The organism is Dongia sp. agr-C8, from assembly GCF_054658695.1.
In genome coordinates, this window is sequence record NZ_BAAGHZ010000003.1 from 499341 (window position 1) to 554611 (window position 55271).

General features: G+C 65.4%; 54 protein-coding genes (2 of these 54 cut by a window edge). 21 read left to right on the forward strand and 33 right to left on the reverse strand.

Going from position 1 to position 55271, the window contains the following annotated elements; genetic code table 11:
* Positions 1-1431, reverse strand: partial view of a leucine--tRNA ligase gene (leuS, locus tag ACYQ4T_RS16525; RefSeq protein WP_459856300.1) — the 5' portion only. Its footprint begins 1155 nt before the window's first position; only the first 1431 of its 2586 coding nucleotides appear in the window; the start codon lies at positions 1429-1431; its stop codon lies off the left edge, out of view.
* A gap of 85 nt (positions 1432-1516) precedes the next feature.
* Entirely contained in the window at positions 1517-2272 is a 756-nt protein-coding gene (locus ACYQ4T_RS16530; protein ID WP_459856302.1) for a DUF3576 domain-containing protein, read from the reverse strand.
* A 24-nt stretch (positions 2273-2296) separates the two neighbouring features.
* On the opposite strand from ACYQ4T_RS16530, the gene ACYQ4T_RS16535 reads away from it, so the two are divergent.
* The 4 genes from ACYQ4T_RS16535 to ACYQ4T_RS16550 all read left to right on the forward strand — a co-directional run bounded on the left by ACYQ4T_RS16535 (position 2297) and on the right by ACYQ4T_RS16550 (position 6922).
* Positions 2297-3127 carry a sulfotransferase domain-containing protein gene (locus tag ACYQ4T_RS16535; RefSeq protein ID WP_459856304.1) on the forward strand — a complete coding sequence of 277 codons (831 nt, stop codon included), beginning with the start codon at positions 2297-2299 and terminating at the stop codon, positions 3125-3127.
* Positions 3128-3633: 506 nt separating this feature from the next.
* Positions 3634-4764, forward strand: coding sequence for a porin (locus ACYQ4T_RS16540; RefSeq protein WP_459856307.1), 1131 nt, complete (start codon positions 3634-3636; stop codon positions 4762-4764).
* 281 nt (positions 4765-5045) lie between these two features.
* Positions 5046-6176 (forward strand): porin, encoded by a 1131-nt coding sequence (locus ACYQ4T_RS16545; protein WP_459856309.1) that lies wholly within the window; start codon positions 5046-5048, stop codon positions 6174-6176.
* A gap of 62 nt (positions 6177-6238) precedes the next feature.
* On the forward strand, positions 6239-6922 hold the full coding sequence (locus ACYQ4T_RS16550) for a YggS family pyridoxal phosphate-dependent enzyme (RefSeq protein WP_459856312.1): 684 nt from the start codon (positions 6239-6241) through the stop codon (positions 6920-6922).
* Here the strand turns inward: ACYQ4T_RS16550 and ACYQ4T_RS16555 are convergent.
* Positions 6919-7887 (reverse strand): LysR family transcriptional regulator, encoded by a 969-nt coding sequence (locus tag ACYQ4T_RS16555; RefSeq protein WP_459856314.1) that lies wholly within the window; start codon positions 7885-7887, stop codon positions 6919-6921. The genes ACYQ4T_RS16550 and ACYQ4T_RS16555 overlap by 4 nt on opposite strands.
* A 121-nt stretch (positions 7888-8008) precedes the next feature.
* On the opposite strand from ACYQ4T_RS16555, the gene ACYQ4T_RS16560 reads away from it, so the two are divergent.
* Together ACYQ4T_RS16560 and ACYQ4T_RS16565 are read left to right on the forward strand one after the other, a co-directional pair.
* On the forward strand, positions 8009-8131 hold the full coding sequence (locus ACYQ4T_RS16560) for a hypothetical protein (RefSeq protein WP_459856317.1): 123 nt from the start codon (positions 8009-8011) through the stop codon (positions 8129-8131).
* A 474-nt stretch (positions 8132-8605) separates the two neighbouring features.
* Complete coding sequence (locus ACYQ4T_RS16565) at positions 8606-9736, forward strand: porin (protein WP_459856319.1); 1131 nt, start codon at positions 8606-8608, stop codon at positions 9734-9736.
* Positions 9737-9833: 97 nt separating this feature from the next.
* Here the strand turns inward: ACYQ4T_RS16565 and ACYQ4T_RS16570 are convergent, their stop codons facing one another.
* Positions 9834-11018: a LysR family transcriptional regulator gene (locus ACYQ4T_RS16570; protein ID WP_459856321.1), complete on the reverse strand. Its 1185-nt coding sequence runs from the start codon at positions 11016-11018 to the stop codon at positions 9834-9836.
* A 374-nt stretch (positions 11019-11392) separates the two neighbouring features.
* Between ACYQ4T_RS16570 and ACYQ4T_RS16575 the strand changes: the two genes are divergently transcribed.
* Both ACYQ4T_RS16575 and ACYQ4T_RS16580 read left to right on the forward strand, forming a co-directional pair.
* Positions 11393-12529: a porin gene (locus ACYQ4T_RS16575; protein WP_459856324.1), complete on the forward strand. Its 1137-nt coding sequence runs from the start codon at positions 11393-11395 to the stop codon at positions 12527-12529.
* 505 nt (positions 12530-13034) lie between these two features.
* Positions 13035-14162: a porin gene (locus ACYQ4T_RS16580; RefSeq protein WP_459856326.1), complete on the forward strand. Its 1128-nt coding sequence runs from the start codon at positions 13035-13037 to the stop codon at positions 14160-14162.
* 94 nt (positions 14163-14256) lie between these two features.
* Here ACYQ4T_RS16580 and ACYQ4T_RS16585 read toward each other — a convergent pair whose 3' ends face one another.
* The 4 genes from ACYQ4T_RS16585 to ribA all read right to left on the reverse strand — a co-directional run bounded on the left by ACYQ4T_RS16585 (position 14257) and on the right by ribA (position 18051).
* Positions 14257-14745 (reverse strand): class I SAM-dependent methyltransferase, encoded by a 489-nt coding sequence (locus ACYQ4T_RS16585; protein WP_459856328.1) that lies wholly within the window; start codon positions 14743-14745, stop codon positions 14257-14259.
* 22 nt (positions 14746-14767) lie between these two features.
* The gene (locus ACYQ4T_RS16590; protein WP_459856331.1) at positions 14768-15286 is read right to left on the reverse strand and encodes a L,D-transpeptidase family protein; all 519 of its coding nucleotides are present in this window, start codon (positions 15284-15286) and stop codon (positions 14768-14770) included.
* Between the two features lie 82 nt (positions 15287-15368).
* Positions 15369-16616, reverse strand: a complete 1248-nt coding sequence (locus ACYQ4T_RS16595) for a hypothetical protein (RefSeq protein ID WP_459856334.1) — start codon at positions 16614-16616, stop codon at positions 15369-15371.
* A gap of 301 nt (positions 16617-16917) precedes the next feature.
* Positions 16918-18051 (reverse strand): GTP cyclohydrolase II, encoded by a 1134-nt coding sequence (ribA, locus tag ACYQ4T_RS16600; RefSeq protein ID WP_459856336.1) that lies wholly within the window; start codon positions 18049-18051, stop codon positions 16918-16920.
* 191 nt (positions 18052-18242) lie between these two features.
* On the opposite strand from ribA, the gene ACYQ4T_RS16605 reads away from it, so the two are divergent.
* Positions 18243-18938 (forward strand): response regulator transcription factor, encoded by a 696-nt coding sequence (locus ACYQ4T_RS16605; RefSeq protein ID WP_459856339.1) that lies wholly within the window; start codon positions 18243-18245, stop codon positions 18936-18938.
* Positions 18939-19013: 75 nt separating this feature from the next.
* Here ACYQ4T_RS16605 and ACYQ4T_RS16610 read toward each other — a convergent pair whose 3' ends face one another.
* From ACYQ4T_RS16610 to ACYQ4T_RS16625, 4 genes are all read right to left on the reverse strand, one after another.
* Positions 19014-19250, reverse strand: a complete 237-nt coding sequence (locus ACYQ4T_RS16610) for a DUF1127 domain-containing protein (RefSeq protein WP_459856341.1) — start codon at positions 19248-19250, stop codon at positions 19014-19016.
* Between the two features lie 103 nt (positions 19251-19353).
* The gene (locus ACYQ4T_RS16615; protein ID WP_459856343.1) at positions 19354-19968 is read right to left on the reverse strand and encodes a GNAT family N-acetyltransferase; all 615 of its coding nucleotides are present in this window, start codon (positions 19966-19968) and stop codon (positions 19354-19356) included.
* 22 nt (positions 19969-19990) lie between these two features.
* Positions 19991-20209: a DUF1127 domain-containing protein gene (locus ACYQ4T_RS16620; RefSeq protein WP_459856345.1), complete on the reverse strand. Its 219-nt coding sequence runs from the start codon at positions 20207-20209 to the stop codon at positions 19991-19993.
* Positions 20210-20334: 125 nt separating this feature from the next.
* Complete coding sequence (locus tag ACYQ4T_RS16625; RefSeq protein ID WP_459856347.1) at positions 20335-21618, reverse strand: MFS transporter; 1284 nt, start codon at positions 21616-21618, stop codon at positions 20335-20337.
* Between the two features lie 117 nt (positions 21619-21735).
* Here ACYQ4T_RS16625 and ACYQ4T_RS16630 point away from each other — a divergent pair, with 117 nt between their 5' ends.
* The 3 genes from ACYQ4T_RS16630 to ACYQ4T_RS16640 all read left to right on the forward strand — a co-directional run bounded on the left by ACYQ4T_RS16630 (position 21736) and on the right by ACYQ4T_RS16640 (position 23887).
* Entirely contained in the window at positions 21736-22569 is an 834-nt protein-coding gene (locus ACYQ4T_RS16630) for an MBL fold metallo-hydrolase (RefSeq protein WP_459856349.1), read from the forward strand.
* 286 nt (positions 22570-22855) lie between these two features.
* Positions 22856-23344, forward strand: a complete 489-nt coding sequence (locus ACYQ4T_RS16635; RefSeq protein WP_459856351.1) for an ANTAR domain-containing protein — start codon at positions 22856-22858, stop codon at positions 23342-23344.
* Positions 23345-23392: 48 nt separating this feature from the next.
* Positions 23393-23887 (forward strand): response regulator, encoded by a 495-nt coding sequence (locus tag ACYQ4T_RS16640; protein WP_459856353.1) that lies wholly within the window; start codon positions 23393-23395, stop codon positions 23885-23887.
* Positions 23888-23917: 30 nt separating this feature from the next.
* On the opposite strand, the gene ACYQ4T_RS16645 is transcribed toward ACYQ4T_RS16640, so the two are convergent.
* The 3 genes from ACYQ4T_RS16645 to ACYQ4T_RS16655 form a co-directional block, all read right to left on the reverse strand.
* Positions 23918-25600, reverse strand: a complete 1683-nt coding sequence (locus ACYQ4T_RS16645) for a methyl-accepting chemotaxis protein (RefSeq protein WP_459856355.1) — start codon at positions 25598-25600, stop codon at positions 23918-23920.
* Between the two features lie 225 nt (positions 25601-25825).
* Positions 25826-28042: an ATP-binding protein gene (locus tag ACYQ4T_RS16650; protein ID WP_459856358.1), complete on the reverse strand. Its 2217-nt coding sequence runs from the start codon at positions 28040-28042 to the stop codon at positions 25826-25828.
* Between the two features lie 130 nt (positions 28043-28172).
* On the reverse strand, positions 28173-28874 hold the full coding sequence (locus tag ACYQ4T_RS16655) for a sigma-70 family RNA polymerase sigma factor (protein WP_459856360.1): 702 nt from the start codon (positions 28872-28874) through the stop codon (positions 28173-28175).
* A gap of 877 nt (positions 28875-29751) precedes the next feature.
* On the opposite strand from ACYQ4T_RS16655, the gene ACYQ4T_RS16660 reads away from it, so the two are divergent.
* Positions 29752-29931: a DUF1328 domain-containing protein gene (locus ACYQ4T_RS16660; protein WP_459858035.1), complete on the forward strand. Its 180-nt coding sequence runs from the start codon at positions 29752-29754 to the stop codon at positions 29929-29931.
* A gap of 74 nt (positions 29932-30005) precedes the next feature.
* Here the strand turns inward: ACYQ4T_RS16660 and ACYQ4T_RS16665 are convergent, their stop codons facing one another.
* Positions 30006-30224: a CsbD family protein gene (locus ACYQ4T_RS16665; RefSeq protein WP_459856363.1), complete on the reverse strand. Its 219-nt coding sequence runs from the start codon at positions 30222-30224 to the stop codon at positions 30006-30008.
* A 277-nt stretch (positions 30225-30501) separates the two neighbouring features.
* On the opposite strand from ACYQ4T_RS16665, the gene ACYQ4T_RS16670 reads away from it, so the two are divergent.
* Positions 30502-31140 (forward strand): superoxide dismutase, encoded by a 639-nt coding sequence (locus ACYQ4T_RS16670; RefSeq protein WP_459856365.1) that lies wholly within the window; start codon positions 30502-30504, stop codon positions 31138-31140.
* A gap of 66 nt (positions 31141-31206) precedes the next feature.
* Here the strand turns inward: ACYQ4T_RS16670 and ACYQ4T_RS16675 are convergent, their stop codons facing one another.
* The 7 genes from ACYQ4T_RS16675 to ACYQ4T_RS16705 form a co-directional block, all read right to left on the reverse strand.
* Positions 31207-31686, reverse strand: coding sequence for a hypothetical protein (locus ACYQ4T_RS16675; RefSeq protein ID WP_459856367.1), 480 nt, complete (start codon positions 31684-31686; stop codon positions 31207-31209).
* Between the two features lie 12 nt (positions 31687-31698).
* Positions 31699-31926, reverse strand: coding sequence for a hypothetical protein (locus ACYQ4T_RS16680; RefSeq protein ID WP_459856369.1), 228 nt, complete (start codon positions 31924-31926; stop codon positions 31699-31701).
* 154 nt (positions 31927-32080) lie between these two features.
* Positions 32081-32380, reverse strand: coding sequence for a hypothetical protein (locus tag ACYQ4T_RS16685; protein ID WP_459856371.1), 300 nt, complete (start codon positions 32378-32380; stop codon positions 32081-32083).
* A gap of 140 nt (positions 32381-32520) precedes the next feature.
* The gene (locus tag ACYQ4T_RS16690) at positions 32521-33438 is read right to left on the reverse strand and encodes a DMT family transporter (RefSeq protein ID WP_459856373.1); all 918 of its coding nucleotides are present in this window, start codon (positions 33436-33438) and stop codon (positions 32521-32523) included.
* On the reverse strand, positions 33439-34203 hold the full coding sequence (locus ACYQ4T_RS16695) for a class II aldolase/adducin family protein (protein ID WP_459856375.1): 765 nt from the start codon (positions 34201-34203) through the stop codon (positions 33439-33441).
* Between the two features lie 13 nt (positions 34204-34216).
* On the reverse strand, positions 34217-35875 hold the full coding sequence (locus tag ACYQ4T_RS16700; protein WP_459856377.1) for a choline dehydrogenase: 1659 nt from the start codon (positions 35873-35875) through the stop codon (positions 34217-34219).
* Positions 35872-37026, reverse strand: coding sequence for an aromatic ring-hydroxylating oxygenase subunit alpha (locus ACYQ4T_RS16705; protein WP_459856379.1), 1155 nt, complete (start codon positions 37024-37026; stop codon positions 35872-35874). Before ACYQ4T_RS16705 ends, ACYQ4T_RS16700 begins: the two co-directional genes overlap by 4 nt.
* A gap of 111 nt (positions 37027-37137) precedes the next feature.
* Between ACYQ4T_RS16705 and ACYQ4T_RS16710 the strand changes: the two genes are divergently transcribed.
* Positions 37138-38121 carry a GlxA family transcriptional regulator gene (locus ACYQ4T_RS16710; protein WP_459856381.1) on the forward strand — a complete coding sequence of 328 codons (984 nt, stop codon included), beginning with the start codon at positions 37138-37140 and terminating at the stop codon, positions 38119-38121.
* Positions 38122-38130: 9 nt separating this feature from the next.
* Here the strand turns inward: ACYQ4T_RS16710 and ACYQ4T_RS16715 are convergent, their stop codons facing one another.
* Positions 38131-39903 carry a hypothetical protein gene (locus tag ACYQ4T_RS16715; protein WP_459856383.1) on the reverse strand — a complete coding sequence of 591 codons (1773 nt, stop codon included), beginning with the start codon at positions 39901-39903 and terminating at the stop codon, positions 38131-38133.
* A gap of 435 nt (positions 39904-40338) precedes the next feature.
* Between ACYQ4T_RS16715 and ACYQ4T_RS16720 the strand changes: the two genes are divergently transcribed.
* Positions 40339-40524: a hypothetical protein gene (locus tag ACYQ4T_RS16720; RefSeq protein ID WP_459856385.1), complete on the forward strand. Its 186-nt coding sequence runs from the start codon at positions 40339-40341 to the stop codon at positions 40522-40524.
* A 6-nt stretch (positions 40525-40530) separates the two neighbouring features.
* Here ACYQ4T_RS16720 and ACYQ4T_RS16725 read toward each other — a convergent pair whose 3' ends face one another.
* Positions 40531-42039 (reverse strand): YifB family Mg chelatase-like AAA ATPase, encoded by a 1509-nt coding sequence (locus tag ACYQ4T_RS16725; RefSeq protein ID WP_459856387.1) that lies wholly within the window; start codon positions 42037-42039, stop codon positions 40531-40533.
* Between the two features lie 448 nt (positions 42040-42487).
* Between ACYQ4T_RS16725 and ACYQ4T_RS16730 the strand changes: the two genes are divergently transcribed.
* Positions 42488-43693: a hypothetical protein gene (locus ACYQ4T_RS16730; protein WP_459856389.1), complete on the forward strand. Its 1206-nt coding sequence runs from the start codon at positions 42488-42490 to the stop codon at positions 43691-43693.
* A 30-nt stretch (positions 43694-43723) separates the two neighbouring features.
* Here the strand turns inward: ACYQ4T_RS16730 and ACYQ4T_RS16735 are convergent, their stop codons facing one another.
* Entirely contained in the window at positions 43724-44764 is a 1041-nt protein-coding gene (locus tag ACYQ4T_RS16735) for a GlxA family transcriptional regulator (protein ID WP_459856391.1), read from the reverse strand.
* 212 nt (positions 44765-44976) lie between these two features.
* Between ACYQ4T_RS16735 and ACYQ4T_RS16740 the strand changes: the two genes are divergently transcribed.
* Together ACYQ4T_RS16740 and ACYQ4T_RS16745 are read left to right on the forward strand one after the other, a co-directional pair.
* Positions 44977-45252 (forward strand): DUF4242 domain-containing protein, encoded by a 276-nt coding sequence (locus ACYQ4T_RS16740; RefSeq protein ID WP_459856393.1) that lies wholly within the window; start codon positions 44977-44979, stop codon positions 45250-45252.
* Complete coding sequence (locus ACYQ4T_RS16745; RefSeq protein ID WP_459856395.1) at positions 45252-45491, forward strand: DUF1127 domain-containing protein; 240 nt, start codon at positions 45252-45254, stop codon at positions 45489-45491. Before ACYQ4T_RS16740 ends, ACYQ4T_RS16745 begins: the two co-directional genes overlap by 1 nt.
* Before the next feature lie 4 nt (positions 45492-45495).
* Here the strand turns inward: ACYQ4T_RS16745 and ACYQ4T_RS16750 are convergent, their stop codons facing one another.
* Positions 45496-45900 (reverse strand): ester cyclase, encoded by a 405-nt coding sequence (locus tag ACYQ4T_RS16750; RefSeq protein WP_459856397.1) that lies wholly within the window; start codon positions 45898-45900, stop codon positions 45496-45498.
* A 380-nt stretch (positions 45901-46280) separates the two neighbouring features.
* Here ACYQ4T_RS16750 and ACYQ4T_RS16755 point away from each other — a divergent pair, with 380 nt between their 5' ends.
* Entirely contained in the window at positions 46281-46448 is a 168-nt protein-coding gene (locus tag ACYQ4T_RS16755) for a hypothetical protein (protein ID WP_459856399.1), read from the forward strand.
* 8 nt (positions 46449-46456) lie between these two features.
* Here the strand turns inward: ACYQ4T_RS16755 and ACYQ4T_RS16760 are convergent, their stop codons facing one another.
* Positions 46457-47584 carry a phosphatase PAP2 family protein gene (locus tag ACYQ4T_RS16760; RefSeq protein WP_459856401.1) on the reverse strand — a complete coding sequence of 376 codons (1128 nt, stop codon included), beginning with the start codon at positions 47582-47584 and terminating at the stop codon, positions 46457-46459.
* Positions 47585-47951: 367 nt separating this feature from the next.
* On the opposite strand from ACYQ4T_RS16760, the gene ACYQ4T_RS16765 reads away from it, so the two are divergent.
* Entirely contained in the window at positions 47952-50144 is a 2193-nt protein-coding gene (locus ACYQ4T_RS16765; RefSeq protein ID WP_459856404.1) for a tetratricopeptide repeat protein, read from the forward strand.
* 52 nt (positions 50145-50196) lie between these two features.
* Here ACYQ4T_RS16765 and ACYQ4T_RS16770 read toward each other — a convergent pair whose 3' ends face one another.
* From ACYQ4T_RS16770 to ACYQ4T_RS16790, 5 genes are all read right to left on the reverse strand, one after another.
* Complete coding sequence (locus tag ACYQ4T_RS16770; protein WP_459856407.1) at positions 50197-51630, reverse strand: amidase; 1434 nt, start codon at positions 51628-51630, stop codon at positions 50197-50199.
* 17 nt (positions 51631-51647) lie between these two features.
* Positions 51648-53084: an amidase gene (locus ACYQ4T_RS16775; RefSeq protein ID WP_459856410.1), complete on the reverse strand. Its 1437-nt coding sequence runs from the start codon at positions 53082-53084 to the stop codon at positions 51648-51650.
* A 65-nt stretch (positions 53085-53149) separates the two neighbouring features.
* Positions 53150-54178, reverse strand: a complete 1029-nt coding sequence (locus ACYQ4T_RS16780) for an extracellular solute-binding protein (protein ID WP_459856412.1) — start codon at positions 54176-54178, stop codon at positions 53150-53152.
* A gap of 77 nt (positions 54179-54255) precedes the next feature.
* Positions 54256-55071, reverse strand: coding sequence for an ABC transporter permease (locus tag ACYQ4T_RS16785; RefSeq protein WP_459856415.1), 816 nt, complete (start codon positions 55069-55071; stop codon positions 54256-54258).
* Positions 55064-55271, reverse strand: partial view of an ABC transporter permease gene (locus tag ACYQ4T_RS16790; protein WP_459856418.1) — the end only. 788 nt of this gene lie beyond the right edge of the window; only the last 208 of its 996 coding nucleotides appear in the window; its start codon lies beyond the right edge, outside the window; the stop codon is at positions 55064-55066. The genes ACYQ4T_RS16785 and ACYQ4T_RS16790 overlap by 8 nt, the downstream gene beginning before the upstream one ends.

The following is a 55271-nucleotide window of genomic DNA, read 5'->3' on the forward strand; positions in this document are numbered from 1 at the left end:
CTTCCAGGTCGGATGCCGGTCCAGCGGATTGCCGGGCTGGTCGAAGGTCACGTCGTCCGGCAGCCGGACCGGCAAGTCGGTCTTGGGCACGGCCACGGGTCCGCATTTCTCGCAATGGATGATCGGGATCGGGCAGCCCCAGTAGCGCTGCCGGCTGACCAGCCAGTCGCGCAGCCGGAAGATGGTGGTCGGCTCGCCGTCGCCCTGCTGCTGCAGCCTCAGGCCGACCTTCTTCTTGGCCTCTTCAACCGGTAGCCCGTCGAGGAAATCGGAATTGTAGATCGTGCCGTCATCGGTATAGGCGACGTCGGCGATTGCAAAGGTCTTCGGATCCTCGTTCGGCGGCAGCACCACCGGGATCACCGGCAGCCCGTATTTGCGCGCGAAGTCGAGATCGCGCTGATCGCCCGAGGGACAGCCGAAGATCGCGCCGGTGCCGTATTCCATCAGCACGAAGTTGGCGATGTAGACCGGCAGCGTCTTGCCGTTGACGAAGGGATGCACCGCTTCGAGCGCGATGCGGTAGCCTTTCTTCTCCTGGGCCTCGATCACCGCCTCCGACGTGCCTGCCGCCTTGCATTCGGCGATGAAGGCCGCGGCCTTCGGATCGGTTTTCGCCGCCTCTTCCGCCAGCGGATGATCCGGCGAGACCGCCATGAAGGAGGCGCCGAACAGGGTGTCGGGCCGCGTGGTGAAGATGGTGAGACGATCCTCGCGGCCGACCAGGCGGAACTTCACATAGGCGCCGGTCGATTTGCCGATCCAGTTCTCCTGCATCAGGCGGACCTTCTCCGGCCAGCGGTCCAGGCCCTTCAAGGCCTCGAGCAGCTCGTCGGCATAGGCGGTGATCTTCAAGAACCACTGGGAGAGCTTGCGCTTCTCGACCAGGGCGCCCGAGCGCCAGCCGCGGCCGTCGATCACCTGCTCGTTGGCGAGCACGGTATGGTCCACCGGATCCCAGTTGACGAAGGCCTCGCCGCGATAGGCCAGTCCCGCCTTGAAGAAGTCGAGGAACAGCGCCTGCTGGTATTGGTAATAGCCGGGATGGCAGGTCGCGAGCTCGCGCGACCAGTCCAGCGACAGGCCCATGCGCTTCAGCTCGGCGCGCATCGTCGCGATGTTGTCATAGGTCCAGCGCGCCGGATGGATCTTCTGGTCCCGCGCCGCATTCTCCGCCGGCAAGCCAAAGGCGTCCCAGCCCATCGGGTGCAGCACGTTGAAGCCGCGGGCGCGCTTGTAGCGCGCGACCACGTCGCCCATCGTGTAGTTCCGGACATGGCCCATATGGATCCGGCCCGACGGATAGGGAAACATCTCGAGCACGTAGTATTTCGGGCGGCTCGGGTCGGCCTCGGTCTTGAAGGCCTCGCGGGTGGCCCAAACCGACTGCCACTTGGTCTCGGTTTCCAGGAAATTGTAGCGTGATGCCATAGCTGAACTGCTCGCGGTCCGTGCTTTGTCGGACCTGACCTTATAGAAAAATGGGGTGGGCCCTAGTTAAACCTCGGCGCCGGTTCTACTGCTGCACGCCCGACATGCGCAATTGGCGCGCGCGCGTCAGGATCGCGTTTTCGAGATCGGTGCTGGTGTTGAGCGCGACCGGCGCGTCGGCCCAGGTGCCGCCCTGGTTGGTCTGGCGAAACACCGAGGCGCGGATGCCGTCTGCCCGCAGCGCCCGGCCCAGGATGTAAATATTGACCTTGAACCGCTCGTCCGGGGTCTGCGGCGGCGTGTACCAGTCGGTGATGATCACGCCGCCGAAGGGATCGGCCGAGACCAGCGGCATGAAGGAGATGGTGTCGAGGGAGGCGCGCCAGAGCAGGCTGTTGACCCCGACCCCGGTGCCGCCGCTATCCGCCGTCCCCTTGTCGCTGCCGAACAGGCCGCCTTCGCCGAACATCGTGCCGCTGTTGGCGCCGGCGCCGCGCTCGGTCTTGTCCCGTTCATCGGGATAGGTCGGATCGCCGCCGACCGAGAAGTTGCAGGCGCTCAGATAACCGCAAAGAACGCCAAGAATAACAATGGGTAGCAAACGCCCGGCAAAGGCAGTCCAGCCCCGAAAGGCTTCGATTTTCATGTTGACGGCCCTTGCTGCTCCCAGATAAACGGCGGTCGCCGCGGTTAGCGCTTGTTGCAACCCGCCGAAGCCGATGAGACCTAAGCGATTTGCGGCTTTCGGGTCAAGAGCGGGCGCGGGTGCCGGGCCGTAACGTCTTGGCGATTTATACCTTTCGCCGGCCGGCTTAACCAAAGTCCGGAATATCAGGTTCATAGTCAGACGGATACCAGAGCACCCATGGGCCGACTCATTTGGCTGGCAAGCTTTCCGAAGTCCGGCAACACCTGGATGCGGGCATTTCTTCACAACCTGCTCCGGGATCCCAAGTCGGACTACGACATCAACCGCCTGGGCGAGTTCTCCTTCAGCGACTCGACGCCGCATTTCTACCAGACCTATCTCAGCAACCCGACCAAGGACTGGACCAACGCCGAGGTCATGCAGACCCGCTGGAAGGCCCAGCGGGACATCGGCCGGATGAGCCCGGACGATGTCTTCGTGAAGACCCACAACGCCCATGTCGAGTTCGACGGGCTGCCGATGATCCACATGGACCTGACCGCCGGTGCGATCTACGTGATCCGCAACCCGCTGGATGTCTGCATCTCGCTGGCAGACCACTACGCGGTCAGCATCGACGAGTCGATCCGCATCATGGGCGACCCGAACAGCGGGACCCCGACCGGCGAACAGCTGGTGTTCGAGGTCCATAAGAGCTGGTCCACCCATGTGCTGAGTTGGACCAACCAGCCGGGTCCCTGGCTGCACATCGTTCGCTATGAGGACATGCTGAAGAAGCCGGTGGTGGCCTTCTCGCGGGTCGCGCGCTTCCTCGGGCTCAACCCGCCCCGCGATCGCCTCGAGCGGGCGATCGAGCGCTCGTCCTTCAAGAGCCTGCGCGCCCAGGAGGACGAGAAGGGCTTCCGCGAGCGCTCCTTCAAGGCGGAGAAGTTCTTCCGCGTCGGCAAGGCCGGGCAGTGGCGCACCGCCCTCAGCAAGGCGCAGATCGACCGGGTGGTCGAGGCGCATAAGGAGCAGATGGAGCGCTTCGGCTACTGGCCGCTCTGAAGAAGTGCCGTTTTTTTGCCGATGGGGCGGCGCACACCCGAAGGTCGGGAGATGCTGTTATGGGATAATACGCCTATTTACGGCATTTAAGGGGAATTTTAGCGGAACGAAATTGGGCAGCGGGTTCGCCCTCTCCGGTGCCGCGATCTGTGTCATCTGATCCCCACCCCGTTTCGCGGCCACACCCGCGACACGCGCGGAATCAGGTCTTTAGGGCGAACTGTGGCAGCATCGCCACAGATTTGGAAAAATGCCACAGGCTTTGCCTCAAATGGTTTGACACCCGGACAGGGTTTAGAGAAGGTTTCGCTGTTTCCAGGTCGGTGGGATTGTTCGGCCTGTTCTGTCTATCACCAGTGACCCGGTTCCGAGCGTCCGCACGCCGCAAGGAACACCAACGGGGCGGGCAAGACGGCAGAACGTACCGAACAAATCGACCTGAGGACGAGGGGCATCCGATGTCGGTACCGGTATCGGTGGCAATCGCAAACTTAGGGAATCTCGAGATGAAGAAAGTTCTTCTGGGTACCACGGCCCTGCTGGGTGTCGGCACCGTTGCCGGCGCCGCGCAGGCGTCCGATGGGATCAAGCTCGATGTGGGCGGCTTCTTCCAGACCGTCTACCAGGGCGTCTTCGACAGCAAGGGTGAGGGCGATTTCGGCAATCACCGCACCTACGACCGCTTCCTGCACAACGCGGAAGTCCACTTCAAGGGCGAGACCACGCTCGACAACGGCCTGACCGTTGGCGCGCAGATCGAGCTCGAAGGCGAGAACGCGGGCGACCAGATCGACAAGGCGTTCGTGTACTGGTCCGGCGGCTTCGGTAAGGTCCAGATCGGTTCGCAGGACGGCGTCATTGGCGCCTGCCCCGTGTTCCCTCCGGGAGCCACGGCGAACTTCTCGGGCTTCTCCCCGGCTTCCTGGGGTTCGAACGACCCGGTTGGCTCGAACTCGGTTTGCGCCGACTTCGGCAACTCGCAGTCGATCAAGTACACCACGCCGAACTTCGCCGGCTTCCAGCTGATCCTGCAGTACACCCCGAGCAACAACGCTGAGGACTACACTCAGGTTGGTGTCAACGGTTCGGGTACTCCGGTCATCGCTGATGGCGGCGTGCCTGGCCAGAAGCACATCTTCGGTGCCTATGCGACCTACTCCTTCGCCGGCGACGGCTGGGGTATCGACCTGGGCGGCGGCGGTTCCTGGGCGACCGGGGCCAACACCGTTTCCGGTCTGAATGACGGCAAGACGGCCTTCTACCAGACTGCTGCCACCGTCACCTTCGGCGGCTTCGCGGTCGGCGGTATCTTCGAGTACGCCGACATCGGCGGCTTGGACAACGACCAGTGGGTCGCGGGCGGCGGTGCCAGCTACGGCGTCGATGCCTGGACCGTTGGTATCCAGGGCTCGCATGGCCGCTTCGAAGGCACCGGCCCGGTGTCGTTCGTCAACCTGCCGAACGGCCATCGCACGCTGAACCGGATCATCCTGACCGGCAGCTACGAGATGGGCCCGGGCGTGCTGCTCGACGCCGAACTGGGTTACACCTGGTTCAACGACACCGCGACTGCCGACAACAACGCGGACCACTACGACGCGTTCGACGTGGGCATCGGTTCGAAGTTCACGTTCTAAGCCTTATCCGATCCCGGGCAACCGGGTCGGGCAAGTCTCGAGGGGAAGCGGGCAACCGCTTCCCCTTTTCTTTTGTGGGGCTCGGATCCCGGCATCGCCAGCGATGCTGCATACTTCTCAACCCGCCGTCCCCAACGAATCCGAACACCGATCAGCGCCTGTAGCGCACTCTCGCGATTGACTTCCGCTGTCCGAGATCGGACTATGATACAGCTCAGACCATCGCCGGGGTGGCGTCGGTCGGGCTGGGGCGCCGCCGGGGGGCGGAACAGGGGGAAATCATGCGACAGACGTTGCTGCGCACGTCCATGCTGGCCGGGCTTGGCTCGGCGGTCTTTGCCGCTTCGGCTTCGGCGACCGACGGCATCAAGCTCGAGGTCGGCGGCTACTTCTCCAGTTCTTATGTCGTCTCCTTCGACCACAAGGAGGAAGGCCGCTTCGGCAACCACCGGACCTGGGACGCCTTCAAGCATGATGCCGAGGTATATTTCTCCGGCGAAACCACGCTGGACAACGGGCTCACCATCGGCGCGCGCATCGAGCTGGTGGGCGAAAACGACGCCGACCAGATCGACAAGAGCTACGTGTTCTGGAGCGGCGACTTCGGCCAGATCCGCATCGGCTCGCAGAATGACGCGCTGGAGAACCAGTGCCCGACGCCGCCCGGCGGCACCGCGAATTTCAGCGCCTTCAGCCCGGTCGGCTCCGGCTCCAACGATCCGATCGGCTCCAACTCCTACTGCTTCAGCGCCGACAACGATTCGCAGAAGATCCTCTACATCTCGCCGGTCTACAGCGGCTTCCAGCTCGCCGTCAGCTATACGCCGAGCGCCAACGCCGAGGACTACACCCAGGTCGGCGTCAACGGCTCCGGCACGCCGGTCATCCCCGACGGCGGGGCCAGCCATATCGTCTCCGCCTATGCCACCTACAGCTACGAAGGCGAAGACTGGAGCATGACCTGGGGCGGCGGCGGCTCCTGGCAGACCCGCTTCAACCGCACCCTGGACACGCCGGACGGCCGCAACCAGGCCTACCAGACCAGCGGCTCCTTCACTTTCGGGTCCGTCGCGGTCGGTGGCGTCTTCCAGTATTTCGACCAGGCGGGACCCGACAACGACATCTGGATCGCCGGCGCCGGCGCCGCCTATTACGGCGATGGCTGGGGCCTCGGCCTGCAATACAGCCACGGCAATTACGAAGGCGACTTCTTCGGCGACGGCAACGGCACCGAAGGCGCGATCAAGCTCAACCGCGCGGTCATCACCGCAAACTACAACCTCGCGCCCGGCATCGATCTCGACGCCGACGTCGGCTACACCTGGTATCGCGACCGCCGCGCCGCCGTGCCGGCCACCGACGACGACTATCACGCCTTCGAGTTCGGCGTCGGCAGCTCGCTGAGCTTTTAGCGCAAGTCTTCCGCGCGGTATTTTCGCTCGCCTTCGAGAACCCATCCGGGCAAATTCCCCGGATGGACTCGGCCACATCCATCGCCGCCAATCTGCGCGAGATCCGCGCCAGGATCGCCGCCGCCGCGCGCGATGCCGATCGCGATCCCGCCGCGGTGACGCTGGTCGCCGTGGCCAAGACTCATCCTGCCGAAGCCGTTGCCGCGGCGCTCGCCGCCGGGCAGGCGGTGTTCGGTGAGAACCGGGTCCAGGAAGCGCAGGGCAAGTATCCGGAACTCCAGCGGATCCATCCGCAACTTCGCTTGCATCTGATCGGCCCGTTGCAGACCAACAAGGTCAAGGACGCCGTGGCCCTGTTCGACGTGATCCAGACCGTCGACCGGGAGAAGCTCGCACGCGCACTCGCCGCCGAGATGGCGCGGCAGAACCGCAAGCTCGAGCTCTTCATCCAGGTGAACATCGGCGAGGAAGCGCAGAAGGCCGGCATCGCGCCGCGCGAGGCCGATGCCTTCATCAAGCTCTGCCGCAGCGAGCTCGGCCTCGCCATCGCCGGCCTGATGTGCATTCCGCCGGCCGAGCGCCAACCGGCGCCCTATTTCGCGCTGCTGCGCGAGATCGCTCAGCGCAACGCGCTCCCTGGGCTCAGCATGGGCATGAGCGGCGATTACGAGAGCGCAATCCGGCTCGGCGCCACCCTGGTGCGCGTCGGCACCGCGATCTTCGGCACGCGGGAAACCAGCGCTTAAAGGACGGCGGCGACCTCGGCCAGGAGACCGCGGAACCAGGCGATCGCGGCGTGATTGCCGTGCTCGCGATGCCAGAGCGAGAGGATCTCCAGCCTCGTCAAATTGGAATCCGGCTCCGCGATGTCGAGGTCGAAGCTCTGCGCGAAGAGATTGGCGAGCCGGCGCGGCAGCAAGGCCGCCATGTCGCTGTGCTTGACGATCAGCGGCGCCACGGAAGAGTAGGGGATGGAGGCCAGGATCGGGCCACCCTCCAGGTCGCCCAATGGCACGCCGACGACGCCGCTATGCTCGTCGAGCGAGACCCGCCGCTCCAGGCCGTTCTCGACCACCACGCCCTCGATCAGGTTGGTGCTGCCGCCCGACATCGCGCTGAGCTTCGGCAGCCGCGCGACCCGGTCCGGCGAGACCTCGGTCTTGGGATCGAGATAGTCGCGCCCGAGCAGCCAGACCGCCGCGTCCTGGAACAGCGGCTCGGACTGGAACCGCTCGGGAATATGCCCGAAGCCGCCGACCAGCAGGTCGACCTGGCCGGCCTCCAAAGCCGCCACCACGCCGGACTCCAGCGAGCGCACCACCAGCTTGGTGTTCGGTGCCTGCGCGCGCATCCGCCGCATCAGTTCCGGTAGCAGCACCGCACAGATATAGCCGCTGCACGCAATTGTGAATACTCGGGTACTCGCCAGGGGCTCGAAAGCCCGCGGCGTCAGTGCCATCTCCAGCTGGTGCAGGCCGTCGCGCAGCCGCGGCCCGATCTCGGCGGCCCGCGGCGTCGCCTGCATGCCCTGCGGACCGCGCACGAACAGCTGGTCCTCGAACAGGTCGCGCAGCCGGGCCAGCGCGTGACTCACGGCAGAAGGCGTGATGTGCAGCCGCGCCGCCGCGCGGGTGACGCTGCGCTCTTCGATCAGCGCGTCGAAGACCCGAAGCAGATTGAGGTCAAGCAGCCTGAATTGCACTTCGCTCACGGCACCCCTGAGCACTCGTCATTTGATCCTGTCCCGATCGGCGCCATCTGGTCACGCGGATCGCCCCCGCACCCCAGCGAGGCCGATCCGGATCGAGAGCAAGCAGATGCGGAATAGAATTGTGTCACTGAATTCCCCCGAGCCCGACGACTACGCCTCGCGCCACTACGATGTCAGCTGGCGCAGCGTGAAGGCCGGTGCCCTGCTGGCCGCCCTGATCGCGGCGATCGCCTTCCTCGTCTAGCCGCCCCGGCATCGCGGCGTCCCCAAACCCGATCGGCATCCTTGCGGCAAGGCTGCGGCGCGCCGTCGCGCGCTGTGGCCCGCTTGCATCATGTGGCGAGAAACCGCGCCCGCCGGCGCTGTAATGACCGGCCCGATCACCGGCCCAATGACCGGAATGAAAGCAAGGTTGTGCGCATACCATGCGGTCGCGGCGCCATTGAAATCCTTTCAGCTGTCACGTGAGCAGTCATCACTGGTGTCACCTGACATTCCCTTCTAATTCCTTTCGGCACGAGGAGGTGCACAAATGCCGCATCCCAGTGCCCCAAGGCCACCGCCGCGCCCGCCGCAATCGAGGACGATCCGCAGCAAGCGCCCCCGCCAAGCTCCAGACGGAATCCGGCTGGACCCTCATATCGGCAGACGGAGCGTGCGGATCAAGAGGGGCAACGGCGCCCGCCGGTCGGCGGTCGCAAATTAGAGAGCACTCGACATGAAACGTATTCTACTCGGCAGCACGACGCTGGCAGGCGTCGCGGCAATGGCCGGCGCTGCGCAAGCTTCGGACGGCGTCAAGCTCGATATCGGCGGATTCTTCCAGTCGGTCTATCAGGGCGTCTTCGACAAGAAGAGCGAAGGCCATTTCGGCAATCATCGCAACACCGACAAATTCGCGCACAATGCCGAAGTCTGGTTCAACGGCGAGACCACGCTCGACAACGGCCTTACCGTCGGCGCCCGCATCGAGCTCGAAGCCGAGAATGCCAACGATCAGATCGACAAGTCCTTCGTCTACTGGTCCGGTGGTTTCGGCAAGGTGCAGATCGGCTCGCAGGACGGCCCGATCGGCGGCTATTGCATCCTGCCGCCGGGCGCCACCGCGAACTTCTCCGCCTTCTCGCCGGACGACTGGGGCTCGAACGACCCGGTCGGCTCCAACGCGGCCTGCACCGACGTGCTCGGCAACTCGCAGTCGATCGTCTACTCGACGCCGAACTTCAGCGGCTTCCAGCTGATCGTCGCCTACACGCCAAGCAACAATGCCGAGGACTACACCCAGGCCGGCGTCAACTCCGCCGGCACGCCGAGCAATCCCGACGGCACCGCGCATCATAGCTTCGCGGCCTATGCGCTCTATTCCTATGCCGGCGATGGCTGGGGCATCGACTGGGGCGGCGGCGGCTCCTGGCAGACCCGGTTCAACGGCACGGACGGCGGGAACGACGGCAAGAGCCAGGCCTATCAGACCGGACTCAACGTCAACTTCGGCAACTTCGGCATCGGCGGCGTGATGGAGTATTTCAACACCGGCGGGAACGACAACAATGCCTGGGTCGCCGGCGGCGGCATCAGCTATGGCGTCGATGCCTGGACCGTCGGCCTGCAGGGCTCGCACGGACATTACGACGGCGCCGGCCCGGCGCTCGCCTTCGACGCCAATCCCGGTGGCAGCCGCAACCTCGACCGCGTCATCCTGACCGGCAACTATGCCCTGGGTCCCGGCGTTGATCTGGATGCCGAGCTTGGCTACACCTGGTTCAAGGACACCGGCGATGCCGCGGACGGCGACACCGACAAATACGAAGCGGTCAGCGTCGCCATCGGCTCGACTCTGAAATTCTGAGACTCTGAACGACACCCGGCGTACCGGGTCGGCCGGCGGCGATGAACCGATGGCTGACCCGGGCGTCCAACAAAAAAGCCTCCGGCGTTCGCGTCCCCTAAGCGCGTCTCGCCACCTCTTGCCCGCAAGAGGGCCCCTTGTCCTCAGCGGGGGACAGCGTGCGGCTGCTCCCCCGTTCATCTTCCTCGCGCTCCAGCGCTTCGGTCGCCTCGCGCAATAGAGCGCAGAACCACGCGACCGCCGCGCGGCCGCCATGGTCGGGATGGCGGATCGCGGCGATCCGGATCCCGTCGCCCACCATCTCGTCCGCGGCATCGACGACATCGAGCTGCAGATCCTGCGCGAACAGGCGGGCCAGGCGCCGCGGCAGCAAGGCGACCAGATCGGTTCGCTTCACCACCAGCGGCGCGATCATCGAATAGGGCAGGGAGCCGAGCGCGGGCCTATATTCCGTGCCGTCAACCGGATTGCCGACCAGCCCGCAGAATTCCTCCATCCCGGTCCGGCGCTCGAAGCCGTTCTCCCAGCGGACGCGGTCCGCGATCTCGGGCTTGATCGCCCGCAGCTGCAGGCGCCGGTCCGCCATGCCGGGCGCCAGGATGTATTCGCGCCCCATCAGCCAGACCAGGCGGTCCTCGAACAGGGCCTCGACTTCATATCCCGCCGGTGCGCGGCGGAAGTCGCCGAGCAGCACGTCGATCTGCCCGGAATCGAAGCGGTCGAGCACGCCGGGATCCCAGGAGACGACGGCCAGATGCGAGCGCGGCGCGCGCGCGCGCATCCGGGCGATGACTCCGGGCAGCAGCACGGCGGAGACATAGGCGCTGCAGGCGACCGTGAAGGTCCGGCTGCTCGCCGCCGCCGAGAAATCGGTCGGCGTCAGCGCGCCTTCCAGGAAGTGCAGGCCCTCCCGCACCTTGCCGCCGATCTCGCTGGCGCGCGGCGTCGCGCGCATCCGGTTCGCCGAGCGAACGAACAGCGGGTCGTTGAACAGCGCGCGCAGGCGGGCGAGCGCATGGCTGACCGCCGACGGCGTGATGCTCAGGCGCGCGGCGGCGCCGGCCACGCTGCCTTCGAGCATCATCGCATCGAACACACGCAGCAGATTGAGGTCGAGCAGTCTAAAGGACAGGTCGCTTTCCAGCATTTCAAAACTCGCATCGCGGGCCTCCGCCTGTTGAACGGCCGAGCCCGGCACTTCCTTCGAGCTTCGTCGCAGCGTGGCGGCGAAGCCACAGCGACGCGGAAATGCGGCAGAGCGAACCGGCGCCGCGAGCCGCACCGCGTCCGCGACCGTCAGCTTCGCGTCAGCGCGGCGATAGCGAAGTGCAAGCAGGCTGGCCGCTCCGGCTCGGCATGCGCCGATTCAACAGCCTCGCGTCAGCCTTGCAACCTTCATTGCCGCGCTATGACCGAGCCTCACATCGCGCGCTGAACACCCGTCATTTGCGGCAATCCGGCCCGCGATCTAGGCCTATTGCGCTCACTGCGGGTCGGCGAAGCGTGTTTGCCGAATCGATCCGATGCGCCGCGCGCCTCGCCCTCCGCCGGCATCAGTGGGAAAGCATCGGTCCTTCCAGCCGATGCCCGAGAGACGAGAGGGACGGGGACGGTCGGCCTTCTCACCGACCACCGCACAACAGGTGAGACACCACTATGAAAAAACTGATACTAGGCAGCAGCGCGCTGGTCGGGGTCGCCTCCCTGGCGAACGCCGCGCAGGCTTCCGACGGCATCAAGCTGGACGTCGGCGGCTTCTTCCAGACCGTCTACCAGGGCGTGTTCGATTCGAAGAACGGTAACGACTACGGCAATCATCGCAATACCGACCGCTTCGTGCACAATGCCGAGGTCTGGTTCAAGGGTGAGACCACGCTCGACAACGGCCTGACCGTCGGCGCGCAGATCGAGCTCGAGGGCGAGAATGCCACCGACCAGATCGACAAGTCCTTCGTCTATTGGTCGGGCGGCTTCGGCAAGGTGTCGATCGGTTCGCAGGACAGCGTGATCGGCGCCTGCCCGGTCTTCCCGCCGGGCGCCACCGCGAACTTCTCCGGCTTCTCGCCGGCCGCCTGGGGGTCCAACGACCCGATCGGCTCCAACTCGGTCTGCACCGATGCGGTCGGCGCCGGCAATTCGCAGTCGATCAAGTACACCACGCCGAACTTCGCCGGCTTCCAGCTGGCCCTCGCCTACACGCCGAGCGGCAACGCCGAGGATTATACCCAGGCGGGCGTCAACGGTCCGGGCACGCCGGCCACGCCGGACGGCACGCCGCATCACATCTTCGGCGCCTACCTCACCTATTCCTATGCCGGTGACGGCTGGGGCGTGAACTGGGGCGGCGGCGGCGACTGGCAGGGGGCGTTCAACAAGAGCGACGGCGTCAATGACGGCCGCAGCGCCTTCTACCAGACCGCGCTCGACGTCACCTTCGGCAACTTCGCGATCGGCGGCATCGGCGAATATTACGACTTCGGCGGCGCCAACAACAACGCCTGGGTCGCCGGCGGCGGCGCCAGCTACGGCATCGACGCCTGGACCGTCGGCGTGCAGGGCAGCCACGGGCATTATGCCGGTGCCGGCCTCGGCTTCGCGCCCGACCCCAACGGTTCGCGCAACCTCGACCGCGTGATCCTGACCGGCAGCTACGAGATGGGTCCCGGCGTCCTGCTCGACGCCGAACTCGGCTACACCTGGTTCCATGACAGCGGCGATGCCTCGGCGGCCAACGGCCAGGACCGCAGCTACGACGCGGCCGATGTCGGCATCGGCTCGAAGTTCACCTTCTGAGACTTCTGTCGGTGACTCCAGCGGAGAAAGGACCGCCGGGACTCATCCAATAAGAAACCAGGCGGTGGTTCGCGTCCCCTAAGCGCGTGCCGCCATCCTCTTGCACAAGGAGGATCCCTCGTCCTCAGTGGGGGAGACAGCGTGCGGCTGCTCCCCCCTGACCTTTCCCACCGATTCGCCAGGTCGCCGCAGCAAGCAGGCACCGCGCGCATCTCGCGCGCACATGACTATCCGCCACGCGCTTGAGATCGACTTCCTTGATCCAGCCATGCGATAGGCATCGCGGCCTCGCCTGCGTGAAGTTTTTTCGTCGCTTCGCAAAAAACAGAACCGTCATTTGACCGTGTGAAACCCGCGCCGCAAGTATGGCGCCGTTTCGGTCGTGGGGGATCCACTTCGGCCGGAACGTCATCGGTCCGTGGCGGCCCTTCGTTTCAACTGCGCAACAGCCGTTGCGCGGCGAGGGTCGCTGCGTGCCTGCAAACGCAACACTTGGGGACAGCGAATGAAAAAGCTTCTTCTCGGCAGCTCGATCCTGGTCGGCGCCGGCACCTTGGCGGCCTCCGCCCAGGCCTCGGATGGAATCAAGCTCGAGGTCGGCGGATTCTTCAACACCGTCTACATGGGCGTCTTCGACAACAAGAGCGAAGGCCATTTCGGCAATCACCACACCACCGATGCCTTCCAGCACAATGCGGAGGTCTACTTCAAGGGCGAGACCAAGCTCGACAACGGGCTCACCGTCGGCGCCCGCATCGAGCTCGAAGGCGAGAACGCCGCCGACCAGATCGACAAGTCCTTCGTCTACTGGTCGGGCGGTTTCGGCAAGGTGCAGATCGGTTCGCAGAACGACGTGCTGGAGAACTACTGCGTCGCCGCGCCGGGCGGCACCTCGAACTTCAGCGCCTTCAGCCCGACGCTCGGCTGGGGCTCGAACGACCCGCTGAAATCCAACGTCTACTGCAAGAGCGCCGACAACGATTCCCAGAAGGTCGCCTACACCACGCCGAATTTCGGCGGCTTCCAGCTCGCGGTCAGCTACACGCCGAGCCTCAACGCCGAGACCTATGTGCAGGACGGCGTCAACGGTTCGGGCACGCCGGTCATCGCCGAGGGCACGGCGTCGCATGTCGTCACGACCTATGCGAGCTATGCCTACAAGGGCGACGGCTGGGGCCTGCAGGCCGGCGCCGGTGGCTCCTGGCAGCTGAAGTTCAACCACGTCGCGGGCGCCAATGACGGCAAGGCCTATGCCTATCAGACCGGCGCCAACTTCACCGTGGGCGGCTTCTCCGCTGGCGGCATCTTCGAGTATCGCGGGATCGGCGGCGACGACAACAATGCCTGGATCGCGGGCGGCGGTGCGGCCTATGCCTTCGATGCCTTCAAGGTCGGCGTGCAGTACAGCCACGGCTGGTACGACAGCCTGTTCTCCGGCGCGGCCTTCGGTGACGACGGCCATCAGTCGCTCGACCATGTGGTCGCCACCGCGAGCTACCTGATGGCGCCGGGCATCCTGGTCGACGCCGAGGTCGGCTACACCTGGTACAAGGACACCCACGACACCAAGCCGGACGACACCGACAGCTACGGCGCCTTCAGCGTCGGCATCGGCTCGGCCCTCACCTTCTGAGGCGCCGTTCCGCGCTCTGCTCGAGATCTCCCTGAGTGTGTCGGGAGGACGACCCCACCGTCCTCCCGACTTTCTTTTTTGCGGCCCCAGCCGGCTAGACCGCTTGGTTCATGAAGTAGCGCCCGGGCTTGACGCCTTCCGGCAGCGCGATCGGCTTGAGGCCCGCGGTGCTGAGCGCCTGGTCGCTGATGACGATGCCGCCCGGCCGCAGGATGGCGCGGATCATCGGCGCGAGGGTCGCGGCCAGCCGCGTGTTCGATTCCTGATCGCCGGTGCCGACGTCGGTATGCACCAGCGCCGCATGGGCGCCGAGCCGCGCCAGCGCCTGCGGCAAGGTAGCGGTGATCTCGCCGAGGAAGAGATGGTCCGGCGCCGGAATGCAATCCGGATGCGCATTCACCTGCCGGTCGAACACATAGATCTCGCGCTCCGGGCAGATCTCGCGCAGATGGTCGAAGGTGCGGCCGTTGCCGAGGCCGAGCTCCAGCACGAAGCCGTCGATGCCGCGGATCTGGGCGACCGCCGCGCTGAGGCAGTCGCGCTGGGCCTGCAGGCGGCGGATGAAACTGTCGAGCCGGCTCATGTCGATTCCTTCCTGTCTGGCGCTATCCGGGGATCACGACATGGCTGTCGCGATCGAGGCTGCCCAGCAGCCGGATGAAGTCCGCGCGGGCGAAGGCGATGCAGCCGTCGGTCGGACCATAGTCGGGGCGGGCGAGATGCAGGAACACCGCGCTGCCCTTGCCCGGCACGACCGGATCGTCGTTATGGCCGATCACCAGCACCAGGTCATAGAGCGCATCCTCGCGCCACATTGCCTCATGCGATGCGGGATAGGGGCGCGTCACCAGGCGATTATAGGCGGGATCCTCGGGCGCGTCGCACCAGCCGTCGGCCGGCGACATCGGCAACGTGGGGAAGGCGCAAGCGATGTCGCGCACCCGGTCGGGACGATAGAACAGGCGGCGGATCGGGAACCGGCCGGCGGGCGTGGTGCCGTCGCCTTCGATCTTTGCGGCGGAGATGCCGGAACGCCCCAATGCGCAGCGCCATTGCAAGTCGCCGAGTCTTGCCCAGGCGGGCGTCACCTGCGTCTTCGCGGGCGAGATCACGAGATCGGTCAATACGGTTATCCCCGGCGGTCTGCGATACCCAGCCGAATCAAATCGGCCGCGGGGCTCTAGCTAGCACGGAATCCACGGGATTCTAACCCCGGCAGGAAGCGTGCTGCTCGCTGGCCTCGGACATGGCGAAGGCGGTCTGGCGGCTGCCGGCCTCGACCGTGGCCGCGCCAGGCTCGCCGGAATCGGCCATGTCCGCCGGCACGGTGCCGCCGCCTTGCGGCTTCTCATCCTTGCCGAACACCATGGCCATCAGGTTGCCGCCCATGTCATCGCCGGTCGCGTCCTTGACCGCGAGATCGGCCACCGTGGCCACCAGGCCGAGGCCGCTCAGCGGTCCCAGCGGCAGCGCGCCGAGCAGGCTGGCCGCACCATTGATCTCGTCGCCGGTCACGGCGCGATAGATCTGGGCGATGCCCGGGATGTGCTGCAGCGGGTTGATCATGTCGAGGAAGTCGTCCCAGCCGAACTCGCCGTCGGTGCCGAAGAACAGCTGCCGCGCGCCCGGAGTCTCATCGACCACCCAGCGCTTGTTGCGCATGCGCAGCTCGGTGATCTGCTCCTTGTCCGGTGGCGACTTCAGATGCACCACGTTGGGATCGCTCTTCGCCGCAGACTCGCTCTTGCTCTCCGCCGGCGTCGCTGCGGCGCTGGTCGAGGCCGAGGCTTCGGGCAGCGGCGCGCTCTTGCGCGTGATGGTCGGCATGTCGTCCGGCGTTGCTGATGCAACCGCCGTTCCATCCAAAGCCGCCATCTGCGGTGGCTTGCGGCTGATGCTGGGCATATCCGGATCGGCCGCTGCCGCCGCCGCGGCGCTGCCGGCCGATGCGTCAGCGAAGAGATTGCGATTGGCGGCACCGGAAAGTTTCAGCGCCGGGCCCTGGGGCGCGGCGGCCTTGCCGGCCTGGAGCTGGGCCTGGGCTTGCAACTGGGCCTGGAGCTGCGCCTGGGCGGCGGCCATGCCGCGGGGATCGGCGGCGAGTCCTTCCTGGGGCGCCGCGGCCAGGCCCTGATCCGCATTCTGGGCGCCGACCAGCGCGGCAAATTGTGCCGAACTCAGGGTCGGGACGGGGCTCCCCGGGATGTTGCCCAGGACCGGCATGGCGACGGCTTTCCCGCCCACCCCGGCGGCGGTTCGATTTTGCTGCTGTTGCTGGAGCATCTGCAGGAAGGTGGTCTGGTCGATCGACCCGGGGCGGAGCAGCCCACCAGATATGGCGCCACTCGCCTGGGTCGACCCCATCGATGGCGTTTGGGGGGCGTAGGGGGACGGCGCCTGGGCGGCGTAGAAACCCGGCGGCGTCTTGGCGGTGAATAGCGGCGCTGTCGTCATCGACCGTTCCTCGGGCTTTGCCCCAAAGGACCAACCTTTGGCGCCCCCCTTCTGGGAGCCGGTCGTATCATCGCAAGGGCCGTGCCAGGGCCGATGCCCCGCAGAGGTTGGATTTACGCCTGAGAACAAAACGGGTATAATGGCTGGTGAAAATCCGGCTGCCGTCCCCGCCTGCATAGACAGTGCATTGACGAAACCAGGACTCGCCGGCGATCGGTGATATTGGATTTTAGTTTCAATTCAAATGTTTAACGATTAAACCGGCGGAAAGACGGAGTCCGGCCGTCAATGCAGGCCAGCCTCAGAACATATGCCCGAAGCGGACCGCCTTGGTGCTGAGGTAGCGTTCGTTGTGGTCGTTGGCCGGGAAGACATGCGGCACCCGCTCGCTGACCGCGACGCCGCATTGGACGAGGCCTTTGACCTTCTCCGGATTGTTGGTGAGCAGCCGGACCGCGCCGATGTCGAGCTGCCGCAGCATCTCCGCCGCCGGCTGATAGACCCGCTCGTCGGCGCCGAAGCCGAGCTGCAGGTTGGCCTCCAGCGTATCCGCGCCGGCATCCTGCAGCTGATAGGCACGCAGCTTGTTGACCAGCCCGATGCCGCGGCCTTCCTGTGCCAGATAGAGCAGCACGCCGCTGCCTTGCTTGGCGATCTCGTCGATCGCGCCCCGGAGCTGGTCGCCGCAGTCGCAGCGCAGCGAGCCCAGGAGATCGCCGGTAAAGCATTCCGAATGCAGCCGCGTCAGCACCGGCCGCGTCGTGTCGAGCTTGCCGATGACGATGGCGAGATGCTCCTTGCCGCCATCCATCGGGCGGAACGCGATGATCTCGGTCTCCACGGCGCCCGCGAGCGGGACATGCGCGGCGCCGACCCGCTTCAATCCGGAAGCGGCGCTGCGCCGATAGGCGATGACGTCGCCGGCGGCGAGACGGAAGGGCTCGGCGACGAAGTTCTCGGCCTTGGCCCGCGCCATGGGTACCACCACCGCGGCGGGCAGGAGGCGCGCGGCCTTGGCGAGCTCGATCACCGCCTGGCAGAGCACCGCCGGCACGTCGTCGCTGGTCTTGAGATCGAGGAAGGCGGGGTCGATCGGCTCCGCGGTCGGGTCCGCCAGTTGGCGGATGACGTCGGCCGAGACGGCGGCGGGCAGGGTCATCAGGCGGAAGCGCTCGACCCCCGCGGGTGCCGCAAGGCCCAGCCGCGCCGCGCGCTCCACCGTCATCAACAACCGCGTGCCGGTGCCGGCCCCGGCTTCCGCCGCGCTCAAGGCCCAGGCGAAGCCCGGCTCCTCGATCAGCTCGGCGGCGATGGCGATGGCCGTCTCGCTGCCGGCGGAAATGGCGATCGCACCGCCGCGCCGCAATTCGGACAAGGCGCGGGCGACATTGGCTTGCGATGTGACGCTTTGGGCGAAGGGATCGGCGAAGGTCATGGCTATCGCCGGATATGGCGCGCTGCCCCGTGAAAGGTCAAGTAGAGGTCGGCCTATCCCCCTAGAACCTCTGGAGAGCAGGAGCCATGACAGTCCTTGGTAATGCAGCCCTCGGTAATAAAGTTACCCACCGCCTTGAAACCACTCCCTTTCCGGTGTTAGCTGGATCGGAAACCGGGAGAGAGAATGCAATGGCCGAAGCCGTCGCCAAACGGATCCTGCTCGTCGATGACGACGAGACCTTGCGGAGGACCCTGGCCGAACAGTTGAGCCAGAACGGCGAATATCAGTGCCTGGAGGCCGGCAGCGGCGCCGAAGCGCTGGCCGTCGCCAAGACCGAGAAGTTCGACGCGGTGCTGCTCGACGTCGGCCTGCCCGATGCCGACGGCCGCGAAGTCTGCCAGCAGCTCAGGAAGGCGCAGGTCTCGGTGCCGATCATCATGGTGACGGCCTCGAGCGGCGAGGCGGACACGATTCGCGGCCTCGATTCCGGCGCCAACGACTACATCGCCAAGCCGTTCCGCCTGGGGGAGCTGGTCGCGCGGTTGAAGGCCCATCTCAGGCAGCATGCCTTGAGCGAGGACGCGGTGCTGGTGATCGGCCCCTACACGTTCAAGCCGAATGTGAAGATGCTGATCGAGGAGAAGCTGAACAAGAAGATCCGCCTCACCGAGAAGGAAACTTCGATCCTGAAGTATCTCTATCGCGCGGGACAGAAGCCGGTCGGCCGCGACACGCTGCTGGGTGAGGTCTGGGGCTATAACGCGGGCGTCACCACGCATACGCTGGAGACCCACATCTATCGCCTGCGGCAGAAGATCGAGAAGGACCCGGCGAAAGCGACGCTCCTGGTCACCGACGCCGGCGGCTATCGCCTGGTGCCGTAGGCGCGCCTCGAGCCTGTGCCCTGAATGAGACGCGGCCGCGGCTGAATACCGCGGCCGCCTTTCAAGAAGATCCGATCAGTAATGACCCTGGCGGACGGTCCGGCCGATCTCGCCGCGCTCGATACCGATGTCGCGCAGCAGATAGTCCGGCTGGCGGCGGAGCCAGGCCTCGTCGCGCCGCACCCGGCGCCACAGCTGCCAGCGCGCAAACCATTCCTGCAGCAGACCCGGCCGCGCGGCGACGCGGTTGCTGCGCGTCGCCAGCGCATGTGCGTTCAGTTGCTTGGTCAGGCTGGCGGCATCCATGCTCATGGTCATTCTCCGTCGTCGCTTTGCGGCGCGAATCGCCGGAGATCTAAACGTCTCAAGCCACCTTCAGGCTATGACTGGCGTCACTCACCGGGTTGCGGCTGGATCACGCCGCCGTGACCCTGCGTGTCACCATCGGCTTCTTCATCTTGACGCAACCGAACCTGGTGCCGTCCGGCAGCTCGACATGGCCCCGCGGCTCCGCGGCATAGCCCATGGCGCGATAGAAGGCTTCGCCGGACAAGGTCGCGGTCAACTGCAGCTGGATCATGCCCGAGTCGGCCGCCTCGGCTTCGACGCGATGCATAATTGCCTGTGCGATACCGCGCCGCGTGCATTCCGGTGCCACGAACACGCTGCGCACGGTGGCGGTGCCGGCGGGCGGCCGCGCGATCGCCGGCGCGGCTTGCTGCCCGCCCGCGACGCGCGCATAGCCGGGAACCAGCCGCGACCAGGCGCCGGTGCCAATCACCCGCTCGAACGGATCGACCGCGACGAAGAAATGGCCCTCATCGACCACCGCGTCGTCCATCGTGCCGACGAGATTGAGGAAGGTCTCGATCTCGGAGCGCGAATAGTAGCGGCTGCCGATGGTCATCATGGCGCGCGCCTGCATGGCGCGCATCTCCAGGATGTCGGCACGGCGCGCCTTGCGGATCTCAAATGCCAGCCGCGCCGGCCGTTGCCGGTTCAGCTGGCGCACCACCCAGTCTTGGTTCATCGCCTCCATGGCGTCCTCGTTCTCAGCAGCTGCGCATCCGGCCGCGCAAGGCGGGTTCGATCTCGTGGCGTTCGATGCCGATGTCACGCAGCAGATAGTCGGGCTGGCGCATCAGGGCGGTTTGGTCGCGGCGGCGACGGCGCCAGCCGAGATAAAAGGTGTAGAGCTGGCTCGCCAGCAGCGGCAGCATCGCGCTGCGCCGGCCCATCGGCTTCGCCAGGGCCCCGATGTAATTGGTCATGATCAATCTCCACGTCTCTGCTCGCGGCGCAAGGGTGCCCCGTGATTCGGCGCGGATACTAGGCGGGAGTGCTGTGTGTTGTGATGTGACTGCCGTCACCGGGCCGACCGGCGCGATGCGGGTTCCTATGCTGCGGAGTGTGAGAAGCTCCGTCGCAGCGCGCGACCGAGCAGCAGCGCCACGATGACCGCCGCCAGGGTCATGCAGCCGATGGCCTGCGCTGCCGCGGTCCAGCTCAAATGCAGGGAAAATTCGTCGGATCCGATCAGGAAGGCGAGCAGCAGCGGGCCCGTCAAGACGCCGACGTTGCGTCCGGTCATCACGATGCCGAAGAAGCTGGCGCCCGCGGTGCCGCGCGCGATCGCATGCGGAACCTGGAAGAGGCAGGTCGGAATGACGCCGGCGGCGATGCCATAGAGGACCAGGCCGGCAAGACCCAGGCCGCCGGACAGCCAGGGCTGCGCGAACCAGACCAAGGCCTGCGCGAGCAAAGCGGCAATCAGCGCGGGAATGAGCGCGAGGCCATGGCGCAAGGCCCAGCCGGTCAAGAGATTGAAGCCAAGCAGCACCACGACCGGCACCAGATAAGCGAGCACCGAGGCGGCGGGCCCCAGGGCCAGCACCGTGGTCAGGTACTGCGTGAGCCAGGTCATGAAGGCGAAGTACTGCCCCGACCAGAGCAGGAAGATCGTGCCCGCGAGGACGAGCTGGCGTCGCTGCGGCGCGTCGGGATGCCGCACCGCGGGGCGCGCGCCGCCGTTGCCCTTGCGGCTTGCGGGGAGCAGCCGCCAAGCCGCGAGACCCAGCGGGGCGCCCAGGCCCAGGCCGATGATCCAGAGCCAATGCCAATCGTGAAACGCCAGGGCCGCCAGGGCGGCGCCGATCTGGCCCAGCGGGATCCACGCGGCGATCAGGCCGGTGACGACGGGCAGGTCGCGCGGCTTGGCCGCCGCCGCCGCGATCGCAGGGCCGGCGATAGCGGCGACCGCAAAAGCCAGGCCTTCCAGCCCGCGCGACAGCAGCATCACGGCGGCCGATTGGGGGGCCGCCAGGGCGAGTGTGACGCCGATCACAGTCAGCCCTATTAGCGCAGCGACGCCGATGCCCATATTCCTGTCGAGCTTGCGCCCGATCGCCGTGGAAGCGATCAGGCCGACCAGCGCGTAAACCGACATAAAGCCCGCGGCGGTGACAGGGCTATGCGGGTAACGCGCTAGAAAGTCCGGTAGAATCGGCGGCAGTTTGAATTGCTGATACGCAGCATAAGCGCCGAGCGCCACACCGAAGGCGACCCGGGACCAGGCGGTGCTCTCGCGGGTTTGGGCCCGTGCCGGGGAATCCCCTAGGGCATCCATGGCGGGCCTTTGGCGTTCCTTAACTTTGCAAGCGCTAGGGAACAATGCCATCATTTCCCGGTGCGGAACAACCGGGGCTGTCGCGCGGGGGCGCGCGGTCCAACGGAAGTTCGGCGCGGATGATGGCGATATCGCACCGTCTGTTCATCGTCCGGTCCAAGGAATGCGCGATTGACCACGTCTGAAGAGTTTTCCGTTCGCTTCTGGGGGGTCCGCGGCTCGATTGCCTGCTGCAGCGCCGACTATGCGCGCTACGGCGGCAACACCAGCTGCGTCGAGATCCGCTGTGGCGACCGGATTCTGATCTTCGATGCCGGCACCGGCATCCGCCCCCTCGGCAAGCAGCTGGTGCAGACGCTGCCCGCGCATGCCGACATCTTCTTCACCCACACCCATCTCGACCATATCGTCGGCCTGCCGTTCTTCGCACCGCTCTACAAGCCCGGCAGCAAGATCCGCATCTGGTCGGGCCATCTCGAGGCGCCGCTCACCTTCAAGGACGCGCTGACGCACCTGATGGCGCCACCGCTTTTCCCCGTGCCGCCCGCCGTGTTCGTCAGCGAGCCCGAGTTCAAGGACTTCAATGCCGGCGATACGCTGACGCCGATGGACGGCATCACCCTGAAGACGGCGCCGCTCAACCATCCGAACGGCGCCACCGGCTATCGCGTCGAATGGCGGGGCAAGTCGATCTGCTACGTCACCGACTGCGAGCACAACGGCAAGGGACCGGATCCGGTCGTCGTGGACCTCGTCAAGGGCTCCGATATCTTCATCTACGACACCAGCTACACCGACGAGGAATACCCGATCTATTCCGGCTGGGGCCACTCGACCTGGCAGGAGGGCGTCCGGCTCGCCGACGCCGCCAAGGTGAAGACGCTGGTGCTGTTCCACCACGATCCCAGCCATACCGATCAAGTCATGGACAAGATCTCCGCCGCCGCACTGGATGCACGCCCCGGCACCGTGACTGCCCGCGAAGGGATGATCCTGACGCCGTAAGACCCCGCGATCCCGGTCCGCCGATTGGCAGACCCGGATTGATTCGCCTCAAGAATACATCGGGATTCGATAGGCAGGGGGTCCGTCTCCCATCCGTTCCAGGCCTTAACCACAAGTTGTATAGACGACCTGAAGAATATGTTGTGGCACATGAACTGGGCGGAACCGGCGCTCCTGGCTTGACTTGAATCACAGACAGGTCTCTCAGTTACACTATCCTTGCGTGTGGAGGCCCGGACCGCTGCGCCCTCGGGGGTGCGGGGCGGGCTGCCTGGGGGAAAGCGCCATGTATCTGAAGCCGCCACATCTGCCGAAGGCCTGCATCCTGCTGCTCGAAGAGGATCCGTTTCTGCGCGCGGGTCTTGCGCGCCTGCTGAGCGACGCAGGTTATGTCCTCGCGCATGGCGCCGACGGCACCCCGGGCGCCGGCTGCATCGACCTGGTGCTCGCCGGCTTTGGGCGGGATCGGTCGGCGCGGGCGGCGTTGCCCCGGCTCGATCGGTCGGCGCCGTTGATCCTGCTGGTCGATCATGCCGCCTGGTGCGGCCTCGATTTCCTGGACCTCGCCAACGAGCTCGGCGCCGTCGCCGTCCTGCCTCGGCCGTTCGCGCGCAGCGCCTTGCTCTCGCTCGTGGCGAGCACGGTTTCGCAACCGCCGCGGGATGCTGCCGAAGCGCGGGATGCCAGTCTGCCGCAGCTCATGGATATCTCGGTCTACCTGAGTTACCCGAATTTCCTCCAGGGCGCGCGAAACTCACACCCGGATGCGGAATAGGCGGCGGCCTCGGCTCGTTCTCCTTTCATCGGGAGGCGTGGGACCATCATGTATTTGCAGCCGCCAGGCGCCGTGCGGAATACGGTGCTGATCGTCGACGACGATGCGCAAGCGCGTCGCCAGTTGCGCAAACTTCTCTCGGCCAACGGCTATTGCGCGATTGAGGCCGACAACGGCCGGATCGCACGCGAGCTGCTGGCGGTGCAGGAAATCGATATCGTCGTCTCCGACATCTTCATGCCGGAATGCGATGGCTTCGAGCTGATCGCCGCGATCCGCGTGATGTCGCAGCCGGTGCCGGTGATCGCCATGTCGGACCATGAAAGCTGGACCGGCCTCAACTTCCTCGACGCGGCGAACGATCTCGGCGCCACGGCGGTGATCGAGAAGCCGTTCCGCGCGCATCTGCTGCTCCGGCTGATGGACGATGCGCTTTCGGACGCGGCGCGCCGCCGGCAGGTGGTGGTGCTCGGCGCCGTCGCCGACCGGGAAAGCAACCGCATTCCCGCCGGCCTCGAATGGGTCGGCGGTCGTCCGGCCTGACCTAACAGGCCGGGCCGGCCGCCGTCGTCCTCAAGCCCGAATCGTCCGCAAGAACTCGCCGACCTGTGCCTTCAGCTCGATGCCGCCGCGCGACAGCGCGCCCGCGGCAGACAGGACCTGGCTGGCCGCAGCGCCGGTTTCGCCGGCTGCCTGGGTGACGCTGGCGATGTTGGACGAGACTTCCGTGGTGCCTTGCGCCGCCTGCTGCACATTGCGGGAGATTTCCTGCGTCGCGGCGCCTTGCTCCTCGACCGCCGATGCGATCGCCGTCGAGATCTCGTTCACGCGGTTGATGGTCTCGGTGATCGCCGCGATGGCTTCGGCCGAAGCGCCGGTCGCTTCCTGGATCGCGCGGATCTGGCCGCCGATCTCCTCGGTCGCCTTGGCGGTCTGCGTGGCCAGCGTCTTCACTTCGGAGGCCACGACCGCGAAGCCTTTGCCGGCTTCGCCCGCGCGCGCGGCTTCGATCGTCGCGTTCAAGGCGAGGAGGTTGGTCTGGCCGGCGATGTCGTTGATCAGGCGCACGACGTCGCCGATCTTCTGCGCCGCCGCGGCCAGGCCCTGCACTTTGGCGTTGGTCTCGCCCGCCTGCTGCACGGCGCCGGCGACGATGCGGCTCGATTCGCTCACCTGGTTGCTGATCTCGCTGATCGAAGCCGAAAGCTCCTCGGTCGCGGAAGCCACGGTCTGCACGTTCTGCGTAGTCTGCTCGGAAGCCGCCGCGACCGCGGTCGATTGCCGCGAGGTCTCTTCCGCCGTGGCGGTCATCGACTGCGCGGTCACCTGCAGCTGCTGCGCCGAACTGGTGACGTCGTTGACCACGCCGCCGACGGTCTGCTCGAACCGGCTGGCCAGGGCCAGCATGGCCTCGCGCCGCTCTGCCTCGCTACGCTGCTTCGCTTCTTCCTGTTCCTGCCGCAGCCGCGCGGTCTCCGCGAGCCCGTCCTTGAAGACCGAAACCGCGCGCGAGACCTCGCCGACCTCGTCCTTGCGTTCGGTGCCGGCCACCGCGACCGTGAGGTCGCCGGAGGTCAGCGCCTGCATGACGTCGATGATCCGGCGCAGCGGCACCGTGATCGACCGGCCGATCACATAGGCCACGATGGAGCCGAGCAGAACGGCGACCACGAGGCCGCCGATCAGCAGCAGCCGGTCGGAGGCATAAGCGGCAGAGGCCTTCTCGTACTCGCTCTTCGCCACATCGACTTGCAGCTGCTTCAGCTTGGCGATGTCGTCCATCAGCTTGGCGAGCGTCGGCGTGCCCTCCGCCTTCGCCAGCGCCTTGCCGCCGTCGAAATCGCCGGACCCGAGGGTGCCGAGCACGCGACCCCGGACCTCGTCGTAGGCGTCGAAACTGCGCTGGGTCTCGTCGGCGAGAATCTTCTCCTCCGGCGTCAGATAAGTGGCGAGATAGGCCTTCCAGCGCTGCTGAGCATCCTCCACCAGCTTGGCGATATCTGCGCTGTCCTTCTGGATCACGGCCACGTCGCGCGCGGCCACCGCGTCCATGATGGCGATGCGCACCTTGAAATAGTCGCTCTGGATGGTGCTGATCTCTTCCAGCGGCACCACGCGATCGGCATAGACGGTGCGCAGCCCTTCATGAACGCCCCCCATGCCGCGGATCCCGATCACGGCCACGGCGGCCATGAGCATCAGCATCACCGCCACCATGGCGCCGAGGCGCACCAAGATACGCGTGTTCTTCAACATAGCTTCCTCCAGCGATCGCGCCGGCGCGCGTTATATGACGTCCGGTATTCGCCACAATTTAAACGGGGTTCTTGTTAAGGTCGGATTAAGAGCAGGCCATGCTGCATACACCGCGATGCAACAAAATGGCGGTCGGCCGCGCCCGGCTTGACATACATCAGTATTCGCACCGCCCGAGGCGGATTTGATATATCAGGAACGGCGCCCGGCGATACACCGCGGCGCTCAGGCGGCGGCGTCGCCCTTCACCGCCGGCAGGCGCAGGGTGACGGTGGTCCCGATCGCGAGCTTGCTCTCCAGACGGAAACTGCCGCCCGACTGCTCGACCAGGGCCTTCACGATCGGCAGCCCGAGGCCGGTGCCCTGCTGGCGGCGCGAATGCGGGTTGTCGGCCTGGCCGAACGGCTCCAGCACCTTGGCGATATCCTTCTGGGCGATGCCAATCCCGGTATCGGCGACGATGAGCTCGACCTGCTCGCCGTCGAGCTGCGCGCTGAGCGCGACACGGCCGCCCTTCGGCGTGAATTTCACCGCATTGGTGAGCAGATTGGTGAGCATCTGCCGCGCGGCGCGCGGGTCGACCCGCATCTTGGGCAGGTCGGGCGGCAGCTCGGATTGCAGGGTCACGCCGCTGTCCTGGGCCCGGCCCGAGACCAGCCGCAGGCAATCCTCGGCCACGTCGGCGATCGCGACCGCTTCGGGGAAGAGCTCCATGCGCCCGGCTTCGATCTTCGACAGATCCAGGATGTCGTTGATGATCTTCAGCAGGAACTGGCCGCTGTTGTGCACGTCCTGCGCATAGGTCCGGTATTGTGGCGCACCCAGCGGGCCGAACATCTCCAGCTGCATGATCTCGGTGAATCCGAGGATCGCATTCAGCGGCGTCCGGAGCTCGTGACTCATGTTGGCGAGAAATTCCGATTTCGAGCGGTTGGCGACCTCGGCCTGCTCCTTCGCCTCGCGCAGATTCTCCTCGGTGCGGATCCGGTTGGTGACATCCTGCAGGATGCCGACGAAGTGGATGAGCTTGCCTTGCTCGTCGTGCAGGGGGCTTATGTTCACCTCGTTCCAGAACGTGCGCCCGTCCTTGCGGTAGTTGCGCAAGGTGACCGTCACGGCTCTGCCGACGGAAATCGCGCGGCGCATGCGTTCGACGGTCTCGCGGTCGGTGTCGCGGCCCTGCAGGAAGCGGCAGTTCCGGCCCATTGCCTCGGCGGCGGCGTAGCCGGTGATCCTGGTGAAGGCGGCATTGACGAAGACGATCGGCTGGTCGGGCTGCCGCGCGTCGCAGATTACAACGCCGCTGGTCACCGAGGCGACGGTACTGGCCAGCACGGCGTTGCGCTGCGCCAGCTCGGCGAACTGCAGCTCGCGCTGCTTGATCGCGGTGATGTCGCGCATGATGCGCAGCGTGCCCCCGCCTGGCGTATCGCCCCCGGCGACGCGCTGCTCCAGGATCTGCACCCAGCTGCCATCCGCGCGCCGCTCCTCCGCCCGCCAGGGCGGGGCACGATGCCGCTCCAGGGCGTCATCCAGCGTCGCCGCCGGCGCGCCGCGGCGCTCGATCTCCGCCCGCAGCAGCTCGGCATAGGCAGCGCCGGGCTCGAGATCGGCGGAGAGATCGCGGTTGAGCGCGCGATATTGACCGTTGCAGGCGAGCAGCCGGTCCTGCTCGTCGAACACCGCGATGCCTTCCGGCAGGTCGGCGATGATCCGCGCCAGCAGCGGCGCCATCGAACCGCGATTCTCGGCCGCACCGGCGATCAAGCCGCCGGGCAGAGCGGCGACCCTCGGCCAGTCGTCCAGCAACAGCCGCCGCATGGCCCAGAGCGCCGGCACATGCAGCGCGATTGCGATCAGCACCAGCATGATTGCCGTGGCCGTCGCGCTCGAAAGCAGTGGCAGGAGCAGCAGACCGGGGATGAGGCCGATGCTCGCCGCGCGCCAATGCACCGGCGCATCGAGCGCCGCGTCGAGGCCGAGCGCGGCCGACTTTTCGCTGCTGCCGGGTCGCGCCCAACGCCAGTCCAGCCAGGTCGCGAAGGGCTCGAGCCTGGCGCGGATCAAGCCGATGCCGACGCCGATCATCGCCAGCAGGAGAAGTGCCGCCGGCCAGGCCGCGCCCGCGGTCAGCCCCAGCAGCACCGCGAGCACGCCCACTCCGGCGGCGAGCCCCATCAACAGGTCGAGCGAGAGCAAGGCGAGCGGTGGCAGCAGTGCCGCTTCGAAAGCGGCCGATGCGACGAGCGGATCGCCGGACTCTTGCCCCAGCCAGACTGGCACCGCGGCGAGACCCGCGGCCATGCCGAGCAGCGCGCCGGCGCCGAGATGACCGAGCCGGCCATAGCGCCGCCAGCGCCCGAGCTCGGCGAAGCGCGCCGCCAGCACCATGGCGACCACCAAAGCCAGAGATGACACGGCCCCGGCCGTATCCGCGTTCAAGATCTGCCCCCTCGAAACGACGACTCGGGGCGTTTTCTAGCACAGAACGGGCAAAAAAATCGGGGCGCACCGGGAGGACCGATACGCCCCGCCTTGAAGTCCAAGGACGAGGGTCGAGGCTGGACTCGGGCTAGTTGACGATGCGGCGTTCCTCGACGGCACGGCCGCGCCGGCGGGCGAGGCGCTTGATCTCGATCGAATCGCCGAGCGACTCGGTGAGGTTGGCATTGGCGACCGGCGGCACGTTACGCCGCGGCTGCGCCATGGCTTCCTCGTCGAGCATCCGCTTCAGGTCGAGCCGGGCGCGGGAAACCCGGCTCTTCACGGTGCCGACGGGACATTGGCAATGCTCGGCGACCTCCTCGTAGCTCAAGTCGCCGTTGCCGACCAGCATCAGCACTTCGCGCTGGCGGGGCGAGAGCTGGATGAAGGCGCGACGGAAGTCGCAGAAGGCCAGCGAATCCTCTTGAGTCGGGCCGATCGAGGGCTGGTTGTAGACATTGTCGTCAAGCGCGACCACGCGATTCCACCGTTTGCGGCCTTCGGTATAGAAGGCATTCCGGAGGATGGTGAAGATCCAGGCCTTGAAGTTGGTGCCGGGACGGAATTGATGCGCGGCGGCGAGCGCACGGGCGACCGCTTCGCCGACCAGATCGTCGGCCTGGTCCTTGCTGGTGGCCAGCGACCGGGCGAAGGCGCGCAGATGCGGCAGATGCTCGACGACCGCGGCGCTGACTTCGGAGAATCTCGGATCGCAATTGGTGTCGCGGATGTTTCCGGCGGAATCGCTTCGCGGGGAATCGCTGCGCGACGCGGATTTGGAATGTCCCATAGCACGACCTCTTGAGGTTGGCCCAACCGAAGTCAGACGCGTTTGACATCACAACACGCCGTGGCGAATTCCCCGGCGCTGCTTTGTTGAGCCGCTTCGCCCCGCCCTGATTCGTCCTCCCCGAAGGCGGGGTCTCGAACTCCAGACGCAAGCGACTCACTCGTCAGGTCGACGTCACGCCCGCTCGGACGCAGTCGACGAAGTTGGCGATCCAGCCACCGGTCGTAGCCGGCGACATAGCCGAGCGGCCGAAGCGCTCGTCTCGCACCTTCTCTCGTTTGTCAGTTTGTTTTTGTGCGGTCTTTGGTCCGCCGGCGTGCCGCCGATTGCGTTTCTCTCAACAATCGATTCGACGCGTGGCGTGGGTCGACTATGCGAGCCTCTGACGAAGCGATCAACCCGGCCCGTTTTACCGCCTCCATCATCGTGTGCGAAGAAGAGAACGTTGTTCCAACGAAGTGCGGCGAGATTGGGGCGATTTCGGGGTAATACGGCGACTTGCTGTATTTCTTCGATAGTGCGCCTCGAATCACGTTTGCTCCGTTTCGCGTCGGCGAAGCGCAATGATAGGAGCAGGCAGCGCCGATGCCGCGCGTCGCTTGCGGCTTCGCGCGTATCATTCCGCATTCCTCATAAATAAGGGTGTATTCACGCCATATTCCTTGCCGCGGCCCATGCTGACGCCGGGGAGGTCCTGGCAGAGTCAGCGGCGACGTCACGTCTTCCCGGAACCCGGTCCGATTCGGGGTGTTTTGGAGTCATTGGCGCGCGCATGGGACGCTGAATGGCTCATGCGGCATGCCGCGTCCTCACGCGGTGAGGGCGTTGATGCGGCGGACGTCGTCTGCGGCGCCGTCGAGCGGAAGGAGAACAAGTGATGTTGGGATGGGCTTTGGTCTTCCTGGTGGTCGCTCTGATCGCCGGCCTGCTCGGTTTCACCGGGCTTGCGGTGGCCTCGGCGGGGATCGCACAGGTTCTTTTCTACATCTTCGTCGTGCTGTTCGTGGTCAGCAGCCTGATCTACCTGATCCGCGGGCGCGCCCCGCCGACCGTTTAGGGCGGGCAACGACGTAAAGACAGAAGGGGCGCCGTGAGGCGCCCCTTCATTTTTTGCGCGAGATGCGCGGTCGATTACCAGCGCGACACCAGGTCGGTGTTGGCGTCGCGGAAGGTCTTGATCTGCTTCTCGGCTTCTTCCTTCGCTATGCCATAGCGCTTCTGGATCTTGCCGCTCAGCTCGTCGGCCGAGCCTTCCAGCACCGTCATGTCGTCGTCGGTGAGCTTGCCCCACTGCTGCTTGATCTTGCCCTTGAGCTCTTTCCAGCCGCCGGCCGCTTGATCCTTGTTCATGGCGATCTCCTTCATCGAACACTGTTTGTGAATGGGAAGACGAGCGCGTCTGTGGCGCTCTGATCAATCAACCCGTACTTTCGGAGCCGGTTGCGCCGCGCAGTCCCGCATATTCCCCAATGAATCGGGGCGGATTCCCTGGCGGAACCATGGCTTGCGCCCGCCATTGCTCATAGCGAGAGGGGATCGCATCGCGCCCGCGACGCTGCGCTAGGAAGCGCATACCCCAGCGTCAGTCCGACACACTTTGAGCACCTGCACCAAATGGAGTGAAGCAATGGCCTTCCAGTTGAAACCGCTGCCCTATGCCGAGAATGCGCTCGAGCCGCATATGTCCGCCAGGACGCTGCAGTTCCACCATGGCAAGCATCACAAGACTTATGTGGACAAGCTGAACGAGCTGGTGGCCAACACGCCGCTCGAGAAGAAGACATTGCACGAGCTGGTCCGAGACCTGAACGGCCAGCGCGGCGCGCGGCCGAAGAAGATCTTCAACAACGCCGGACAGGTCTGGAACCACGACTTCTTCTGGGAATCCATGACGCCGAACGGCGGCGGCCAGCCCGACGGCGAGCTTGCGCATCTGCTGGAGACCTCGTTCGGCGGCTATGACGCCTTCAAGGATCTCTTCAGGAAAACCGCGATGGAGCAATTCGGCAGCGGTTGGGTTTGGCTGACCGCGGAGGGCGACCGCCTGCAGATCGTCAGTACTGCCAATGCCCAGTCGCCGCTGGCGGAAGGCAAGGTGACGCTCACCTGCTGCGATGTCTGGGAACATGCCTATTATCTCGACTATCAGAACCGCCGCGACACCTTCGTCGACACCTTCCTCAGCCACCTGATCAGCTGGGACGCCGCCCTGACGCGGCTGAAGGGCAATGAGGAGAAAGCGGCGCCGCATGCGCTGCGGGCCTAAATAGAAGACCCTCCCCCGTTGGCGGGGGAGGGTCTTCAAGCTCGGACCTCGCCGGCGGCATAGCGGTCATTTCCGATTGTTCATCACCATGCCGGCGATAAAGGCCGCGAGCAGAACGGTCCCGGCATTGCGCGCCAGCGTGCCGCGCAGATCCAAGCCCGGACCGGCGCCCATGGAGGCGCCCAGCGCCGCGGCGCCGAGCGGCCCGCCGAGCCCGGCAGCAAGTCCCGCGGCGCCGACACCCGCCGCGGACGCCCGGCTGCGCGACCGCCGCAGGTAACCGTATCGCGTGACGAGCCCCAGAACGATTGCGAGCAGGAGAAGGCCGCCGCCAAGCACAGCCGCGGTCGGCGCGGAGCCGATCTGCGGACTGAGCGTCAGATAGATCGCCACGCCGAAATAGCCGATTGCGGCAGCGACCATCAAGCCAATGATCACAGAAACCGCCAACAGCACGGCCAGCTTGAACACCGCGCGGCGGAGGCCTTCCGCCACGCCGGCCCCGGTTCCAGCCAGCATGGCGAGGCGCAAAATGCTGCCCAGCATTTAGGTGCTCCGTCAGCGCATCATTCGGCCAACAATCGAGCCCGCGATGAAGGCGATGGCGATGCTGGCCAGCGGAGATTCGCGCACCTGCTCGCGGAGGGTCTCGCCGGCCTGCTCCGGAAGATCCTTCAGGTCCTCAGCCTTGGCGCGCGCCGCGGCACTGGTGTGCTTCAGCAGGTCGGACATCTGGCGCTTCAGGGCGGCAATGTCGTCGCGGATGGCGTCGGTCTCGTTGGCCATGGATCTCTCTCTCTTTTCTGCGGGTGGAAAATGTGAATCAACAATGCGGCGTTCGGAGTGGGAGTTCCGCCCGTCCGGCGGCCATGCGCAAAAGAAACGGGGCCGCCCGAGGCCGATCACCTTGGGCGGCCCCGTGTCGTTCATGCGGGCCGGGTCAGGCGCCGCCTTGCTTCATCGGCGCCGCGCTCTCGTCCTTGTGGTCGACCGCGCCTATCGAAATCAGGGCCTTGCGCACGCCGCGCAACAGCTCGGCCGACTGGCCCTCCGGCACATTCTCGGCCGTCATATTCTCTTCGGACGCAACCAGATTTTCGCGAAGGTCGAACTCCCATTGCCGCAGCAACTTGACCTTCTGCTGGTGCGAAAGGTCGTCCGACCCCAGAATGTCGTTCGGATTGGCGAAGCACTTGCCGACATCGGCCAGCGCATCGTCGAAGCGGGCGTTGCTCATCATGACGTCCCTCCGATACCTGTCTTCGATGAAACCGCGCGGACACACACCATCCTCCGGCGATCGGACATGCCGACCCGGTTCCCGAATGTGTTCCGTCCGAAAACAACCAGCGGGATGGAGGGGGGTTCCCCGTCGCTCCCTCAGCGCTCCGGCGCGACCGGCAGCGGAACCGGTGTTGGAGCGCCGCCACCGTCCCGGCTGGATAGAACATCGCCGAGGCCGGCCGAGAGGATCATGGCGCCGCCCAGTAACTGCGGCCAGGTCAAGGCGTCGCCGCTCAGCCAGGCGGCGGTCACGGCGCCGGTCAGCAGCTCGGTCATCAGCAGAATGCCGGTCCGCACCGGGCTGATCCGCTTGACACCCCAGAACAACAGCAGCTGTGCCGGGACCCAGCCGAGCCAGGCAATGGCCAAAACCCAGGTCCAGCCCGCGGCCAGCGCCTCCGGGGACGGCAATGCGGTGCCGCCGAGCAGGGCAAGCAGCAGCGCCGGCCCGATGCCGCCCAGGAAGAAGCCGGCCGAATTGGCGGCGGTCCCGATATGCGTGTTACGCCGGATGACCACCGCGGTCACCGCCCAGATCACGCCGCAGGAGAGCGCCATCCAGTCGCCGAGATTGCGCGGCAGCGGCCAGCCGCCATCGGCGGAGAGGATCACCACGAGGCCGGTCGCCCCGAGCGCCACGCAGCCCAGGCGAGCGCGCGAAACCCGTTCGCCGAGCCAGAACCGGGCGATCAGCACGCTCCAGACCGGCGAGAGATAGAACAGGAAGATCACGTTGAAGACGCTGGTATAGGCGTAGGCGTTGGAATAGAGGCAGAAGGCACCGCCATTGCCGAGCGAAAGCCAGATCAGGGAGCGCCAATGTGCCCGGAGCTCGCCGCGCGCGATGAAGGCGAGCGGCAAGGCCGCCGGCAGGCAGGCAATGAAGATGGCCGCCGTCGCCCATTCCCCACCGAAGCCGAGCGAGGTCAGCTCCCGCAGCGGCAGCCAATAGACGCCCCAGGCGCCGCCGACCAGGGCGACGCTGGCCGAAGCGGCCCAGGACCGAAGCAACATCTACTGCCGGTAATCCGGCTCTTCGACATCGAGGATCGCCTTGACCTCATTGAGGTGATCGTCGGCGAGATGCGGATAGTCGAGCCACTGCTTTGCCGTGACGCTGGCGACTTCATGCGAGGCCACGCGCAGCTTCTTGCCGGTGGCATAGGCGATCATCAGGGTCTGCGCTGCGCGCTCGAAATAGACCATCTCGTCGAAGGCGAAGGCGATCGACGGCCCGGTGACGGTGAGCCCGTGGTTGCCCATCATCAGGATCGACTTCTGGCCCATGAGGCCGGCCAGCCGGTCGCCTTCGGCGTCGGCCAACGCCATGCCGCCGAAATCGGGATCGGTGGCGACCCGGCCGTAGAAGCGCATCGTATTCTGGTCGATCGGATACATCGTGCTGTCTTCCAGCCCAGCCAACGCCGTGGTGTAGATCGGGTGGAGATGCATCACGCAGCGGGCCTCGGGCAGCAGCGCGTGCAGCCGGCCGTGGATGAACCAGGCCGTGGGATCCGGCGCGTCGGACCGCCTCAAGGTCGCATGGTCGCTGGAATCGAGCAGCAGCAATTCGCTCGCCCTGACCCGGGAGAAGTGCCGGCCGCGTGGATTCATCAGGAATTTCGAACCGTCCTTCGACACCGCAACCGAGAGGTGATTGGCGACCGCCTCATGCATCCCGAGCCTTGCGAACCAGCGGAAGCTGGCGGCGAGATCGACCCGCGCGGCCTGGATCTCGGAATCGGACAGCATGTCGTCGTTGCGCAGCATGACGGTCATCGGTCGGCACTCCTTAACGCTGTGACTTTTCCCATTGCGGGTGAATCCAGACCGGCGCCTCGCTCGGCGTCAAGGCCGGAAGCCCGCGGATCATATCGGCCGCCTTCTCGGCGATCATGATGGTCGGCGCGTTGGTGTTGCCGCTGACGATCGACGGCATGATCGAGGCATCCACCACCCGCAAACCCTCCAGCCCATGCACGTTGAGTTGGTCATCGACCACCGACAACGCATCGGTGTCGCGCCCCATCTTGCAGGTGCCGACCGGATGATAGCAGGTCTCGACCGCGCGCCGCACCCAGCCATCGATCGCCGCATCGCTCTTCACATCATGCCCCGGGAAAAGCTCGTCGCCACGGAAGGGATCGAGCGCCGTCTGCGCCAGGATCTCGCGGATCAAGGCGACGCTGCGGCGGAAATCGTCGCGGTCGCGTTGGCTCTGCAGGTAGTTGAACAGGATCGACGGTGGCATTCTTGGATCGGCGCTCTGCACTTCCACGCGGCCGAGGCTTTCCGGCCGCAACAGGTCGATATGCACCTGGAAGCTATGCTCCCGTCTGGTCTCCACCGTGCCTGGCATCACCGCCAGCGGCATGAAGGTGAACTGCAGGTCGGGATGCTCGATTCCGGCCCGGCTGCGGATGAAGCCGCCGGCCTCGAAATGGTTGCTGGCCGCTGGCCCGGATTTGGCCAGGAACCATTGCGCCCCGGTCAGGAATTTGCCCGGCGCCCGCGCCCTCTTCGCCAGGGTCACCGGCTGCTTGCAGGCATATTGCACGACGATGTCCGGGTGATCGCTCAGGTTCGCGCCGACCCCGGGCAGCGCCTGCTTGATCTTCACGCCGAGGCGCTGCAACAGCGCCGGATCGCCGACACCGGAGAGCTGCAGCAATTGCGGCGAGTTGAACGCGCCGCCGCAGAGGATGACCTCGCGCTCAGCCTGCGCGGTCTCTCTCCTGTCGTTCAGCGCGTAAGCAATGCCGGTCGCGCGCCTGCCCTCGAACAGGACCTTCAGTGCCAGCGCGCCGGTGATGATCGTGAGGTTCGGCCGGTCGCGAACGGGATCGAGATAGCCGCGGGCCGTGCTCCAGCGTTTGCCGCCATGGGTGGTGCGGTCGCAGGGTCCGAAGCCCTCCTGCTGCGCGCCGTTGCAGTCAACCGTCACCGGATAGCCCGCCTGCCTGCCGGCCTCGATGAAAGCCTGGCCGAGCGGTCCGGCATTTCCGTTGGGCGAGGAAACGCGCAACGGTCCCTCGCCGCCGTGATAGGTGCTGGCGCCGTCCTGGTGATGCTCCGCTCGCTTGAAATAGGGCAACAGGTCGGCATAGCGCCAGCCCTTGTTGCCCGCTTGCGCCCAGCGGTCGTAATCCCGGGCGTGGCCGCGCACATACATCATGCCGTTGATCGAGGACGAGCCGCCGAGCACGCGGCCCCTGGGATGCGAGAGGCGCCGGTTGTCGAGATAGGGCTCGGGATCGCCGACATAGGCCCAGTTGAACCGGTCGGTTGCCAGAAGGCGGCCGAGGCCCGACGGCATGTCGATCTCCCACGCGCGCGCCTCCGGTCCCGCCTCCAGCAGCAGCACCCGCACATCCGCATCCTCGGTCAGCCGCGCGGCGAGCACGCAGCCCGCCGACCCGGCGCCGACGATCACATAGTCGAAGGCCTTCACTGCGCAGCCATCAATGCCGGCTTTACAGCCTGGTGCACCAGGCTGTGGAAATGATGCACCAGGTGCTCGCTCTCATTGCTGCGTTCGGCGTCGATCAGGTAACGGCCTTGGTTGTAGCCGAAGGACTTGAGCCCCTTCTGGTTGGTGACGTTGAGCTCGATGTCTTCCGGCCCGAGCTTCTGGTTCATCCATTCGATGCAGGACTTGGTCACCGCCGGCATCGCGCGACCGGCCGGGCCGTAATAGCCGAAGCGCAGCAGCGACTTCTCCGGCTCCAGCGGGATCATCAGAAACGTCCCGCAGATATCGGCGAAGGGGAAACAGTAGAAGGTAGTGTTCGGCCAGATCCCGATGTTGAAGAACCAGTCGGTCTGCCAGGTAGCGCCTTGCAGCGGCACACCGTAGGCCGAGGCGACGTCGCCTTTCGGCGGGCCGATATAGGTCCACCATTTGTCATGGGCTTCCAGCGCGTATCGCTTGAAATCGATGAGGGCCGCCAGCTCCTTGTGGACCGGCCCGGAAAGGCCGAAATGATAGCCCTCGATCGAATTGTCCATGATGACCTTCCAGTTCGACGGCACGATCACATCGACTTCGGAGATCAATTTCATGCTGGCGAGATCGGGCAGGAACTGCGCCATCTTCGCTTCCGCGCCCTGCGAGATGCTGGCGAGCGGCGCGGCATCGGGATCCATGTTGATGAAGACGAACGAGCCCATGACCTCGAGCTTAACGGGCTTCAAGCCGTATTGCTTCTTGTCGAAATCCGGCAGGCGCTCGGTGCGCGGCGCATTGCGCAAGCCCCCGGACCGGTCATAGCACCAGGAATGATAGCCGCAGCGGAATACCGGGCCGGCGCTGCCGCGGCGCTCGTTGACCAGCCGGTTCCCGCGGTGCTGGCAGGCATTGTAGAAGGCGTGCAGCTTGCCCGCGTCATTGCTGACGATCACCGACTGGTCGAGGATGTCGAAAGTGACGAATTGGCCGGGCTCGGCGAGCTCGCTCCTGTGGGCGACGCAATGCCAGGCCGGGTAGAAGATCCGCTCGCGCTCCGCCTCGAACACCTGGGGATCGTAGAAATAGCGGGCGGGCAGGGTCATCGACCGCTCCGGTGCGGCCTCGCTCCAGTGCAGCGACTTCTGTTGAATCATGGTCCGTGTTCCTTCGGGCAGGCGCGTGAGGTTGACCGCACGCTACGACGGTGCGACAAGTTGACTTGATCGAAAACGTCGTACTGCCGTCGTAAAAGATCAGAGAGACCGATGGCCGCCAGTCCTAAAGAGATCGGCATCCTGCTGCTCCCGAGCTTCTCCCACCTTGCGCTCGGCGCGGTGGTGGAGCCGCTGTTCATCGCCAACTGGCTCGCCGGCCGGGCGCTCTACCGCTGGCGCACGCTCTCACTTGACGGCAAGGCCGTGCGGACTTCCAGCGAACTATCGGTGCCGGCGGATGTGGGCACCGCCGCGGGCACGGCGTTCGACGCGCTCTATGTCCTCGCCAGCTTCGACGTGAAGCGTCTTACCCTTGACCGCGGCCTGAAGGCCTGGCTGCGGCGGGTGGCGCGCCATGGCGCCGCCATCGCCGCGGTCGAGACCGCCTCGGAAGTCGTGGCGGCTGCGGGTCTGCTCGACGGACGCAAGGTGGCGGTGCATTGGGACAACCTGCAGGGCTTCGCCGAATCCCATCCGCAATGCCGCGCCGTCGCCGAGCTTTATACCGTATCGCCCGGCCGGCTCACTTGCGCCGGGCACAGCGCGATCCTCGACATGATGCTGCACGGCATCGCCGCGGATCACGGCGCGAATCTCGCCGGCGAGATCGCCGCCCATCTGATGCTGCCCGGATGGCGCAAGGGCGAGGACAGCCAGCCCGCTCCCGGGATTAAGCCGCGCAAGACCGCGGACCCGGTGCTGGCGCGCGCCCTCGCCCTGATGGAAAAGAGCATCGAAGAGCCGATTCCCTGCAGCACCATCGCCCGGCGGGTCGGTGTAACCGCGCGCCAATTGCAGCGTGTCTTCGCCCGGGAGCTGGAGACGACGCCGATCCGGCACTATCAGAGCCTGCGCCTCTCCCGCGCCCATGCGCTGCTGCAGCAGACCGATCTCTCGGTCACCGAGATCGCGGTCAGCGCCGGCTTCAACTCGCTGGAGCATTTCTGCCGGCTCTACCGCCGCCAGTTCAACTGCCGCCCGCGCGACGACCGACGCCAGAGCGTCGCCGCGCCAGTGTTGCGGCGGCGGGCCTGATTATCCGGGTCAGGCCGACGGGTCGTCCTTGTCCTTCCGCTCTTTCGACGGTTGTCTCTTGGTAGACCCCTCGCCGGTCTCGTCGCCACCGGCCTTGTCCGTCCTCCCGCCGCCGCCTTCCTTGGCAAAGCTGTCCTGTAACCGGCTTTGCGCCCAGTCCCAGACCGTGTCGCTGAAGACCGCGCCTACCAGGCAGGTGAAGAGCACCACGTAGGGATTGGGCTCGGCGTTGGTGCCGAAGATCGCCAAGCCGCCATAGACCGCTAGGAAGACCACGACCGCTGCCGAAACACCGCGGATCACGACACCGGCCAGGTCCTCGACCAGGGCACCGTCACCGCCGCTCCTGCGCGACACTTCGCGGACGAAGGTCGAGCAGGCGGCGCCGAGCAGGCCGAAGCCGAGCAAGCCGACGATCAGCACCAGCGGCTGCGATTCCGAGCGCAAGAGCCAGCTGATGGCGACGCCGAACGAGCCGACGTAATTCTCGATATTGCCGCGGAGCGGGACGGGCTCTTGCGGACTGCGGAACGCGCAGTTCTCCACCGCGGTGTGGTACAGGCCGGTGTCGTCCGCATCACCGCCATAGTTCCCTGCTCCGGAATAGGGTTCGGGCGGACCCAACTGCTGCTGTTTCATGTCGCCGCCGTCGTAGTAGCCCGGCGTCGGCTGGCCGGGCTTGCCCGACAGGGCGACGATCGCCGCGCGCTGGTAGGCGAAGATCGCCCGGTGGCAGTCGCTCAGATTCTGCTGATGTGCATTCATTCCGCGGATGAACCAGCCATGCATCGCGCGATAGTGGTCGATTGTCGCCCGGGCGCCGATCCGCTTGAGGTTGACGGTTTGGTAGGTCGAAATCGCGATCGATTGCAGCGCGGCCAAGCTCTCGGCGATCTGTCTCTTCAGGGCCTCCGCATTGTCGATGAGCTCCTTGTTTCTCGCGGTGGCGAGGGCCTTCCGGCTGTTGAACTCGGCCGTCGCCACGCCCTGGCCTTCGGCCGACTTCTGGATGCTGTCCGAAGCGAAGGGGTCGGCCACCAGCCGGGTCCCGGTGTCAGCGCCGAGGGCATCGCTCAGCGTCTTCGCCGAGTCTTCAAGCAGCTTGGTCAGCGACGCATCATCGACCTCCTTGGGCGTATCCTCGCGCTCGAGGGTCGGGATCGCGGCAATGGAGGCGAAGCTGAGGTAGCTGGCGAAGGCCAGCATCGCGAACAATGCGAGGTTCTTCACTGTCGCCGGTCTCGCCTTGGCGGCCGCGCGGATGCGGTCGAGCGTCGGGCTCGGTGGATCGACGTTGAAGATCAACACCAGGACATGCGCCGTCAGGACCCAGACGGCCAGAAGGTAGATCGCTGTCTGAAGCAAGTCGCCGGCCTCGATCGGGATCTCGCCGTAGCCGCCGGTTCGCGTGAAGGCCTGAAGGATGTCCTGTACGAACTGCAGGTAGATCTCCCATGCCCGGGAGAAGCACTGGGCAGCATCTTCGACGCCGCCGCACGCACTGGCGACGCTGGACGTCGAATAGGCGATGGCGCGGGGCGAATAGAACGCGAGGCTCCGAACGACGTCCGAGAAATAGGCGAAAACGTCCCGGACGAAGGAAGGAAACAGCAACAAGGCGATGGCGAGAGAGATCAACCGCACCGACTTGTCGGTGTGGACGAAGCCGATCGCGGCTAAGCGTCTCACCAGCCAGACGACGATCTTCACGACCAAGAAAGCGACCAGCAGGAAGGTCAGCAGCGCGATCAGGCTGTACAGCGGAACTGCGACTTCTGACATGATCTCCCCCTCGCGCGATATGTCAGCGGGCCTGCACGGGCTCCCCGTGCTTGTGCGCTCTTACTCCACTTCGACTTGTAATTGTGCCGCCAAGGCTAGTCCGGCCGGCCGGATCTGTCCAGCCAGGGCGGGGCCGCTGCTCAGAGGGTGGAACCCGACTTTAACCGTTGGGTCGGTTGCCGGGCGAAATCAGGCAAAGAGGCTCCGGACGCCACATGGCAGTGCAGGAGAAGCACATCCCCCTCGTGGGCGGCCTCAATCCGTTCCGGCTGTTCGACGACAATAACCGCAGCTTCCTGGGCTTGGTCGCCGGGCAGATCGCCGGCGCCGTCGCCAACGCCCAAGCCTACGAGGAGGAGCGCCGCCGCGCCGAGGCGCTCGCCGAGATCGACCGCGCCAAGACGTCTCTCCGGCGACGCGCTCGCGGCCGTCGCCGTGGAGCGCCGACCCGGCCTCGGCATCGTCTTCGCCTCAGGCTACGACCGCCTGCCCAACCGCAACGACGCGTTGAAGGGCACGGTGCTGTTGCAGAAGCCCTATGATGAAAGCGCGCTGGCGCATGCGCTCAATTCCGTCACCGCCGGCCGCGGCGATGGAGCCGCGCCCCGAAAGAGCCGGTGAAGTCCGTCACCGCCCCGGCGCGATCCGGCGATAGGAGAGCGCCTCCGCCACATGCACCCGCCTCACCGGCGCGCTGGCTTCGAGATCGGCCAAGGTGCGCGCGACGCGAAGCACGCGGTGATAGCCCCGCGCCGAGAGCTTGAACCTCTCCACGGCTTGGGTGAGCAATTTCAATCCGTCGGGCTCCGGCGTCGCGACCTGGTCCAGTAATTCGCCATCGGCTTCGGCATTGATGCGGATGCCGCGATCCTTGTAACGCGCGCTTTGGATCGTGCGTGCTTTGGCGACGCGCGCCGCGACCTCGGCGCTGCCTTCGGCCGGGGGCGGCAGCGAGAGATCGGCGGCGGCGACGGCCGGCACGTCGACGTGGAGATCGATGCGGTCGAACAGCGGACCGGAAATGCGCGACTGGTAGTCCATAGCACAGCGCGGGGCCTTGCCGCAGGCCAGGGATGCATCGTCAAGATGCCCGCAGCGACAGGGATTCATCGCCGCAACCAGCTGCACCCGCGCCGGATAGGTCACATGCGCATTGGCCCGCGCGATCGTCACCCGGCCGGTCTCCATCGGCTGGCGCAGCGATTCCAGGGTCTGGCGCTGGAACTCCGGCAGCTCGTCCAGGAACAAGACGCCGAGATGGGCGAGACTGACTTCACCCGGCCTGGCGCGCAGGCCGCCACCGACCAGGGCGGGCAGGGAAGCCGAATGGTGCGGGTCGCGGAACGGCCGCTTGCGGATCAATCGCCCTTCGCTCAATGACCCGGCAAGCGAGTGAATCATCGAAACTTCCAGCGCCTCTGCCGGATCGAGGGGCGGCAGGATCCCCGGAAGCCGCGCCGCCAGCATCGACTTGCCGGAACCCGGGGGCCCGATCATCAGCAGGTTGTGGCCGCCGGCCGCCGCGACTTCCAGCGCGCGCTTCGCGGTCTCCTGGCCCTTGATGTCCTTTAGGTCCAATTCGCGCTCATTGAGCGCCGCCATCTTCGGCTCCGGCGGGCTCAGGACCTGCGTGCCCTTCAGGTGATTGATCAGCGCGATCAGATCGGCCGGCGCCACGACGTCGATCTCGCCGGCCCAGGCCGCCTCGCCGCCTTGCGCCGCCGGACAGATCAACCCCATCTCGCTGGAGGCCGCGTGGATCGCCGCCGGCAGCACGCCGGAAACCGCGTTGATCCGGCCGTCGAGCCCGAGCTCGCCCAGCACCGCAAAGCCTGCCACCGCATCGCTCTCGATCGCCCCCATCGCGACCAGCATGCCAAGCGCGATCGGCAGGTCGTAATGCGAACCCTCTTTGACGAGATCGGCCGGCGCCAGGTTGACGGTAATCCGCTTGGGTGGCACGCCGAGGCCGATCGCGGTCAGTGCGGCATGCACCCGGTCTCTGCTCTCACGCACCGCCTTGTCCGGCAGGCCGACCACGTTGAAGGCGGGAAGCCCTTGCGCGATCTGCACCTCGGCATCGACACCGAGCACGTCGATGCCCTGGAACGCCACGGTGCGGACCCGCGCCACCATCAGCGCGTCGCCTCAGTTCGAAATGCCAGCCCCACCGCTTATGCCCCTCGACCCCGGCCCCGCGCGATGATGGCAAGACCGGAACGAAAGCGCAACGGTCGCGTGCTTTGCCTCTCCACGCCATACTTGTGTGAGGCTGGACACTTTTTCTTTTCGCGAGCATGATAAGTGCAACTGAAAATAGTTCGGACGCCTTGGTGGTGAAGCGAATGCCAACATCATTTCAATCCGACATTCGGCCGCTGTTCCGAGTGAAGGACATCTCGCAAATGCGAACCTTCGGGGGGTTCGACCTTTCTGTCTATGGTGATGTTGTCAGCCACTACGACGCTATCCTCCGGCGCCTCGAGAAAGGAGATATGCCCTGCGATGGAGCTTGGCCTGAAGAGCGGGTTGCGCTGTTTCGTCGTTGGGGCGACGAGAACTTTCCGAGCTGAAAGGGTGGACTATGAAGCTCTACATATCGATTAGTGGCGCTGCCAGCTGCGTGGCCGTAGCCTTGGTGCTATCTAATGCTGCGGCACAGGACAAGGCAGCGTTTGTTGATCATTGTCGAGTAGCTCCAAATCGAGCTGACGCGCTGGACAATCCCAATAAGCATGCCTGGGATCTGTTTCAGGTTTTGATGCACCCGGCTCTCCCAAAAGAGGCTTCTCGGGGTGAGCCTGACTGCAGCAAGCCGCTCGGCGCGCCGGGCACGACCTCAGTATGGGAGACTTGGAGGTTGGCGCGTACGGAGGTGTTCCTTGAGGACGGCTCGTTTCCTCCATCATGGGATGATCTTAGTCTTCCGTCCGGGTTTCTCGGTGCGACGCCTGACACTACAACCCCCGGAGAGAGCCCGGGACACTCCATCGTAGTCGCGAAATTGATGGATAGGCGGAATGGGTCACTCGGGCCGTTGTTCGATCCTGAGACCGATCAAAGCATCTTCACGAACCGCGGTGGGATCGGCGAAACACGTATGAATCGCTCGACCTATGAGTTCATCCGGGCGAATTGCCTGCACAGCCTGGACGGACTGAAGCGCTACGCTTCTGCGGTGAAGAACGGCAGTAGGCCGCCGATTCGCTTTCCGGATGATTCCATTGAGGTGAAGGCTGTCTGGCTGGAATTTGCACCCGACGCTCTCGCCAACGGAGTTCGCGACCGCTACTACTCGATCGAACACGAGGGAAAAGTCTACGGTTTGACTTCATTCCATGTGCTTACGAAAGACGTGCCTGACTGGTTCTGGGCGACATTCCACCATGTCGATGCGCCGCCTAACGAGTTTGAACGAAAAGACACTTACGGTCGTCCCCTCGCGCTGGAGACCACTGTCTGGAAGTACTATGTGCTAGGCGGGACCCAGATCAGCTTCATAGAGCCGAATCTCAAACCTAACATCTTGTCGGACCATTACATCGAGTTTGGCTTCCAGCGTTCATCTTGCATTACCTGCCACGCGATGGCGCACGGGACCGCCGAAGGCGTGAACGGACAGGATTTCGATGATCCAACCGGACCAATTCAAACAATCGATGTCGGCGTTCCCAGCCCGAGTCCTTTTGATAGCGCGGAGCACTTCTATATCCAGACGGACTTTCTGTGGTCGATTCCATTTCGAGCAAGAGCAGAAAAGGCGGCACCACCAAATCACTGCAAGTTCTGAGGAGGCGCGGCACTGACAGCGCCCACCTGTCTAGACCATCACCCCCATCTCCCGCACCGCGTCCGGCAGGCGCTTCCTGCGGCGGTAGACGGCGGGGGTGTCGGCGACCAGGCGCTTGAACAGGCGGCGGAAGGAGACGGTGTCGCCGTAGCCGACTTCGCAGGCGACGGTTTCAACCGGGTCGTCGGTGGTCTCCAGCATCTGCTTGGCCTCCTCGATCCGCAGACGCTGCACGTAGTCCAACGGCGCGGTGCCGGTCGCGTTCTTGAAGCGGCGGTTGAAGGTACGGCGCGAGAGGCCGGAGATGCGGATCATCGAGGCGACCGGATCGCCCGCGGCGTAATTCTCCGCCAGCCAGGCCTGGCATTCCTGGATCAGCTTGTCCTTGCCCTGCATCTTGGTGGTGAGGCGCGAATAGGGGTTCTGCCCGTCGTGATGCCAGTCGAACAGCGACATCTTGGCGAGCCGCCGCGCTTCCTCCGGCCCGGCGAAGGCGCCGACCAGGTAGAGCACGAGATCCATCCATGACGTGGCGCCGCCGGCGGTGACGATGCGGTTGTCCTCCGCGGCGGAGACCAGGATGCGGTCGGCCTGCCAGCGCACATTCGGATATTCGGCCTTCATCGCCGCGGCGAAGGCCCAATGCGTGGTCGCGTCCTTGTTGTCGAGCAGGCCGGCCTCGGCCAGCAGATAGGCGCCGCTGCAGGCGGAAACCACATGGGCGCCCTCGGCATGGGCGTGCTTCACCCAGTCGATCAGTTCCGGATTCTCGCGGCCGAACTGCGCACCGGAGGAGATGAGCAGGGAGGGCACGAAGACGATGTCGGTATGCGTGGCCTCGCTGAAGGTGCGGTGCGGCTCGAGCCGCACGCCGGTCCCGGTCATCAGCGGCTCCCGGGTCGCGGCCACGATCTCGGGGCAGAAGCGCGGTGTCTCGGTCTCGCCCATGACCCGGTTCCAGAGCGTGCCGACCGCCCAAAAGGCGTCGTGAATCCCGACTGCGACCCAGGGCTCGGCATCCGGCGCGACCACGATCGAGACTTTGATTTGATTCCGCGAGATCTGGTTCATGTTGAGGTCCTTCCCAAACGCAGTGTGCGGACTCTGGCAGGATCCGTCCGTGATGTTCATCACAACTGTGGGAAGTCTGGCAAGTCTCGCCCCACCCGGTCCCATCCACCACTGTCGGCGGGAGGGCGACCGGCAGAGGGTGAGCCCGTCCACCGCGCCCCGCGGCGGGCGCCAGGCCGGGTCCGACCCGGCCTCACACAAGGATCAGAAAGATGCGTCGTTTCGTTATCGAGCGCGAAATCCCGCAGGTCGGATCGCTGGACGGCCAGCAGCTGAAAGCCGCCGCCGCCAAGTCGAACGCGGCCCTGGCCAAGCTGTCGCCGGACATCCAGTGGGAACATTCCTACGTGGTCGGCGACAAGACCTTCTGCATCTACATGGCCAAGGACGAGGCGGTGATCCGCCGCCACGCCGAGATCAGCGGTTTCCCGGCCAACAAGATCACCGAGGTCCGCAACGTGATCGACCCGCTGACCGCGAGCCGGTGATGGGTCTGCAGCAGATGGCGGCGCCCCGTCTCCTGGCGCGCCGGCGTGCCGCGGCCTTGCGGACCGCTGCCGCGCTCATGGCCCGGTGGCAGCGAGCCGGCGATACCGTCTTGCTCTGGCTGGAACGTTATCGCCAGCGCCGCGCCCTCGGCGCCTTGAGTGATCACATGCTCAAGGACCTGGGGCTGTCGCGCAGCGATGCCGGGCGCGAGGGCGGCAAGCGGTTCTGGGAAGGTTGAGGGCTCAGCCCTGCAGCTGGCGCATCAGCGTCGGGAGGTCGATCAGGTTCCAGCTCTCGCGGATCTCCCCGCCGGCCACGCGCCAGAAGGCCATGCAGCAGAGCTCGATCCGCCGCCCGATCGGCGGCACGCCGCGGAAGCTGCCCTGGTGCGTGCCGCGCCAGGTGCCGCGCACGGCCACCAGGTCGCCTTCCGCCACCAGGTCCTCGATCGTCACGGTGAGATCGGGGAAGGCGGCGCGCAGCGAGCGCGCCTGCGCCTTCACGGCTTCAGGTCCGTTCAGGCCCGGATTGGCATGATCGACGAAGTCAGCGGCGACCTGGCGGTCGATCACCGAGGGCCGATAGCCATTGGCGGTGGAATCGTAATGCGCCCGGATCAGCGCCTTGTTGGCTTCGGCTTGATTCATCGCTGTCCCCAGTAATGGCGATGAGAATGGTCGCGTCCGGTCCGGCGATGGTTCGGAGCGCGGCGAACGCTGCGATCTAAGTCCGCGCCTGGGCGATCCGCTATGATGCCGGTCACAAGCCGCGCGCGACAGGGATCACTGGACAGCCCGCGGCCTCACCGCTAAAATGTGCGCACCATGACCCAATCGCGCGCCGTTCCTCTCAACCGATTTTGGTACCGCTGGTACAATCCGGCGGTCTAGGAAGCGCACGCAAGTTGCTCAACCCGAAGCCGCCCGATCCCGAGGCGGCTTTCGCATTTCCAGGCCCAATCTCCCGGCCGAGAATATCGAGAAGACGCCCTAGAGATCGATCGGCTTCCAACCTTGGAGGCCTATCCATGACTCGATCCACCCAAGCCCTCGCGCGCTCGGCCGGGGCGGCGTTCGACTTCGACGTCGTGACCGACGGTCCGGCAAAGCCCAAGCCGGTGCCCCATCCGGAACCGGCGCGGGAGACGCCGCCGCCGGAAAGCCAAGCCCTTTTGCGTGAAGGCGCCGACGCCTGATTGCCGCGTCAGGCCGGCGCCGATTGCAGCTCGGCCGGAACCGGGCGCAGGCGGCTCAGCAGACGCTGAACCGCGCCGACGCCGGTATAGATCGCTGCGGCGCCGAGGCTGCCGGCATAGCAATCGACGGCGTAATGCCAGCCGAGATGCACTGCGCCGACCATGATCAGGATCAGGTAGAGCGTCGCGGCGATGCGCGGGATGCGTCCGAACGGCCAGGCCAACAGCACGTAGAGCGTTGCCGCGGCGACATGGATGCTGGGAAAGGCGGAGATGCCGGTGCCGAGTTCCGTGGTGCCGAGCTGATGCACTTCCCATAGATAGCGCTGGAACGCGATCGCGGAGAAATCGCCGTTGGGATCGACCTGGGTCAGATAGGAGAACAAGCCGGCATAGTCGTTGACCGTAGCGCCGGTGAACTCGAACCAGAACGGTCCCGCCGACATGAAAGCGCCGGCCGCGATGTTGCCGAGCAGGACAAGCACGAGAAGATAGCTGATCAGAAAGCGTGTCCGCAGCGGACAGTGAGGGCGGCGCAGGGCGACGCCGAACGGGACCGCAACCAGCAGCACGCCCCAGAACGCGTAGGCGCCCTCGAGGAAGCGGGTGACCAGGGGATTGTCGATCGCCAGCCACTCCCAGGCGTGCTGGCCGAAGTGCAGCTGCTTTCCGATCTCCATGAAGCGCGCGTCCCAGGTGAAGGGCAGCACATCGTTGAGCAGGGTCTTCACCGCCGTGAAGCCGGACATGAAGATCGGCCAGGCCAGCAGGAAAGGCGCGGCGGAGATCAGGTGCCGCACCAGGTCGGATGGTTGCCAACCACCCGAGAAGAACAAGAGGCGCCGGTCGATTCGCCCCTGCCTTTTGCGAAGCGTCAGAATGGCCCCCAGCGTTATCGCGTAGAGCAGATAGCTGACATAGAAGGGAATGACATAGAGGTCGGGACGGAAATCGACCCCGCGACCGAGCGCCCGGCAGAGCAGTGCGGCCACCGCCGTGTAGACGATCATCAGCAGCGGAATGGCCAGATTGGCGCCGTGCCAGCCATGCTGGCTCGCGAACGATCGGGCTCGTGCCGCCCGTCGCCGCAAGGCGGTGCGGAGGTTCGAGGCGGCGGCGCGGGTTGTGTCGATCATCGATTGCGACAGGCTAGAAGGATGACAGAAGGCCAGTGTGATTCAGAACCGGTTGCGCAGCAACTGAAACTAATTGTATCAAATGCAATATACATTTCCAGGTTGTGTTATATTCCCAACATGCAACGGCTGATGCCTCTGCCTTCCGATGGCGTCGGGCCGGAAGGCACACGCGGGGACATCGAGAGCGATGGCGTCGTCTGCTTCATGCTCCAACGGGCGAATAGACGCGGAACAGCGCCATCATTCCCCCCGAGGGTAAAGGGTTGCTTAAAGCTTCGGCCCTAGCCTGATAGGACTATGGCCGCGGCAACCGCTTTGCTATCTTTGCGCCGGCTGGACATTGCCCATCGCTGACTGGAATCCGATGAAGTTCACCGCCCTGTTCCGCCGATCACGCTTGCCCGTGCTTGGCGTCGCTCTCCTTGCGCTGAGCGTCGCAATCGCGGCCCAAAGCAGCGCGTCGGCCGCCGGCTTCGGTGACGACGATCGCGTCTCGCGCGCTCGAGAAAAAGGCACGTTCTACGGGGCGATCGGCCTGGTGGAGCACAGCGACGGCGGCGGCGCCGAGCTCGGCACCGGATTCCTGGTCTCGCCCTGCCATGTGATGACCGCCTATCACGTGGTTGCCGGCGAGGGGAAGATCACAGGAGACGACACCGCCACCTTCTATGTCGGCGAAGGCAACATCGGCCCCGATTACGACGGCGGCCGGCGCTACGCCGAGAGCGCGAAGGCGCACCCGGTGGTCTGGGGCGATTTCGTCGATGACGACGACGGGAAGATCGCCAAGCGGGTAAAGGCCGCGCAGGCCAATGGTTGGAACGACTGGGTGCTGATGAAGCTCGACCGGTGTCTCGGCGACCCGCAGCAGGGTTGGGGCTATCTGAAGCTCGCGCCGGAATCGACGCGCGACCTCGCCCGGTCCGGTCTCACACTGGACGCGATCAGCGTCGGCCTGCCGAAGGACAAATCCGAGCGGAAACTGACCGAGGATCCCAGCTGTCGCGTCATCGGCCAGATGTCGGAATCGGGATGGCAGCACGATTGCCTGACCTTGCCCGGCAATTCCGGCGGCCCGATTCTGGAACGCAGCGCGGAGGAGCCCGGTGCCTGGCCGCGCGTGCTGGGGATCAGTGTCTCCCTGATCCTGCTCGAAGGCCTCGATACGGAGGCCGCGGAGTCGGCCCTGGTCTCGGCCGATGACCCGAGCTACTTCAGCCTGCTCTCGAATGCCGTGCCGGTCTCCGCCTTCATCAACAAGGTGGCGCAGTACCTGCCGGACGAGCCGGAGATCAGCGCCTACATCGCCCGCCAGGGTCGCGACACCGGCTACAGCCGGGCCGATGACATCGACTATGACGCCTCGATCGCCGATCTCACGGCCGCTCTGAAGGCAAGGCCGCAGGATGCGGAACTCTATGTCCGCCGCGGTCTGTGGCTTGCGGCGGCGGACAAGACGGACGCGGCAATCGCCGATTTCAGCAAGGCCTTGGAGCAGCGACCGGGCTATCCGTCGGCGCTGCTGGCGCGCAGCGAGAGTCTCTCGGACCGCGACGACAACGCCAAGGGGGACCTCGAGAACGCGATCGCCGATCTCACCGCGCTGATCGACCGCTTCAAGGATTCCGCCGAGCTGATCATGAGCCGCGGCTACATCTACATGCGCGACCGCAAGTTCGATCTGGCCGCGGCCGACTTCACGGAGTTCCTGCGTCTGCGGCCCGAGAGCAGCGCCGCTTTGCGCGCCCGCGCCGGCGCCTATTCCGATCTGAAGCAGTACGACAAGGCGGCCAAGGATTACGACGACGCGATCGAACGCGACATGGCCGACCGCGATCCCGGCCTGCCGTTCTCCTACGTCGCGCGCGGCAACTTCTTCTCGCAGCTCGGCCGCGATACCGAAGCCCTGGCCGACTTCGACCGCGCCATCGCGCTCTATCCATCGGCAAGCTCGGCGCATAGCGGCCGTGCCTACGCCTTGTTGCAACAGGGCGACTACAAGGGCGCGATCAAGAGCTTCGACCAGGCGGTGAAGTACAACGACAAGGCGTCCTTTGCACTCGGCGGCCGCGCCAGCGTCTATCAGGTCCTCGGCGACCATGCGGCATCGCTACGCGACTACCGCCAGGCGGTGGAGCTCGATCCCAGCGAGCCTTTCATCAAGCTGCTCTATTTCGTCGAGCAGCTGCATGCCGGCCAGACCGAGGCGGCGAAACAGAACTTCGCCGCATTTGCCGCCGACTCCCGTTATGAGGATTGGCCGCGCACGCTGGCACAATTCTTTGCCGGCGAGATCGATGCTGCCGCCGTCGAGCGCGCCGCGGCCGAAGCCACGACCGACTTCGAAAAGATGGCGCGTGCCTTCGATCGCGATTTCTATCTCGGCCAGGCCGCGCTGATCGCCGGCAACAATGCCGAAGCGGTGAAGCGGCTGGGCGCGGTGGTGGCGACCGGCGAGCGGCAGTACATGGAATACAACATCGCCGCGGCGGAGGTCGCCAAGCTCAAGGGCGTCGCCCAGACCGACACTCCGCCGGCCAACACCACGGCGAACTGAGCTAAGCCGTCATGCCCGGGCTCGGCCCGGCCATGGCGATTGCCTTCGTCGCCTAGAGCTTCGGCCGGTGCGCGTTGTCGCGGTACCAGCCGCCCACCGCCGCCTCGTAAGCCATTGCAGCCTGGAACACGGTCGCATCCTCATAGCTGCGGCCGATGATCTGGATCCCGGTCGGCACGCCGTTCTTGGCGTGCCCCGAGGGCACCGCCAGCACCGGGCAACGCGACAGCGTGTTGAACGGCGTGGTCATGCACCAGCCGAGCACCGGGTTGAACTTCGAGACTTTGCCATTGATCTTCAGCACTTCAGGCCCGGACATGAAATCCGCCTTCACCGCCGGCAAAGCCAGGGTCGGGCAGATGAAGGCATCGTATTTCTCCATCATCGGGCCGAAGGTCTCGTACATCTTCGCCGCCCCCTCCATGGCGCCGAGGAAATCCGCCGCCTTGGATTTGACCGCTGCCTTGGCGAAGTCGAGCGCGTAATAGGTCATGATCTTGCGATGCTTCTTCGCCAGCTTGGCGAGAGAGCTGCCGAACAGATGGTCTAGATGCGCGACTCCGGCCTCCAGCGCCCAGGGCCCCCAGCCGAGGTCGACCTCCTCGACCGTGGCGCCAAGGCTCTCGAAGGCCTCGAGCGCCGCTTTGGTGTTGGCGACCACTTCCTTGTCCACCTCGAAACAGTTGAGGTCGATGGAATAGGCGATCTTCCAGCCCTTGATCGGCTTGTAGTCAGTCGGCAGCGTCAGCTTCGGTTTGAGGCTGGCGATGTCGGTCGGCGACGGCCCGCAGATCACGTTCTGCAGCAGGATCGTGTCCGCGACCGAGCGGGTCATCGGCCCGGTATGGCAATAGGGATCGAGGTTGAACGGCGGGTCGTCGGCGTTGCGCCCATAAGGCGGCTTGTAGCCGACCACGCCGGTGGCCGAGGCGGGGATTCGGATCGAACCGCCGATGTCGGAACCCATGGCGAGCGTGGCGGCACCTGCGGCCAGCGCCGTGCCCGAGCCGCCTGAGGATCCGCCCGGCGTGAATTTCGGATTCCAGGGATTGCGGGTGATGCCCCAGGCCTTCGAATGGGTGACCGAGCAGCAGGAGAATTCCGGCGTCGCGGTGCGCCCGACCACGATGCCCCCGGCCTTGAGGATTCGCTCGTTGTTGACCGAGCTCTTCTCCGGGATCGTATCCTTGGTGATCAGCGAGCCGAAGGAGGTCGGCTTGCCAGCGATATAGCTCTCATCCTTGATCGCGATCGGCAGGCCTTCCAGCGCACCGGTTCTCCCGCCCCTGGCATACTTCGCCTCGGCCTTCCTGGCGAGGTCCATCGCCTCGTCGAAATGCTTGTAGGTATAGGGCTTCAGTTTCGGCTGCACCTGCTCGGCCCGCGCGATCACCGCTTGCATCAGCTCGACCGGCGACAGCTTCTTGGCCTTGAACCGCGCCAGCGCCTCGGTCGCGGTCAGATAGCAGAGTTCCTGGTCCGCCATGGTCTCCCCCCTGTCTCTTAGATTTGCGGCCGCTTTCCGGCCGTGTTGTACCAGCCGCCGAGTGCCGTCTCGTAGGCGATGCCCGCCTGGAAGACGTCGGCGTCGCTGTAGGAGCGGCCGACGATCTGGATGCCGGTGGGCACCCCGTTCGACGCATGGCCCGACGGCACCGCCAGCACCGGGCAGCGTGACAGCGTGTTGAAGGCCGGCGTCATCACCCAGGCGAGATCGGTCGGCAGCTTGGTGAGCTTGCCGTTGATCCGGATCTTGTCGCGCGAGAGCTTGAAGTCGGCCTTCACCGCGGGCAAGGCGGTGGTCGGGCAGATGAAGGCGTCGTATTTCTCCATCATCGGCCCGAAGGTCGCGTACATCTTCGCCGCGCCCTCCATCGAGGCGAGGAAGGTCGAAGCCTTGGACTTTCGGCCGAACTCGGCCAGCTCGATCGCGTATTCGCACATCAGCTTGCGGTGCTTCTTCAACTGATGCTCGGCGAGATAGGTGCCGAACAGGTGCCAGAGATGGCCGGTCGCGGTCTTGAGCGCGTCGATGCCCCAGCCGAGATCGACCTCCTCGACCGTGGCGCCGAGACTCTTGAACACCTCCAGGGCGCGCCTGGTGTTGGCGACGACATCCTTGTCGACCTCATAGAAGCCGAGATCCATGGAATAGGCGATCTTCCAGCCCTTGATCGGCTTATAGCCGGTCGGCAGGGTCAGCTTCGGCCTGAGGCTGGCGATATCCGTCGGCGAGGGACCGCAGATCACGTTCTGCAGCAGGATCGCATCCGCCACCGAGCGCGTCATCGGCCCGGTATGGCAATAGGGGTCGAGGTTGAATGGCGCGTCGTCGGGATTGCGGCCATAGGGCGGCTTGTAGCCGACCACCCCACAAGCCGACGCCGGAATGCGGATCGACCCGCCGATATCCGAGCCCATGGCGAGCAGCGAGGTGCCGGCCGCGAGCGTCGCGCCTGAGCCGCCCGACGAGCCGCCGGTGGTGAATTTCGCGTTCCAGGGATTGCGGGTGACGCCCCAGAGCTTCGTGTTCGTATAAGTGGCGCAGGAGAATTCCGGCGTTGCCGTTCGGGCGTGAACAATGCCGCCCGCGCGCAGGATGCGCTCGTTGTTCGGCGAGGTCACGTCCGGCACGAAATCACGGGTGATCAGCGAGCCGAAGGAAGTCGGCTTGCCCTTGATGAAGCTCTCGTCCTTGATCCCGATCGGCAGCCCCTCGAGCGCGCCGGTCTTTGCCCCCTTGGCGTATTTCGCCGCCGCCTTCTTCGCGAGGTCCATGGCCTCGTCGAAATGGGTGAAGGTGAAGGGTTTGTACTTGGACTGGATCTTCTCCGCCCGCGCGATCACGGCGGACATCAACTCGACCGGCGAAAGCTTCTTCGCCTTGAACAGCTTCAGTGCTTCGGTGGCGGTCAGATAGCAGAGTTCGACGTCCGTCATGATTTCTCCGGCAGCAGGCGCAAAAAAGGGGCCCGGGATCGCCGGGCCCCCTTCGCCGAGTGGGCTTACTTCTTCAGGTTGGTCCAGATCTTATTGTAGATCTCGACCACCTCGGGCGGGCAGGGCGGCACGAACTCGCTGCTGGTGCCGGCCGGCGGGTTGATCTCCGGCGCGTTGCCGAATTCCGGCGGCAGGAACTTGTGGCTGCCCATGATGCCGTTGTCGTATTTTGCGAAGTCGGAGATCAAGGCGGCGTTCTCCGGATCCATGATGAAGTTCTGGAACAGCTTGGCGTTCTCGACGTTCTTGGCGCCCTTCAGCACCGCGACGTTGTCCATCCAGCCTTCCATGACCTCCTTGGTCATGGCGAACTTCACGGTCGGAACCGCGATCCGCATGCGATAGGCGGCGCCATTCCAGGTCTGGGTCACCACCACGTCACCCGAGGTCATCTTGGTGATGGTGTCGTAGCTGAAGGTCTTCCAGTTCGGCTTGGCGGCCTGCAGGATGTCGTTGACCTTCTTCAGGTCGGCCTTGTCGGCCGAGCAGCGCGGCACGTTGGCGAAGCGCTCGGCGGCGTGGATGAGCGAGTTCATGTCATCCAGCACGTTGATCTTGCCCTTGAGCTCCTCGGGCGGGTCGAACAGCAGGCCGATCGAATCCATCGGGCCCTTGTACTTCGCGGTATCGACCGCATAGGTGGTCAGGCCGAACTGCCAGGGCACGGAGTAATTCCGGCCGTCGTCCCAGTAGACGTTGACGAACTTCGGATCGACGTTCTTGAAGTTCTCCATCTTGTTGGGCTCGGTCTTCTCCAGCAGCCCCTCGTCGATCATGATCTTCACGGTGTAGTCGCTGGGCACCACGATGTCGTAGCCGGTGTTGCCCTCGCGCACCTTGGACAGCATGGTCTCGTTCGAGTCGTAGTCGTCCAGCGTCACCTTCACGTTGAACTGCTTCTCGAACTTCTCGATCAGCTTGGGGTTGGTGTAGTCGCCCCAGTTGTAGATATGGAGCTCGCCGTCGGCGAGCGCAGGCAGCGCGCCGGCGGTCAAAGCGACCACCGCGGTCATGCCCAGAAGCCATTGTTTCATGATACGTCTCCCTCTTCTTTCTTGAAGCCTCGTTGGTGTTTCTTGGACTTTGGTCCCGCTCACGCCTTCCTTCCCACTCAAGCCTTCCGACGCTGCGCGATCCAGAACGAGATCAGGATGAACAGGACGGAAATACCGAGCAGGATGGTGCTGATGGCGTTGATCTCCGGCGTCATCGGCCGGCGGATCATGTTCCAGATGTAGAGCGGCAAAGTGGTCTGGCCGGGCCCGGCGATCAGCTGGGTGATGGTGAAGTCGTCGAACGAGACGATAAAGGCCAGGGCCGCGCCCGAGCTGATGCCCGGCATCAGCAGCGGCATGGTCACATGCCAGAAGGTCTTGAACGGCGTCGCGTAGAGGTCGGCCGCTGCCCCTTCCAGCGTCAGGTCCATGGTCTCCAGCCGCGCGCGGATCGGCATATAGGCGAAGGGAATGCAGAAGACGAGATGGGCAAGGATGATGTTGCCGATCCCGAAATTGAGCCCCAGCGTCCGCCCCAGCAGCGCGAAGAAGGAGAGGGTCGCGACCGCGGTGATGATCTCCGGCACCATCAGCGGCAGGTTAATCACCATGTAGACGCTGTTCTGCCCCCGCCAGGGCGCCACCCGCGTCGTCGCCAGGGCCGCGAGCGTCGCGAAGATGGTCGCTCCGATCGTCGCCGAGACGGCGATGATCAGCGTGTTCTTTGCGGCGTTGTGGAATTCTTCGTTGAAGAAGGCTCTCTCGTACCACTTGGTGCTGACGCCGGAGAACACCGCCACCAGGTCATTGGCGTTGATCGAGAACACGACCAGGATCAGGATCGGGAAATAGAGCACGACCAGGCAAACCACCGCGATCGTGTGGAAGCCGAACTGGGTGCGAAGATCGACGCCTTTCGCCGCGCTAGCCATGCTTCACCTTGCCGCTGGTGACGCGCACGTAGAAGAACAGGGCCACCAGCACCGCCGACATCAGGATCAACGCCTGCGCCGCACCCAGCGGCCAGTTGCGGCCGGAGCCGAACTGCTGGGCGATCAGGTCGCCGATCATCAGGTGCCGACCGCCGCCCAGAATCAGCGGCGTCACATAGGCGCCGAGCGCGGGGATGAAG

Coding starts and splice junctions, on each gene's coding strand:
- ACYQ4T_RS16725 (WP_459856387.1), bottom strand. CDS start 42,039: ATGGTGGCGCGGGTCCGCACCGTGGCGTTCCAGGGCATCGACGTGCTC.
- ACYQ4T_RS16670 (WP_459856365.1), top strand. CDS start 30,502: ATGGCCTTCCAGTTGAAACCGCTGCCCTATGCCGAGAATGCGCTCGAG.
- ACYQ4T_RS16675 (WP_459856367.1), bottom strand. CDS start 31,686: ATGCTGGGCAGCATTTTGCGCCTCGCCATGCTGGCTGGAACCGGGGCC.
- ACYQ4T_RS16680 (WP_459856369.1), bottom strand. CDS start 31,926: ATGGCCAACGAGACCGACGCCATCCGCGACGACATTGCCGCCCTGAAG.
- ACYQ4T_RS16710 (WP_459856381.1), top strand. CDS start 37,138: ATGGCCGCCAGTCCTAAAGAGATCGGCATCCTGCTGCTCCCGAGCTTC.
- ribA (WP_459856336.1), bottom strand. CDS start 18,051: ATGACCTTCGCCGATCCCTTCGCCCAAAGCGTCACATCGCAAGCCAAT.
- ACYQ4T_RS16530 (WP_459856302.1), bottom strand. CDS start 2,272: ATGAACCTGATATTCCGGACTTTGGTTAAGCCGGCCGGCGAAAGGTAT.
- ACYQ4T_RS16735 (WP_459856391.1), bottom strand. CDS start 44,764: ATGAACCAGATCTCGCGGAATCAAATCAAAGTCTCGATCGTGGTCGCG.
- ACYQ4T_RS16730 (WP_459856389.1), top strand. CDS start 42,488: ATGAAGCTCTACATATCGATTAGTGGCGCTGCCAGCTGCGTGGCCGTA.
- ACYQ4T_RS16780 (WP_459856412.1), bottom strand. CDS start 54,178: ATGAAACAATGGCTTCTGGGCATGACCGCGGTGGTCGCTTTGACCGCC.
- ACYQ4T_RS16740 (WP_459856393.1), top strand. CDS start 44,977: ATGCGTCGTTTCGTTATCGAGCGCGAAATCCCGCAGGTCGGATCGCTG.
- ACYQ4T_RS16575 (WP_459856324.1), top strand. CDS start 11,393: ATGAAAAAACTGATACTAGGCAGCAGCGCGCTGGTCGGGGTCGCCTCC.
- ACYQ4T_RS16660 (WP_459858035.1), top strand. CDS start 29,752: ATGTTGGGATGGGCTTTGGTCTTCCTGGTGGTCGCTCTGATCGCCGGC.
- ACYQ4T_RS16545 (WP_459856309.1), top strand. CDS start 5,046: ATGCGACAGACGTTGCTGCGCACGTCCATGCTGGCCGGGCTTGGCTCG.
- ACYQ4T_RS16765 (WP_459856404.1), top strand. CDS start 47,952: ATGAAGTTCACCGCCCTGTTCCGCCGATCACGCTTGCCCGTGCTTGGC.
- ACYQ4T_RS16770 (WP_459856407.1), bottom strand. CDS start 51,630: ATGGCGGACCAGGAACTCTGCTATCTGACCGCGACCGAGGCGCTGGCG.
- ACYQ4T_RS16580 (WP_459856326.1), top strand. CDS start 13,035: ATGAAAAAGCTTCTTCTCGGCAGCTCGATCCTGGTCGGCGCCGGCACC.
- ACYQ4T_RS16635 (WP_459856351.1), top strand. CDS start 22,856: ATGTATCTGAAGCCGCCACATCTGCCGAAGGCCTGCATCCTGCTGCTC.
- ACYQ4T_RS16585 (WP_459856328.1), bottom strand. CDS start 14,745: ATGAGCCGGCTCGACAGTTTCATCCGCCGCCTGCAGGCCCAGCGCGAC.
- ACYQ4T_RS16775 (WP_459856410.1), bottom strand. CDS start 53,084: ATGACGGACGTCGAACTCTGCTATCTGACCGCCACCGAAGCACTGAAG.
- ACYQ4T_RS16595 (WP_459856334.1), bottom strand. CDS start 16,616: ATGACGACAGCGCCGCTATTCACCGCCAAGACGCCGCCGGGTTTCTAC.
- ACYQ4T_RS16665 (WP_459856363.1), bottom strand. CDS start 30,224: ATGAACAAGGATCAAGCGGCCGGCGGCTGGAAAGAGCTCAAGGGCAAG.
- ACYQ4T_RS16705 (WP_459856379.1), bottom strand. CDS start 37,026: ATGATTCAACAGAAGTCGCTGCACTGGAGCGAGGCCGCACCGGAGCGG.
- ACYQ4T_RS16565 (WP_459856319.1), top strand. CDS start 8,606: ATGAAACGTATTCTACTCGGCAGCACGACGCTGGCAGGCGTCGCGGCA.
- ACYQ4T_RS16645 (WP_459856355.1), bottom strand. CDS start 25,600: ATGTTGAAGAACACGCGTATCTTGGTGCGCCTCGGCGCCATGGTGGCG.
- ACYQ4T_RS16625 (WP_459856347.1), bottom strand. CDS start 21,618: ATGATGGCATTGTTCCCTAGCGCTTGCAAAGTTAAGGAACGCCAAAGG.
- ACYQ4T_RS16750 (WP_459856397.1), bottom strand. CDS start 45,900: ATGAATCAAGCCGAAGCCAACAAGGCGCTGATCCGGGCGCATTACGAT.
- ACYQ4T_RS16535 (WP_459856304.1), top strand. CDS start 2,297: ATGGGCCGACTCATTTGGCTGGCAAGCTTTCCGAAGTCCGGCAACACC.
- ACYQ4T_RS16755 (WP_459856399.1), top strand. CDS start 46,281: ATGACTCGATCCACCCAAGCCCTCGCGCGCTCGGCCGGGGCGGCGTTC.
- ACYQ4T_RS16745 (WP_459856395.1), top strand. CDS start 45,252: ATGGGTCTGCAGCAGATGGCGGCGCCCCGTCTCCTGGCGCGCCGGCGT.
- ACYQ4T_RS16685 (WP_459856371.1), bottom strand. CDS start 32,380: ATGATGAGCAACGCCCGCTTCGACGATGCGCTGGCCGATGTCGGCAAG.
- ACYQ4T_RS16760 (WP_459856401.1), bottom strand. CDS start 47,584: ATGATCGACACAACCCGCGCCGCCGCCTCGAACCTCCGCACCGCCTTG.
- ACYQ4T_RS16785 (WP_459856415.1), bottom strand. CDS start 55,071: ATGGCTAGCGCGGCGAAAGGCGTCGATCTTCGCACCCAGTTCGGCTTC.
- ACYQ4T_RS16620 (WP_459856345.1), bottom strand. CDS start 20,209: ATGACCAATTACATCGGGGCCCTGGCGAAGCCGATGGGCCGGCGCAGC.
- ACYQ4T_RS16690 (WP_459856373.1), bottom strand. CDS start 33,438: ATGTTGCTTCGGTCCTGGGCCGCTTCGGCCAGCGTCGCCCTGGTCGGC.
- ACYQ4T_RS16605 (WP_459856339.1), top strand. CDS start 18,243: ATGGCCGAAGCCGTCGCCAAACGGATCCTGCTCGTCGATGACGACGAG.
- ACYQ4T_RS16655 (WP_459856360.1), bottom strand. CDS start 28,874: ATGGGACATTCCAAATCCGCGTCGCGCAGCGATTCCCCGCGAAGCGAT.
- ACYQ4T_RS16540 (WP_459856307.1), top strand. CDS start 3,634: ATGAAGAAAGTTCTTCTGGGTACCACGGCCCTGCTGGGTGTCGGCACC.
- ACYQ4T_RS16695 (WP_459856375.1), bottom strand. CDS start 34,203: ATGACCGTCATGCTGCGCAACGACGACATGCTGTCCGATTCCGAGATC.
- ACYQ4T_RS16550 (WP_459856312.1), top strand. CDS start 6,239: ATGGACTCGGCCACATCCATCGCCGCCAATCTGCGCGAGATCCGCGCC.
- ACYQ4T_RS16610 (WP_459856341.1), bottom strand. CDS start 19,250: ATGAGCATGGATGCCGCCAGCCTGACCAAGCAACTGAACGCACATGCG.
- ACYQ4T_RS16615 (WP_459856343.1), bottom strand. CDS start 19,968: ATGAACCAAGACTGGGTGGTGCGCCAGCTGAACCGGCAACGGCCGGCG.
- ACYQ4T_RS16640 (WP_459856353.1), top strand. CDS start 23,393: ATGTATTTGCAGCCGCCAGGCGCCGTGCGGAATACGGTGCTGATCGTC.
- ACYQ4T_RS16715 (WP_459856383.1), bottom strand. CDS start 39,903: ATGTCAGAAGTCGCAGTTCCGCTGTACAGCCTGATCGCGCTGCTGACC.